Here is a 56,246-nt window from a genome sequence, read left to right on the forward strand (position 1 = left end):
GATCTGCTTGAAGAACCGCTTCCACGCTTTTTGCAGGTGCGCGAACGGCTGCGAATGCGCATCCCTGTGGATGCCCTCGAGCCACGGCTGGCCGTTTTCGTCGAGCCAGTCGGAGTCGCTGTACTTGATGGCGTTGAACTGCCGCTTGAGCGCCATGGCATTGGGCTTTTGCCCGGCAGCATACTGCCGGTTCCATTCGGCGAGCGCCCAGTTCCACACGCGCCGGGCCGTGCCGCAGGCGCGTTTGAAGTAATCCGCCTGCTCGGGCGTGGGACGAAGGGCGATTCGGTGGGTGAGGTGCATGGTCAGTCACTCATCGCCAAGAAGTTTTGCCGCCTTGCCTGTGCTCATGGTGTTTTCCATGAACACCATTATGGACTAGTTTGCACTTTTTGTAATACGAGAGTTGGCTCCTTCATTCTCATTTTAGCGAAGCGGCGATGTCGATGACGAAGCGGTACTTCACGTCGCTTCTCAGCATGCGCTCGTAGGCGGTGTTGATGTAGTCGATGGGAATGAGCTCGATGTCTGAGACGATGCCGTGCTCGGCACAGAAGTCGAGCATCTCCTGCGTCTCGCGGATGCCGCCGATGAGCGATCCGGCAAGACTCCGGCGCCGGAAGAGCAGGTTGAAGACGGCGGGCGAAGGATGCGGCTCGGAGGGGGCGCCCACGAGGGTGAGTGTGCCGTCGCGTTTCAAGAGCTGCAGGTAGTCGTCGAGCCGGTGCGGAGCGGCCACGGTGTCGAGGATGAAATCGAGCTGCTCGCGGTAGCGGGCCATTTGCTCGGGATCCTTGGAAATGCAGACTTCGTCGGCGCCGAGCCGCTTGGCGTCGGCCGTCTTGGCGGGCGAGGTGGTGAAGAGCACCACGTGTGCGCCCATGGCGTGGGCGAGCTTGACGGCCATGTGCCCCAGTCCGCCCAGGCCGACGATGCCCACCCGTTTGCCTGGGCCAACCTTCCAATGGCGCAAGGGCGAATAGGTGGTGATGCCGGCGCACAGCAGCGGCGCCACGGCGGCAAGGTCCTTTTCTGGATGCTTGATGTGCAGCACGAAGGATTCCTTCACCACGATGACCTGAGAGTAGCCGCCGTAGGTGTTTTCGCTGCCGGGGCCGCGGCCGTTGTAGGTGCCGACGAAGCCTTCGCTGCAGTATTGCTCCTCGCCGCTCGCACAGGCGTCGCAATGCCCGCAGCTGTCGACCATGCAGCCGACTCCGGCCAGATCGCCGACCTTGAAACGGGTGACTTTCTCACCCACGGCGACCACGCGCCCGACGATCTCGTGCCCGGGGACGCAGGGATAGATCGTGTTCTTCCATTCGTTGCGCGCCTGGTGCAGGTCGGAGTGGCAGACGCCGCAGTAGAGGATCTGGAGCTGCACGTCGTGTGGCCCAGGGTCGCGGCGGGCGATCTCCCAGGGAACGAGTGGAGAGTGTGGATCGAAAGCGGCATAGGCCTTGGCGGGAATGCTCATGGGTTGCTCCTCGAAACGGGAATGTACTGCAAGCGATCATTCATCGCTAGGCCCTCGCCCGGCGGTGTGCCAGCAAGAGGCGCGGCTACAACAGACGGTTGAAGATCTCGATGGCGCGATCCCAGTGCGTCGTATCGGGATTCTTCACGTCGGGGTCGAGCGTCCGGAAAGTCCAGGCTAGGGCCACCGTCAGCCCACCGACGATCTGCGGCAGCATGGCACGGACTTCCTCGTCGTATTCGAGATCGAGTTGGGGCAGCTTGGCGAGCTGCTCCAGGATGGGCGCGAGCTCGAGCTCCTCGTCGAGCTCGCGGAAGGCATGCATGCTTTCCTGCAGACCTTTCGTCAAGGGAAGATCCCAGGGGCGAATGACGTCGCGGCCGTTGGATTTGGCCGCCGCCTGGCTGACGAGCAGCAGATCGTAGAGCTTCTGGTCGAGGAATTCGGTCAGCCGCCGCAGGTCGTTCTTGTCGACGTCGAGCCCGGCCGTGCGCCGGAAAAGTCGTTCGAAGCGGGAAACCGCCATGATGTCGCTCATTGGTACCCTCCTTGGGCAAGTGGTTCGACTGACTGCCGACTCCGTTATAGGAATCAGGGCGGCGAAAAGCAAGCCTTGCAAAATCCCGCGCTCTTCCCTATAACGACGAACGGATGCCATCGCGGATAGGGAAAAGGAGGAAAGTCATCATGCGCAAACACACGAGGCGGGTATTGGCAACGAGCCACATTGCCGGACAGCTCGATCTCCTGGACCGGCTGGTAGAAACGGCCAGCGAGCTCGACGTCGATTCGGTCATGATCGTCGGCGATTTGGTGGGCACGGGAGGCGTGCATCGCGCCGATGCTTATCGTGAGGTATTCGGCAAGCTCGGGGCGCTGCGTGTGCCGACGTTCTTCGTTCCGGGCGCGCATGATGCGCCTCTCGACGATTATCTGCGGGAAGCCTACAACCTCGAGCTGACTTTCCCCATGCTGCATGGGGTGCACGGCACACTCGCCTTCGCGCCTGGCCACGTGGCGGTGCTGGGCATGGGCGGTGAGATCGGCCAAACGGGAGGGCGCGAGGAGCGCGAGCGTCTCTATTATCCCGAATGGGCGGTCGAGTACGTCCTGAAAGTCCTCGACGAGCTCAAGGATTACGAGAAAATTTTCCTTTTCGCTACTCCGCCGGCCCACAAGGATTGGGACGGGGGTTCGCAGGCCATCACGACGCTGATCAACACTTTCGCGCCGACCCTGGTGGTGGTCGATGCGCCCCGTCGGCACCATGCCGAAGTGGGTACGAGCCTGGTGGTTGCACCGGGGCGGCTCTCGGAGGGAGATTTCAGCATCGTCGACTTGCGACGCCGCAAGATCGAGGCGGGAAACGTGCGTTGACAGGTGCTCCTTATCACATCCATAAACCTTGCTTCTGGCGTGGTTGTCGCTACGGCAGACCAGCTCTATGATGCTTTCTGTCGTGCCGCTAGGGACAAGGGGCCATGAAGGGGGTCGATCGCGAAGTGCTGGAGGCGCTTTGCCGCTGGCAGGGCGGCGAAATGCCGCTGTGGCTCGTCACGGTGGTGCAGACCTTCGGATCGAGCCCTCGTCCGCCGGGGGCGATGCTCGTGCTGCGCAGCGATGGCGGCAGCGTGGGCTCGGTCTCGGGAGGATGTGTCGAAGAGGATCTGGCGGAACGCGCCCGTCAAGGGCGTCTGCCGCGGGCGCGGGCCGAGCGGGTGGACTATGGGGTCTCGGTTCAGGAAGCCCAGCGCTTCGGTCTGCCGTGCGGCGGCTTGTTGCGGCTGGTGGTGGAGCCCGTCCCGCAGGATGCGTCCTGGCCGAGGGAATTGCTCGCGGCGCTCCGCGAGCGTCGTCGCATGTGCCGCCGGCTCGAACTCTCGTCCCTGACGGTGAGCTTGAGGCCGGCAGCGCGTGGCGAGGTGATGCGTTTCGACGATGAGACCCTCGAGACGATTCATGGTCCAGCGCGGCGACTGCTCCTCATCGGTGCGGGGCAGATTTCGTCCTACCTTGCGCAGATGGCCCAGGCCCTGGACTACGAGGTCTTCGTGTGCGATCCGCGCGAAGAGGTGCGAGCCCAGTGGCCGGTGCCGGGCAGCGTGCTCTTGCCGCACATGCCCGACGATGCGGTACTCGCGCTCCAGCCCGATGAGGATACGGCGGTGGTCGCGCTCACGCATGATCCCAAGCTCGACGACCTGGCCCTGCTCGAGGCGCTGAAGTCGCCCGCTTTCTACGTCGGTGCGCTCGGCTCGCATCGCACCAATGCCGCCCGCCGCCAGCGCCTGGCCGAGTTCGACCTGACGGAGGAGGAGATCGCCCGCCTCCATGGCCCCGTGGGTCTGCCTATCGGCAGCCGCACGCCGCCCGAGATTGCGGTGTCCATCCTCGCCCATCTCATTGCCGAACAGCGAGGGGCCCTTCCAGCGGGAGGATTGCCTCGTATCCATGCCAGAGGAGAAACTCTATGATTGCATTCACGCTCAACGGCCGGCCGACCACGGTCGAGGCCGATCCCGGTACGCCCCTCCTGTGGGTGCTGCGCGACCAGCTGCAGCTCACCGGGACCAAATACGGCTGCGGCATCGCCCAGTGCGGTGCCTGCACGGTGCATCTCGACGGGCGGGCGGTCCGCTCCTGTGTCACGCCGGTATCGATGGTGAGCGGCAAGCGCGTCACCACCATCGAAGGGATCGGCGAGACGCCGGTCGGCCGCGCCATCCAGCGAGCCTGGCAGGAGGTCGACGTGCCACAGTGCGGCTACTGCCAGTCGGGGCAGATCATGGCGGCCGCAGCCCTGCTCGCCGAGCACCCCCATCCGAGCGAAGCGCAGATCGTCGCGGCGATGGATGGCATCCTCTGCCGCTGCGGTACCTACAACCGGATCCGCACGGCGATCCTCGAAGCCGTGAAAGGAGGTGTGTGATGAATCCCCGGGAGGAAGTACTGCGTCCGGCGCGGCGTCGGTTCCTGCGCGATGCAGCCCTGCTTGCCGGTGGGCTCGTGATCGGTTTCCGTTTGCCCGAGAAGGGCGGGCGCGCCTGGGCTGCCGAGGAAGCGGCGGCCGGGGCGGCGAAAGTCTATCCGCCGAACGCCTTCATCCGCATCGCCGCGGACGATTCGGTCACGCTCATCGTGAATAAGTCCGAGATGGGCCAGGGGGTTTATACCTCGCTGCCCATGCTCATCAACGAGGAGCTCGACGCGCCTTGGGAGCGCATCCGCGTGGAGGCGGCGCCGGTGGCGGCGGTCTATAACCATACGCAGTTCGGCATCCAGCTCACCGGCGGCAGCACCAGCGTGGCGTCCTCTTGGGAGCAGCTGCGCCGCGTCGGGGCGAGCGCCCGCATGCTGCTCGTCCAGGCGGCGGCACAGCGTTGGGGGGTGCCGGCGAGTGCGTGCAAGGCCGAGAACGGGCGCATCTTCCACCCCGACGGCCACACCTCCCTGAGCTACGGCGAGGTCGCGGAAGAGGCGGGCAAGCTGCCTCTGCCCGCCGAAGTGCCCTTGAAGGATCCAAAGCACTTCAAGTGGATCGGCAAGTCGCTCAAGCGCCTCGACACGCCGGAGAAGATCACCGGCAAGGCGGTCTTCGGCATCGACGTGCGTCTGCCCAACATGCTGACGGTGCTGGTGGCGCGTTCCCCGGTATTCGGCGGCAAGCTCAAGCGCTTCGATGCCACCGAGGCGCTGAAAGTCCCCGGCGTGGTCGGCGTCTATGAGGTCCCCACCGGCGTGGCGGTGGCGGCCAACGGTTTCTGGCCGGCGAAGACGGCGCGCGACCTGCTGCAGATCGAGTGGGACGAGGGCGAGGGGGCGGCCCTGAGCACCGCCAAGCTGCGGGAGGACTACTTTGCGCTCGCCCGCACGCCGGGTGCCGTGGCGCGGCGCGATGGCGACGTGGCATCCGGCCTCAAGGCGGCGGTGAAGGCGGTACGTGCCGAGTACGAAGTGCCCTATCTGGCGCATGCGCCGATGGAGCCGCTCAACGTCACCGTCGATCTGCGCCCGGATCATTGCACCATCTGGACCGGCACGCAGTCGCAGACGCTCGACCGCATGGCGGCTGCCGCCGTGGCGGGCCTCCAACCCGAAGAAGTGGAGATCCACACCACCTATCTCGGCGGCGGCTTCGGTCGGCGGGCGAATCCGCATGCGGATTTCGTCACCGAGGCGGTGCAGGTGGCCAAGGCCGTCGGCCGGCCGGTGCAGGTGATCTGGACGCGCGAAGACGACCTGCGCGGCGGCTACTACCGGCCGATGTGGGTCGACGTGATCGAAGCGGGAATCGGCAAGGGCGGCAAACCCGTGGCGTGGAAACACACCCTCGTCGGCCAGTCCATCATGGAGGGCACGCCGATGGCGGCGGCGATGATCAAGGATGGCGTCGATGCCGCCTCGGTTGAAGGAGCGGTGACGCTTCCCTACCTGATTCCGAACGTCCAGGTCGAACTGCACAGCCCGAAGCATCCCGTGCCGGTGCAGTGGTGGCGCTCGGTGGGGCATTCGCACACGGCCTTCGTCGTCGAGACGATGATCGACGAACTGGCCCACCTCGCGCGCCAGGATCCGGTCAAATTCCGCCTGAGCCTCCTGCCGCATGGCTCGCGTCATCATGCCGCCTTGCAGCTCGCGGCGCAGAAGGCCGGCTGGGGCAAGGTGAAGCCCGCGCCGGGCCATGCTTTCGGCGTGGCGGTGCATGAATCCTTCGGCAGCGTCGTGGCCGAAGTGGCCGAGGTTTCGCTGGAAAACGGCCAGGTGCGGGTGCATCGCGTCGTGGCGGCGGTCGATTGCGGCCGGGTGATCAACCCCGATGGGGTGGTGCAGCAGATCGAGGGAGGCATCGTCTACGGCCTGGCTGCCGCGCTGCACGGCGAGATCACGCTCGAGGGAGGTCGGCCGGTGCAGTCGAACTTCCACGATTATCCCCTCTTGCGCCATTCCGAGATGCCGCGGGTGGAGGTGTATCTCGTGCCGAGCGAAGCGCCGCCGAGCGGCGTGGGTGAGCCGGGCACGCCCCCCATCGCGCCGGCGGTGGCCAATGCGCTCTTCGCTCTCACGGGGAAACGGGTGCGGCGGCTCCCTTTCGCACGGGAAAACCTTGCCTGAGGAACCGGAAATCGCCGCCTTGGTGCTCGCGGCGGGGCAGGCGCGGAGGTTTGGGGCGGACAAGCGGCTGGCGCTACTCGAAGTCGAGGGGCGCATCGAGCCGCTCATCGTGCGGGCGCTGCGGTCCTGGGTCGAGGTCTTCGAACGGGTCGCGGTGGTGCTGCGACCGGGCGACGAGGCGGTGCGAGGCGTGTTGTCGGAGACCTTCGCGGATCGCCTGCGCTTCATCGAATGCCCCCGCGCCGACGAGGGGATGGGGACGAGCCTTGCCGCGGGCGTCGCCGCGACCGCCGAGGCCACAGGCTGGGTCGTCGGGCTTGCCGACATGCCCTGGGTGCCGCGAGCCGCGATCGCGGGAGTGCGCGACGCGCTCACGGCGGGCGCGGTACTCGCCGCAGCCTGCCGCGCCGACCGGCGGGGACATCCCGTCGGTTTCGCCGCCCCTTACCGGGCTGAACTGTTGGGTCTGACGGGCGACGTGGGGGCCCGTCTGCTCCTTCGGCGTGACGCCGAGCACGTGGTCGGCGTTGCGATCGACGACGCAGGCATCTTCGCCGACGTCGATACCCCGCAAGACCTTTTTTCCAGGAGTGAATGATGAAGAAACCCGCCGTGACCGAAGTCCCGATCCATCCCTTGATCGCCGAGCGTTGGAGCGGTCGCGCCTTCGACGAAACCAAGACCGTGACGCGCGAGCAGGTGATCTCGCTGCTGGAAGCGGCGCGCTGGGCCCCCTCGTGCTACGGCGATCAGCCCTGGCGCTTCGTCGTGTGGCATCGCACCCAGGATCCGCAAGGATGGGAGAAGGCGTTCGCCACGCTGTGGCCGTTCAACCAGGCGTGGGTGAAACGCGCTTCGCTCCTGGTGCTCGTCTGCGCCGATCCCATTTTTTCCTACAACGGTGAACCCAACGCCTGGGCCGAATACGACTGCGGCGCCGCGGCCGAGAACCTCTGCCTGCAGGCGGTGGCGCTGGGGTTGATGTCGCATCCCATGGCCGGGTTCGATCCTGAGGCACTCCGTGCCGTGGCCGGCGTGCCGGAGCGCTACAAGATCGTTTCGCTCATCGCCGTGGGCCATCCGGCGGAGCCGGACGTGCTCGACGGGGAACTCGCCGAGAAAGAACGCGCGCCGCGCGAGCGCCGTCCGCTGGCGGAGCTCTGTTTCGCGGGGAAATGGGGCAAGAGCCTCTGATTCAGCCGTCTTTTTCCAGATCCTCCACCACGACCGAGAGGGCGTTGGTGGAGATCAGCACTTCCGCGAGCGACAGCAGCAGGGAGAGCACCAGGGCGGCGAGGCTCGTGCCGAAGAGGATTTTGCCGAGCAGGGTCTCGTGCACGAAGAGGGCGAGCATCGACAGCGCGCACAGCAAAAACCCCAGCACGCCAAACCCTTGCATGTATTTGATGAGCATGATGCGTCGTTTCAGGCCTGGGATCTGGCGGCGGATGACCTCGGCCTTGCGATCGGGCGAGGCGTGCAGTTGCCGGATGATCTGGGCGAGCGCCAGGAAACGGTTGCCGTAGGCGAGCAGCACGAGTGAGATCGCCGGAAAGAGGATCGCGGGCGTGGTCAGGTCCATGATGCGATTTTACCTTCGCCGGCGCGCCAGTATCTCGCGGTAGAAATTGAGCACCGAACCCTCGTCCTCGCGCTGCTGGCGCCAGGCGAGCGGGATGTGCGCCGGGTCCATCGGCTGCCACGGTTCGGCGCTCGAGAACCCCGCCTGCGGGCGGTTCGCGTCCCACGGAATGGGGGTGCGCGAAAGGTCGCGGGCGCTGCGGTTCATCTCGGCGAGGATCTCCGCCTCGGGTTGACCCTGGGCGCGCAGGGCGGCGATGCGGCGCAGGCTCAAGGGGTCGCGCAGGTCGGACGAGCGCGTGAAACGCGCATTTGGCAGACCCAGTTCCTGCCCCTGATAGAGCACGGCAAGCCCCCGCTGCAGGTAGGTGGCGGCGGCAAAGGCTTTGGCGGCCTGGGCGCGGCGCTCGGGCGGAGCCCAGCGCGAGACGATGCGCGGCAGATCGTGGTTTTCCAGGTAGAGCGCCGGCAGCGCCCCGTGCGGGGCGAGCGCCCGGTACCAGGAGCGCGCCGTGTCGGAGAAGGCGCGGGTGTCGAGCCCGGGGCGGCCTTGCGCATCGGTCGTGTCGATGTGCCATAGCTCGAAATGCAGCAGTGCCGACAGCGGCCCCTGCGGCTCGCCCACCCAGGCGGGCGCGTCCGTGGCGGCGATGCCGTTCGCCTCGCCCAGCGTGAGGTGGTCGCGCGTGATGCCGGCGCGCTCGGCGAAGTCGCGCACCCAGTCGAGGAGCCCGGGGCGGGCGAGGAAGCGCGACCAGGCCGGGCGCGGGCCGCCGGGTTCGCCAGGGGCGACGTCAGGCAAGCCTTCTTCTTTCTTGAGCACGGTGAGGGCGTCGAAACGAAAGCCGTCGACGCCTTCGTCGAGCCAAAAGCGGGCGATCTCGGCAAGCGCCTGGCGCACCGCCGGGTTGCTCCAGTCGAGGTCGGGCTGCTCGGGAAAGAAGAGGTGCAGGTAATACTCGCCCGTGACTTCGTCCCGCGTCCAGGCGGGGCCGCCGAAGATGCTCTCCCAGTCGTTGGGCCGCGCACGCCAGTAGTACCAGTCGCGCCGGGCAGAGGTTCGGCTCGAGCGCGAGTCGAGAAACCAGGGGTGGCGCACGCTCGTGTGGTTGATGACCAGATCGAGCAGCAGGCGCATGCCGCGCCGGTGCAGCTCGTCGCGCAGGCTGCGGAAGTCGGCCATCGTGCCGAAGTCGGGGTGCACGTCCAGATGGTCGCTCACGTCGTAGCCGTAGTCGGCGTTGGGCGAGGGGTGGATGGGGGCGAGCCAGAGGGCGTCGACCCCGAGCCAGCGCAGCTCGTCGAGCCGTTCGGTGAGGCCGGCCAGATCGCCGATGCCATCGCCGTTGCCGTCGGCGAAGCTGCGTGGCCAGACGGTGTAGACGACGCATTCCTGCCAGGGGCGGAAACGGGGCGGCATGATACTCGGCTCGGAAAAAGCGATGATCCCAGTGTAGCAGATGCCCGTGTCTGCCTATAATGACTTCACGATGCGGCCGGGGAGAGGGCGATGGAACGCTTGCGCGGGGTGAATCTGGGTTCGTGGCTGGTGCTTGAGAAGTGGATGGTGCCTAGCCTCTTCGAAGGGGTGGAAGCCACCGACGAGACGACGTGGTGCGTCGCATTGGGAGAGGAGGCCGCACCCAGGCTGCGGGCGCACTGGGCGCGCTGGGTCACGCGGGAGGATTTCGCCTGGATCGCCGAGCGGGGGCTGAACGCGGTGCGCATTCCCTTCGGGCACTGGGTGCTGGGGCCGCCTTATCCCTACCATCCGGTCTATGGGGCGCGGCGCGAGCCCTTCGTCACCGGCGGCATCGAGGTACTCGACCGGGCGCTGCGCTGGGCCGAAGAATTCGGACTCAAAGTGGTGCTCGACCTGCACGCAGCCGCCGGCTGCCAGAACGGCTTCGACAACGGCGGCATCTTGAACGTCTGCGACTGGCACACCAAGGAAGAATACATCGACCATTCGGTCGAACTGCTGGGGCGGCTGGCCGAGCGCTATCGCGCCGAACCGGCACTCTTCGCCTTCGAGGTATTGAACGAGCCGCGCTGGGACGTGCCCACCGAGATCCTCAAGCGCTACTACGAGCGCGCCTACGCGGCGATCCGGGCGCACTGCCCGCCCACGGTCGGGGTGATGTTCCACGACGGCTTCCGCGACTGGCGCGAGTATCTCGGTTTCATGAACGCGCCGCCGTACGAGAACGTCTGGTTCGACGTGCACCGCTACCAGTGCTTCACGCCCGAGGATCTCGAGGCAGACATCTACGAACACCTGCGCAAGACGGTGGTCGATCTGCGCGCCGAGGCCGATGCCATCGGGCGCGAGCTGGGGCTGCCGACGGTGTGCGGCGAATGGAGCCTGGGGCTCAAGCTGCAGGAGGTATCGCTGTGGGCCGACGGGCCGACCACGCACCCGCTCGAAGGGTTGGACGCCTTCCAGCAGGAGGTGGCGCTGCGCGGCTACGCGGCGGCGCAGCTCCTCACCTTCGAGCGCTATCGCGGCTGGTTCTTCTGGAACTACAAGACCGAGACGACTCCGGCGTGGTGCCTGCGCGAGGCGGTGGCACGCGGCTGGCTGCCGGCACGTTTCAATTGAGGAAAACGACGCGCTGAACGCCGGGATAGGGCTGGTGATGCGGCCAGAAGATCGCCAGCGTCGCGTCGGGTAGGCGCTCGCGCAGCAGCGCCACCGGGTCGAATTTGCCCGGTGCGGGCAGGGCGTCGGCCGGGGCTTCGTAGAACACCCACGCGGGCCGTTCGAGCAGGGTGCGGGCGAGCGCGAGCCGCTGCTGGACCGGCGCGGTGAGGGTGCGGTTCCAGTCGTCGTGCTCGTCGAGCCGTTCGATGAGCGCATCCGCCCCTACGGCATGCAAGGTGTCGATGACGCGCTTGCGCTCGACCTCCGCTGGATCGCGCGGATAGGTGAGGGCGGCGATGAGCGGCCCTTCGGGCAGGAAGGGCCGCTGTGGCACGAAGGCGAGCGTCTCGCCGTCGGGCAGGATGATGTTGCCCTGCCCCCAGGACCACACGCCGGCGATGGCCTTGAGAAGGGCGATGCCTGTGTTCGGGTCTCCTACGAGCTGTACGGTCTCGCCGCGCGTGAGGGTGAGCGAGAAATTCTCCAGCACGGGGTGGCCGTTGGGCAGCGTCAAGGTGAGCCGCTCGATCGCGAGCTGCCCCGCGGGGCCGACGCTGCGGCAGATCTGCCCCGGCAGGCATAGCCGCTCGATTGCCTCGAGTTCAGTGAGATCTTGGTATAAGGCTGCTGCCCGTTCGATCGAAGCATGGCAGCGAGCGATATCGCCCATGCTGTGGATGGGCCAGGAAAGCGCGTTGGTGAGCCGCTCGAAGGCCTGCGCCGCCTGCATCAGCATGCCAAGCGTGAGCGTGCCGGCGATATAGTGCGGTGCGAGCACGAGGATGGGGAAGACCGGCAGGAGCGTGCCATAGGCGGTGGAAAACGACACCAGCCCGAGGTAGCCCAGCGATTGTTTCCACCAGGTGCGTGCGAGCGCGTCGAACCGCTCGCGCGTCAGGCGGCGCTCGGAGGCTTCGCCTTGGGCGAGCGCGATCGCTTCCGACTTGTCGCGGATGTGCGACAACCCGTAGCGAAAGTCGGCTTCGCGCGACTGCTGCTGGTCGGTGGCCCGTGTGAGCGGTCGGCCCAGCAGGACCCCGGTGATCGTGCCGATGCCGGCATAGGCAAGCGCAAGCCAGACCATCGTGCCGGGGGGAGACTCGTGCGGCGTGGCGCCGACCACCCACAGCACATCGACGAAAAGCACGATGGAGGCGAGCGAGTAGAGCAGCGAGTGGAAGAGCTCCACCGCCACTTCGGTGGCGATGCGCACGTCTTCGGCGATGCGGGCGTCGGGGTTGTCGTGCGCGCCGGGCAGGTGGCGCAGGCGGTGGTGGTGACCGCGCGCGAGCCAGCTCTCCAGCAGCTGTTCGGTGAGAAAGCGCCGCCAGCCGAGTTGCCAGCCGCGCTTGACGAGGAGGTGGACGCCCGTGACGGCCACGCTCAGAAGGAGGATGGTGAGGAAGGTAGCGATGAGCGCGGGCAGTTCGACGAGATCGCGGCGCTCCAGCGCATCGAAGAGCGCCCGCTGCCAGTGGTTGGTCCACAGCGCCAGCCCGACCATGGCGAGCGTGAGGGCCACGAGCACGAGCGCACCGCCCCAGGCCCTCGGCCGACGATAATAGCGCAGGCCCAGCAGCAGAAAGGGCAGCAATGGCGGAGTCGTAGGGTTCGGTGCGCTCATGGCGTGGTTGCGGCGAGCAGGCGGCAGGCGAAGGTGGCGGCGCCCTTCAAGCCCAGCAGGGGGTCGTCGGCGAGCAGGATCGGCAGCGCGGCGAGCGTCTCCCCGTGCCGTTCCTTGGCGGCGAAGGCACTGCGAAAGGCCGGAGTCTCGAGCCAGGGGCGCAGCGCCGCGGCGAGCGCGCCCACGAGGTATACCCCACCCAGGGTCCAGCCGATGAGGGCGAGGTCGCCAGCGCAGGCACCCAGCGTGCGCACGAAGGTGGTCACCGCTTCTTGGGCGAGCGCTTCCCCCTTTTGGGCCGAGGCCACGATCTGCGGCGCCTCCGTCCACGGCGCGCTTCGGCCGCGCTCGGCGGCAAGAAAAGCGGCGAGCCGCACCAGACCGGGGCCGCAGAGCAGGCTTTCCCAGGAGGCGATGCGCCCTTCGCGGGCGAGCCAGGTGCTCCAGGAAGTGAGAAAGGGGGGATCGAAGCCGCCGAGGTCGGCGTGTCCGCCTTCGCTGGGGAAGACGCGCACCGTCTCGCCCTCGCGCAGAAAGAATCCCATGCCCAGTCCCGTGCCGGGGCCGAGCACGGCAGCAAGCCCCGGCCGAGGTGCTCCCCGTTGCAGGACGTGGAGCGTCTCGGGCGCCGCAGCGGCGATCCCGTGCGCCTGGGCGGCGAAGTCGTTCATCAATTCGACCCGCGGCCAGCCATGGCGGGCGGTCAAGGCATCGGCGTCGATCGTCCATGGGCGGTTGGTCAGCCGCGCGCGCCGCCCCGTCACGGGCCCGGCGAGCGCGATCACGGCGAGTTTCGGTTCGGCTCCTGGGGGACATTCGGCGAGGAAAGCCTCGAGCGCCGCGTCGAAATGGGGGAAGGCATCATCTTCGAGTACCCGCTGGCACAGCGGCTCCCAGGCAGGAAGGTGCCGCGAAAAACCCGCTGTGCTTGGGGTGTCTGCCGTTGACGCGCGCTGCGGGGGTTTTTCGCGGTCCTCGGGCGCCGCTTCGCTTTCCCGCCAGCGCGCGAGCAGGAAACGGGCGCGCGTGCCGCCGACGTCGGCAGCGAGAAAGAGAGGGGCGGCCGTAGGAGTCATGCTTCGGCTCCGTAGGGCAAAAAACGCGCGCGCCACAGAATTTGCCGTTCCGCCGGGGGGAAAGGGGCCACGAGGGCGGCGGCCACGCGGGCGGCGGGCGCGGAGAGGAGGCCGGCGGGGAGGGTGCCCAGGCGCTGGTCGACGGGGTGGGGGAGCACCGGCCCCAGACCGCAGCGGCTCGCGCGCACCACCAGGAGTCCGGCCGCGGTCGCATCGGCGATCGGTGCTTCCCACGCTTCGGGGACGCTGCCGTGTCCCGGCAGCAGCAGCACTGCCGCGGCGGCCCCCGTTTCCTGGGTCTGCCGCAAAGCCTCGGGCGCGTCGAGCGCCGTGGCCGAAAGGAGGGCGACCGTCGGCCAAGGATGGGGCAAGGGCAGCGGCGAGGCACGTTCTTCGAGCGGCGGCGGTCGCCAGGGAAAGGCCGAGCCGAGCGCGCCTCGCGGTTCGGCGGCAAACGGCTGGAGCGCGAGCGTGTGTGCCTTGCGCAGCCCCATCGCGGGGAAGACCGCTTCGCCGAAGACGAGGAAGACGCCTGGCGGGGTGTCCGGATCGGCGGCGAGGCGGATCGCGTGCAGGAGGTTGCGCGGCCCGTCGGCCCCGGCTTCGGAAGGCGGGCGCATGGCCCCGGTGAGCACCACGGGCTTGGTCGGCGCCAGGGTGAGCGCGAGGAGCGTGGCCGTCTCTTCCAGCGTGTCGGTGCCGTGGGAGAGGACGAGGCCGGCGAGCTCCGGGCGCGCGAGGGCTTGCGTGATCGCGGCGTGCAGCCTCAGCCAATGGTGCGGCGTGGCGTCCTTGGAATCCATGGCGAAGGGCGAAGCGAGCTCGAGCTCGGCGTACTGGCCTGCCTCGGGGATCGCTGCGAGCAGGGCCTCGGGCGAGAGCGCCCCGGCGTGGTACGCGATGCCCCGGCCGGTGGCGGCGAGGGTGCCGCCGGTGGCGAGCCAAAGCAAGCGCGGGCGAGGAGGTGCGGCCATGGGGAGTGCACTGAAATGCTGTCGTGAAAGTTTAACAGTTCGTTCCCACGGCGCGACGGTTTTGCCGTGACCCATCCCTGGAGGGCGCAGGGTTCTCCCGGCGAAACCACTGCGAACGGGGGCGGGCTTACACGGCGTGGGGCTGGAGTGCGTCTTCTTGGCGCTGCTGGTGGCGCCACAGCTCGGCGTAGCGTCCGCCCCGCGCGAGCAGCTCGGCATGCCGGCCGCGTTCGACGATGCGCCCTTCTTCGAGCACCAGGATTTCGTCGGCGTGCATCACGGTGGAGAGGCGGTGCGCGATCATCAGGGTGGTACGGCCTTGGGCGATGCGTTCGAGCTGTCCCTGGATGGCGCGCTCCGTGGCCGAATCGAGCGAGGAGGTGGCTTCGTCCAGCACCAGGATGCGGGGGTTCTTCAGCAGCACCCGCGCGATCGCCACGCGCTGCTTCTCGCCGCCAGAGAGCTTGAGCCCACGCTCGCCCACCCGCGTCTCCAGCCCCTCGGGCAGGCGGGCGACGAGCTCGTCGAGCTGGGCAGCGCGGATCGCCGCCCAGACTTCCTCGTCGCTCGCCTCGGGCCGGCCGTAGCGGATGTTGTAGCCCAGCGTGTCGTGGAAGAGCACCGTCTCCTGCGGCACGATGCCTACGGCGCGGCGCAGGCTCTCCTGCTTCAGGTGGCGTACGTCGATGCCGCCCACGCGTACCGCCCCGCCGGTGGCGTCGTAGAAGCGGAAGAGGAGCCGCACCAGGGTGGACTTGCCCGCGCCGGAAGAGCCGACCACGGCCACGGTACGCCCGGCGGGGAGGGTGAAATCCACTTCGCGCAGGATGGGGCGGCTGGGATCGTAGTGAAAGGAGACGCGTTCGAAACGCACCTCCAGCGGCCCCTCGGGGAGCTCGAGTGCGTCCGGGGCGTCGCGCACTTCCTCTTTTTCGTCGAGTAGGGCGAAGAGCCGTTCGAGGTCGACCAGCGCCTGGCGCAGCTCGCGGTAGACCACGCCGAGGAAGTTGAGTGGCAGGTAGAGCTGCAGCAGGAAGGCGTTGACGAGGACGATGTCGCCCAGAGTCATGACGCCCGCCTGAACGCGCGCCGCGGCGAGCCCCATCATGGCGACCACGCCGGCGGTGATGATGGCCGCCTGGCCGAGATTGAGCCCGGAGAGCGAGAGTTGGTTGCGGATCGCGGCTTCCTGCCAGCGTTCGAGATCCTCGTCGTAGCGGCGCCGTTCGTACGCTTCGTTGGCGAAGTACTTCACCGTCTCGTAGTTGAGGAGCGCATCGACGGCGCGGCTGTGGGTCTGCGCGTCGATCTTGTTGAGCCGACGCCGCTGCACGGTGCGCCAGTTGGTGACGACGATGGTGAAGACGACGTAGGCGATGAGGGTGGCGAGCGTGATCGCGCCGAAGGCCGGCTCGTAGCGCGCGAAGAGGATGGCGAGCACGAGCGAGATCTCCACCAGCGTGGGGGCGATGGAGTAGAGGGTGAAGTTGATGAGGCTGCCGATGGCGCGCGTGCCGCGCTCGAGATCGCGGGTGAGCGCCCCGGTCTGCCGTTCGAGGTGAAAGCGCAGCGACAGCGCGTGCAGGTGGGAGAAGACTTCGAGCGACAGTGCGCGCACCGCGGCTTGGGTGACCCGTGCGAAGAGCAGTTCGCGCAGCTCGGTGAAGAGCGAAGTACCAAAGCGCGCCAGCCCATAGGCGAAGACGAGGGCGATCGGGGCCGCGGTCCAGCGTGGCGCCTGCGGCGGCAGCGACAGGAAATCGACCAGCTCCTTGAAGAGCAGCGGCACGGCGACGTTGGCGAACTTCGCCGCGATGAGGGCGGCGAAGGCGCCGAGCACCCGCCAGCGGTAGCGCCACAGGTAGGGCCATAGCCGCGCGATCGTCTCGCGCAGGTGCAGGGGGCGGGTGGCGCCCTCGGCCGGCGGCGGGAGCGAGGAATGGCCGCGCATCGCTCAGGCGGGCTGGGCCGCGGCCTCGCGGTAGCGGCGCAGCAGGCGCAGGAGCTCGTCTTCGTCGTAGGGTTTGCCGAGATAGGCGTTGGCACCCAGCGCCATCGCGTGCGCCTGGTGCTTCTCGGCAAGGCGCGAGGTGATGAGCACGACCGGGAGATGGCGCGTGCGCGCATCGGCCCGGATCTGGCGCAGCAGCTCGAATCCGTCCATGCGCGGCATCTCGATGTCGGAGAGAATGGCCACCGGCAGACGTTCCTCGGAGGTGAGCTTTTCCAGCGCCTCCATGCCGTCCTTGGCGAGCATGACTTCGTAACCCGATCGCTCGAGGAGTCGCCCCGTGATGCGCCGTACGGTAAGCGAGTCGTCGACCACCAGCACCAGCGGTTTGGCGGGAGATAGGCCCCGCGCCTCGGCCTGCGCTCTTGCGACCGAGACCTCGGCGGGCGTGCGCGCGAGCGCCACGGGGTTGAGGATGAGAGCGATCTCGCCGTCGGCAAGGAGCGTCGCGCCCAGCATACCGGCGATGCGCTTGAGGTGCGGTCCGGCCGGCTTGGCGATCACCTCCTGGTTGCCGGCAAGCCCATCGACGTGCAGCGCGATCCGTTCTTCGCCCGAGGCGAGCAGCACCACCCAGTTGCGGCGATCGAGCGGTTCGGGCTGGTCGGGGCGATCGAGCAGATGCGGCAGATAGCGCAGCGGATAGGTCTTCCCTTGCCAGAGCAAGTGCCCCATCTGCTGCGCGGCGCGCAGCGCCTCGGCCGGGAGGTGTTCGGTTTGAACGATGAGATTGGCCGGAATCGCCCAGCGTCGATCGAGTGCGCGCACGAGCAGCGCCTGGGTGATGGCGAGGGTAGTGGGCAACAGGATGCGGAAGGCGGTGCCGCGGCCGGGGGCGCTCGCGAGGTCGATGCGCCCGCCCAGCGCCTGGATTTCGCTGTGGACGACGTCCAGCCCCACGCCGCGGCCGGCGATCTGGCTGAGCTCGCTGGCGGTGGAGAATCCGGGCAGGAAGACGAGCCGTGCGAGGCTTGCTTCGTCGGGTAGGGCATCGGGGCCGAGCAGCCCGGCGGCGCGGGCGCGCTCGAGGATGGCAGCGTAATCGAGGCCGCGGCCGTCGTCCTGCACCCGCAGTTCGATCTCGCTGCCGAGATTGCGCACGGCCAGTGTGATCTGCCCGAATTCGGGTTTGCCAGAGGCCCGCCGTTCCTCGGGGGATTCGATGCCGTGGGCGACGGCGTTGCGCAGCAGGTGCTCGAGCAGCGGCACCATGCGCTCGAGCAGTGCCCGCTCGAGCGTGACCTGAGCGCCTTCGATGTCGAGGTTGACGCGTTTGCCGAGTTCCTTGGCCGTCTGACGCACGACCCGGTGCAGGCGCGCCGCGACGCTGGCGACCGGCGCCGAACGTACCTGCATCAGTTCGTACTGCACCTCGCGGGTGAGGCGGGCTTGCTGGTTGAGGGCAGTTTCGGCGCGGTCGAGGTGCGACAGCGCGCTTTGCTGGATGGTGGCGACGTCGGCGATCCCTTCGGCGAGCAGGCGCGTGAGTTCCTGCAGGCGCGTGTAGCGGTCGAGTTCGAGTGGATCGAACTCGGCCTGCGCCGTCTCGGCCGTGTGCAGGCGCGTCTGCATCTGCGTCTCGGCCTGGATCTCGAGCTCGCGCAGATGGGTGCGCAGGCGGATGACGTCGTCGGTGAGCTCGAGCACGGCGCCGCGCAGGGCGAGAAGATCCTGTTCGGCGCGCGCCCGCAGGACGCCGATCTCGCCGGTGTCGTTGACCAGCCGGTCGATGGTGGCGGCGTGCACACGCAGGGTGACGTGGGCGGTCTCTGCGCTTTCCCGCGCCGGGACGGGGGGGAGGGATTCGGTGCCGGCCGCGGCAGGGGAGGGAGTCTCCGCCGTTGCCAGCGCAGGCAGGGCGGCAAGGCGGCGGAAGAGCGCATAGGCGGCTTCGATGCCGTTGCGCGCGAGCTCGCGGGCCGCGGGCCCGGCTTCCTTGAGTTCCTGCTCCAGACGGTGGATGCGCTCGCCGAGCTCCAGCGCGCCGGCCATGCGGGCGCTGCCCTTGAGGGTATGCAGGGTACGGGCGATCGCCTCGACGTTTTTCTCGTCGCTCGTTTCGTCCCAGCGGTTGAGCTGCTCGAAGAGGCTCTCGAAGAGCGTCTCGCCCTCGTCGAGGAAGACCGGCAGGAGCTGCAGGTCGATTTCCTGGGCGACTTCTTCCACAGGAGGCGCTTCTCGGGCAGTTTCTGGGACCTCTGTGGGGGGGGCGGCTTTCGCCTCGACCTCGTTGGGAGCGGTGGGTTGGGGTGGAGGCACCGCTGCCTGAGGAACGGTGCCGACGGCTTCGATGAGGGGCAGCAGATCGGCGGGAGGTTCGGGAATTTGTCCGGCTTCGACGCGCTCGAGGGCGGCGCCGAGCCGCTCGGCAGCAGCGCGTAGGACCGTGCATTCCTGTGCGTCGGGGGCGCGCTGGGCCTTGGCGAGGCGCTCGAGCGCGAGTTCGAGCGCCCGGCCCAGCTCGTGCATCTCGAAGACCTTGGCGGTGGCCGAGATGCCGGCCAGCGTGTGGATGTGTCGTACGAGAGGCTCATCGGGCGGCTGGGCGGCCTCCTCGTCGAGGTAACGGCGCAAGGCGGCGAGCCGCTCGCGCGCTTCTTGGCGGAAGGCATCGAACACGGCGCGCGAGACGCTGCGATCCCCGAAAACGTGTTTCGGCGGCTCGGGAGGCGGAAGAGGTTCGGCTGGCGGTGCGGCCTCGGGGCTTTCGAGCGAGCGCAGGCGCTCGGCTTCGGCCGCGAGCGCGGCGGCCTGCGCGGGCGTTTCGATCCGGCCGGCAGCGATTGCCTCCACCCAGTCGGCGAAGAGACGGTGTGCCTGCTGGAGCAGCTGCATCAGCGCGGGGGTGGCCGGCCATTGCCGCTGCAGCCAGGTATTGAGAGTCTGCTCCAGGGCCCAGGCGCACTCGCCGAGCTCGGTGAGACCAACCATGCGGCCACTGCCCTTGAGGGTGTGGATGCCGCGGCGCACCTCGGTGAGCGCTTCGAGATCGTCCGGTCGTTCCTCCAGATCGGGAAGGCGGCGCTCCAGGGTGGCGAGCACTTCGCGCGCTTCTTCGAGGAAGATGTCGAGGAGTTCTTCTTCGATCGCACCGCCGGCCGATGCCTGGGTCTCGCTCGGCGGGACAGGGGGTCTGGCCCGTTCGACGGAGGCCTCTTCGGGAGAGGGGGCCTGAATCGAGGCGAGGGAAGCTGCTGCGGGCGAAGATGCTTCTTCTTTTTCTTCCTCGAGCAGCAGCGTGGCGCCGAGTTCCTCTCCTTCGGCCGCGAAGAGTTCCTGCAGGGGGATGGCGGTGGCCTGGGGGGCGATCGCTGCGGTTTCCTGGAGGGACTCGCCGCGCGCCAGCGCCTCGGCGCGGGTATGGAGATGGGCAAGGGTCTCGACGAGCCGGTGCTGCTCGGCCTCTTCGAGGCTGCCGTGTTCGGCCAGGCGTTCGACCAGGGGAGGAAGCTGGCCGAGTGCTTTGGCTTCTTCGTCGGCGCCGATGAGCAGCAAGGTGGCGCGGGCTTCGGCGATCAGGCGGTTGATGCGGTCCTGGTCGAGGGGTTCGGTCGGATCGCGGTAGTAGCGATCGAGCAGGGTCTCGGCTTCGGCGAGCAGACGGGAGAGTTCCCTTCCGATGCTGCGGCTGTCGGCTTCGGAAGCCTGGGCCTCGATCTCGGGCAGGGGGCGGTTGTCGATGAGGGCGCGCAGCCGCTCGACCTGCGTCTGGAGCCGCTGCTCGGTGCGCTCGTCCCAGTGGGCGGCGCGGCAGTAGGCCGAAAGGACGAGGAGCGTGCGGGCGAGCTCGAGCTGGGCCTGTGCGGCCATGGAGTCGTTGGGATGATCTTCCATCCATTGGACGAGGGCGGCGAGCGCCTCGATGGCCTGCTCGATGCTCTTGCGCCCCAGCGGCTGGGCGAGGCGGCGAACCGCGTCGAGATCCTGGGAGAACGAACCCAGGTGGAAGACGGGAGCCTGGGTGAGCCGTTCCCAGTGCTCGGCCAGTCGATCGAGCCCCTCGGCCAGGGCGTCGAGTTGGGCGCGCAGGGGAAGCTCGGGCAGGGGGAGATCCTGGTCTTCCAGGGCCTCGGCGAGCCGCCAGTGCTCGTGCAGCAACTGCTGCGCCCGGCTGTGGGGCTCGAGCTGGGCGACGGGATGGGTGAGTGCTTGCAAGAGCCGGCGGGGTGGGCGAGAGAATTTCCCGGCGTGGCGCATCGTGCGGTGCAGGTCGTGCAGGATGCGCTTGGAAGCCTCGTCGCGCGCCAGACGCCCTTCCCTGAGGGCGTCGGCATAGGCGAGCGCGGCCAGCCATAGGGGCTCCAGGGGGCGGCCGGCATCCAGCTTGAGCAAACCCGCGAGCGCCTCGCGGATGGGCGTGAGGGAGGCGACGGCTTCGCGCTCGTCGGCCGGTTTCAGCCAGCCGACGAGGCCCTGTTCGAAGCGGCGCAGCAAGGCGGCGCGGATGCGGGCTTCGTCGGAGACGACGGGCTGAGGCTGAGGTTGGATCGAGACTTCGAACTGGAAGAGATCGCTTTCGGCGGCGGTGGAATCGCCGGCGAGCGCGGCGAGCTCGAGGTAGTGCCGACGCAGGCGCAGCGGCTGGTCGCGTCCGGCGTGGATGAGCTCGAGGAAGTAGTTTTCGGCGGCGACGGCGGCGCGGTACAGCCGCTGCAGGGCTTCGGGATCGGGATCGGGCCGGGCGGAGATTTTTTCCAGGGCGCGGCCGAGCAGGTCGACGTAGTCGGCGAAGCCTTCGAGGCCCGCGACGATGAGCACGCCCCGGGTCTCGTGCAACGCCGCCCTGGCCTGCCGCAGTGCCGCGGGGTCGTTGTGCGCGCTGGCCCGCTCACAGGCCAGACGCGCCCCCGCGAGGACGCGTTCGACTTCTGGGGCGATCCAGGATAGGGGTTCGGAGGCGGGGCGATGCACCATGGCGTTCGTCTCGGGCGATCAGACGCGGAAACCGGCGACCGAACCGCGCAGATCGGCGGCGAGCTCGGCCAGCGATTCGACGGATTGGACGGTGCGTTCCGTCCCTTCCCGGGTCTGCTGCGTGATGGCGAGGATTTCGCGCATGAGGGCGGAGACCTGGGCGCCGCGTTCGGCCTGGGCCTGGATGTCGTGGGCGATCTGGGTGATGCGGGTGGCGGTCTCTTTGGCGACTTGCGAGATTTCCTCGAGGGCGGCGCCGGCCGAATCGGAGAGCGCCGTGCCGGCGACGACCTCGCGCGTGGCCGCTTCCATCGAACCCACGGCGTCCTGGGTGTCGGCTTGAATGGTCTTGACGATGGCGGCGATCTGCTTGGTGGCCTCGGCCGAGCGCTCGGCCAGCCGCTGCACTTCCTCGGCCACGACGGTGAAGCCGCGCCCCGCCTCGCCCGCGGCCGCGGCCTGGATGGCAGCGTTGAGCGCGAGCACGTTGGTCTGGTCGGTGATGTCGGAGATGAGTTCCACGATCTCGCCGATCTCCTGCGAGGATTCGCCCAGCCGCTTGATGCGCTTGGCGGTTTCCTGGATCTGGTCGCGGATGCGGTTCATGCCCTCGATGGTTTCATTCACCGCCTGCGCCCCTTTGGCCGAGGCTTCGAGCGAGCGGCCGGCGGAGGCGGCGGCGCCTTCGGCGGAAGCGGCCGTCTCATGCAGGGCGTGGGCCATGTCCTGGACGATGCCGTCGGCCTCTTCGATCTTTTCGGTCTGGGTCTGGGCCGCTTCGAGCAGCTCGCCGGAGATGCGGCGCGCTTCTTCGGTGGAGTCGGTGATGCGCTCGGCCGTGTCGTTGATGCGCCGTACCAGCGAGGCGAGCTCTTCGATGGCGTAGTTCACCGAGTCGGCGATCGCCCCCGTGATGTCTTCGGTGACGGTGGCGCGGATGGTGAGGTCGCCGTCGGCCAGGTCGGAAATCTCGTTGAGCAGCTGCATGATGGCCTGCTGCGTGCGGGCGTTTTCTTCTTCGAGCCGCTGCCGTTGGCGTTCGGCCTCGAGCTCCCGGGCGCGGGCGTCGTCGAGATAGGTCTTGCCCAGGGCGAGGAAGACGAGAATGAGGACGACGGCCGCCGCGATCATACCCTGATAGCGGGTCGAGAGGGCGTCGTCGCCGGCTTGCTGCACGCTCTGGCGCAGGGCGCTCGCTTCGCCGAGCATGCGTTCGAGCCGTTGGTCGATGGGGCGCAGGGCCGCCGCGACGTCGGACGGTTCGCTCGGGGGGGATTCGAGGAGTTTCTGCAGCTCGGGGCGCAGCTCGTTCCAGCTTTTCTGGAGCGAGCCGGCGTGCCCGGCGAGGCGCTCGTCTTCCGTAGCCATGTCCGACAGGGTGCGCAGCGCCTCTTCGAGGCGGCGGCGTTGCCCTTCCAGGGCTTTCACGGCCTCGGCATCGGCTTGGAGCGCCCGGGGCAGGGTTCGCCCCAGGTCGCTTAGGGCGTCCCGGGCCTGATCCGCCACAGCGAGGCGTTCGCGCGTGCTTGCCGCGGTGTAGCTGGCCGAGGCGACGAGGCCGACGAGGCCGAGGATCGATACGATCAGCAGGACCGACAGGAGAAGGATACGCTGCCGCAGCGCTCCCCCCTTCGTGCCGGGGGTCGTGGAGGTGTCGGCGGCCTCAGCAGGGGTGCGGGAGGAAAACAGACGAAACGCCATGGTAAGGTCCTCGTTGCTCGGATGCGGTCTTCAGGTCAGCTCGAACCGAGGAGGGACGAGCCGGAATCGATGCCATAGAAAAGCGGGTCGGTGATGAGCCGGCTCGCGTCGATCAGGATGCAAGGCCGGTCGTCATCGGGTGCCCGATAGGCGCGCACGTGCCAGGGGCGGGAAAGGGGATGCTCCATGGGCGTGAAGGACTCGAGGGGCCGCAGGCCGACTGCCTCGGGCAGCAGGAGCGCCGTGTTTTCGATGAGGCGGGTGGCCAGCACCAGGAGTTGCGCACGTTTGCTCCTCTGGGTGGGCGTGTGGTTCTCCAGCCAGCAGAGGTCGACCACGCCGATGAGGTTGCCGCGCACGTTGGCCAGACCCCGGTAACAGGCGGGGGCGCGGGGAACCGGGGCGAGGGTGAATTCGTTGGCGATGGCGGAGGCGTCGGTGAGGGGCAGCAGCAGCCGGTGACCGGCGGCGGGGAGCACCAGCCAGTGCTCGGTACGGGCGGCAGAGGCCTGGGCGAGCCGTTCGGCGAGCCGTTCCTGGAATTCGCGCAACGAAGTCCGTCGGGCCATGGGCGTCATTCCATGCTGCGGATGGCGGCAAGGAGCGCCGTTTCGTCGATGGGCTTGACGAGGTAGGCCACCGCGCCTTGCCGCAGGCCCCAGGCGCGGTCGGCTTCCTGGCCTTTGGTGGTGCAGATGATGACCGGGATGTGGCGCGTGGCCGCGTCGCGATGCAGCTGGCGCGTGGCCTGATAGCCGTTCATGCCGGGCATGACCACGTCCATCAGCACGAGGTCGGGGAGCTCGGCGCGCGCGAGCGCGAGGGCCTGTTCGCCGTTCTCGGCGGTGAGCACCTGATAGCCCTCGCGGGTGAGGAGCTCGGTGAGGGCGAGCCGTTCGGTGGGAGAGTCGTCGACGACGAGGATACGGCGGATGGGCATGGGCTCAATCTCCTTTCGCCGGGGGTCGCGCCTCGGTCTTGGGCGGCCAGTGCCGGGCGATGGCCTCCAGCAGCTCGTTCTTGGTGAAGGGTTTGGTGAGGTACTCGTCGGAGCCCACGAGCTGCCCCCTTGCCCGGTCGAAGACGCCGTCCTTCGAGGTGAGCATGATCACCGGGATGTGGCGGAATTTGGGATTTTGCTTGATGAGGGCGCAGGTCTGGTAGCCGTCGAGACGGGGCATCATCACGTCGATGAAGATGAGATCCGGCGCGAACTCGACGACTTTGGCGAGCGCGGAAAACCCATCTTCGGCCAGCATGACTTCGTAGCCGGCCTGGCCGAGGAAGATCTCCGCGCTGCGGCGGATGGTGTTGCTGTCGTCGACCACCAGGATGCGTGGTTTGCGTTCGGTGTTCACGTCGGATCCCCGTTCTTGGCAGGCAGGCCGTGTCGGCGATGATCCATGATACCATGATCCAATGCAAACGCGTTTTTCTCGGTCGCCCGCGCGCGGCCTGTATCTGATCACCCCCGACGAGCCTGACGACGGCGCCCTCTTCGCGGCGCTGCGCACGGCGCTCGCCGCCCGCCCGGTGCTGGTGCAATACCGCAACAAGGCGCTCGACCGCGCCGCCAGGGCACGTCAGCTCGAGCGCATCGCACCGCTGGTGCGGGCTGCCGGGGCGGCGCTCGTCGTCAATGACGATGTCGAGCTCGCCGCCCAGTTCGAGGCCGGGGTTCATCTGGGCAAAGACGACGGTTCGATCGTGCAGGCGCGGCGCTTTCTGGGGCCGCACGCACTCATCGGGGCGAGCTGCTACGCGGAGCTCGGGCGGGCGCAGGCGGCGCTCGCCGAAGGAGCGAGCTACGTCGCTTTCGGGGCGATGTATCCTTCCCCGACCAAGCCCCAGGCGAGCCGCGCCTCGCTCGAACTCCTGCGTCGCGCCCGCGCCGAGCTCGCCGTGCCGATCGCGGTGATCGGTGGCATCACTTTGGAGCGCGCCGACGAGCTCGTCGCTGCCGGGGCCGATTGGCTCGCCGTGATCTCGGATCTCTTCGCCGCGCCCGATCCGCTGGAACGGGCGCTCGCCTGGGCGGCGTGGCACAATCGCGTTTTCGGCACGGAAGGGAAGGAACGATGACGGATCGCAACGAAGCGTGGTTCGAACGGGCCCGGCGCGTGATTCCGGGCGGAGTGAATTCGCCGGTGCGGGCGTTTCGCTCGGTGGGGGGCACGCCGCGCTTCATCCGGCGCGCACAGGGCGCCTACCTCTGGGATGAAAACGGGACGCGCTATATAGATTACGTCGGCGCCTGGGGGCCGGCGATCGCCGGGCACGCGCACCCGAAGATCGTGGAAGCGGTGCAGCGGGCGGCCGCCGACGGACTCTCCTTCGGCGCCCCCACGGCGCTGGAAGTGGAGATGGCCGAGCGGCTCACGGCGCTGCTGCCGTCGCTCGAGCTGGTGCGGCTGGTGAGCTCGGGCACCGAGGCCACGATGAGCGCCATTCGCCTGGCGCGCGGCTACACGGGGCGTGCCTGCATCGTCAAGTTCGAGGGGTGCTACCACGGTCACGCCGACGCGCTGCTCGTCAAGGCGGGCTCCGGCGCCCTCACGTTCGGGCACCCGAGTTCGGCCGGCGTGCCCGAAGGGGCGGCGCGCGATACCCTGGTGTTGCCCTACAACGATCTGGCGGCAGTGGAGGCGGCCTTTGCCGAGTGCGGCGACGAGATCGCCGCGGTGATCGTGGAGCCGGCTGCCGGCAACATGAACCTCGTCAAGCCGCGTCCCGGTTTTCTCGAAGGACTGCGCGCGCTGTGCGACCGCCACGGCGCGGTGCTCATCTTCGACGAGGTGATGACGGGGTTTCGCGTGGGGCTGCAGGGGATGCAGGGTCGCACCGGCATCCGGCCCGACCTCACCACGCTGGGCAAGGTGATCGGCGGCGGCATGCCGGTGGCCGCCTTTGGCGGACGGCGCGAGATCATGGAGTGCGTCGCCCCGCTCGGGCCGGTGTATCAGGCGGGGACCCTGTCGGGTTCGCCCGTGGCGGTGGCCGCCGGACTCGCTTCGCTCGAGCTCGTCGCCCAGCCGGGATTCTACGAGCGGCTCGAAGCGCTCACCGCGCGGCTGGTGTCGGGATTGCAGCGTGCGGCCGAGGAGGCGGGCGTGCCGTTCGCGGCCGATTCGCTCGGCGGCATGTTCGGCCTCTATTTCGCGCCCCAGGTGCCGGGTTCCTACGCCGAGGTGATGGCCTGCGACGTCGAGCGCTTCAAGCGCTTCTTCCATGCCATGCTGGCGGCGGGGCATCATTTCGCGCCCTCCGCCTTCGAGGCGGGGTTCGTCTCGGCGGCGCACACCAAGGCGGACATCGACGCCACGGTGGAAGCGGCGCATCGGGCGTTCGCTACCCTTGGGCACCTCGAATAACCTGCTGCGCAGCGGTTCTTCGAGCGACCCCCTTTGATCCTCAGCCCGCGAGCGCGGCGCGCAGGCGGGCATACACCGCCTGGGCGTCCGGGCGCACGCCGCGCCAGAGGAAGAAGCTCTCGGCGGCCTGTTCCACCAGCATCCCCAGGCCGTCGGCGGTGTGCGCGCCGTGCCGCGCCGCCTCGCGCAGGAAGGGCGTAGGGGCGGCGCCGTACATCATGTCATAGACGAAGGGCCTTGCGGCGAAGAGCTCCGGCGGCAGCGGCGGCAGCTCGCCGGCGAGGCTCGCGCTGGTGGCGTTGATCAGCAGCGTGAAAGGGGGGCGCAGCGCATCCCAGGTTTGCACGTCCAGTTTCACGCCCGTCTCGGCGGCGAGCGCTGCGAACGCGCGGGCGAGCGTTTCGGCGCGGGCAGGAGTGCGGTTGGCAAGCACCAGCCGCCGCGGCCGTTCGCGCAGAATCGGCCCCAGCACGCCGCGCGCGGCGCCGCCCGCGCCCACGAGCAGCACCTCGGCTCCCGCGAGCGGCACGCCGTGGCGCCGTGTCAAGTCGCGCACCAGTCCCACGCCGTCCGTGTTGTCGGCCAGAAGCCGCCCCTCGCGTGCGATGAGCGTATTGGCGGCGCCGGCCTCGCACGCGCGCGGCAGCGCCTCGTCGGCGAGCGCCAGCGCCTCTTCCTTGAAAGGCAGCGTCACGTTGGCGCCGCGCCCCCCTTCGGCGAAAAAACGCCGCGCCGCTTCGGCGAAGCCCTCTGCGCCGGGGTCGATCGCCTCGTAGTCGAGATCCTGTCCCATCTGTTCGGCAAAGGCGCGGTGGATGAAAGGCGACTTGCTGTGCGCCACCGGGTGGCCGAAGACGGCGTAGCGATCGGTCATTTCATTTCCCCTGCAGGCGCGATTCGCGGGTGAAGGTCCAGGTGCGCTTGATGACGATCACGTCGGTGTCGGCGCGGATCTCCGGGGGAAAGGGTGCGTAAGGGGAGCCGAGCCGGACGATGCGAAGCGCCGCCTCGTCGAGTACCGGCTGGCCGGAGGAGCGTTCGATGTGCGCGTCGATCAGCTCGCCATCGGCGCGGATCGACACCGACATGAGCAGGCTCCCGTAGAGTTTGCCCCGCGCTTCCTCGGGATAATTGAGGGTACCGATGCGCTCGACCTTGAGCCGCCAATCCTCGATGTAGCGCGCGAAGCGGTATTCCTTGACGTTGGCGCCGAAGAATCGCTTGCGGGGTTGCCCCGCCACGGCGCGTTCCGTGTCGTCGAGCGCCGCGTGCAGGCGGGCGACGCTCGCCGTCTGGTCGAGCAGGTCGAGGCCGCTCGGCGTGGGCGTGGCCGGAGCGGTGGGCTCGGGCGCGGAAGGAGTCGCTTTTTCAGGAGAGGGGCGGCTCAGCTTGCGCCTGGTGGTGCTGGCCGTTTCTTGATGTCGGCTGCGGGCTTCGAGCGGGCTGTCGCTGGGATGCTCGCGTTCGAGGGGAGGCTGGTTCGTGGTCGGAACGGGGGCGGTCTTCTCGTTGCCGCCGCCGGCAAGGGAGGTCTGGGCCAGGGCTTTTGCCTCTTCCGGCGTCGAGCGGCTATAGGCATTGACGAGGACGATCTCCAGCCCCTCGTCTTTCTGCGCCGCGAGCCGGGCTTCGGGCGGAACGAATCCCAGGGAGAGCAGCAGGGCATGCAGGGCGAGGGAAAGGAAGATCGCCCAAGCGAAGGGGGATCGCCGCCACTGCCGCCACGTGTGCGTTGCGGTATCGCGCAGGGAAAAAAGAGGCAGCGAACGGGGGTTCATGGCTCCACGATGAGGGCGGCGGTCGCGTCGGGGGATTCTTCCTGCGTAAGGAGACGACGGAAACGCAGCCGAAGTTCCATCTCGACGAGATCGATGCGCTCGACTTCCAGCTCGACCCGCCGACCCGCGTCGGTGGGGGGCAGGGAGGGAACCTTGGCGACGAGCGGGAGCCGCTCACAGCGCACGAGATCGTCACGCAACACCGTGGCGGTGAGCCGCTCCACCCGGTGCTGGCGCAGCCAGCGTAGGCACCAGTAGCGTTCCATGTGGCGCTGGAATTCCTGGTAGGTGGTGTAGGCTGCCTCGAACTGGCGCACGATGCCGAAGAGCTCCTGCCCCCGCTCGGGGAAAGGGGCGGGCGTGCCGCGTACCGTGGCAAGCAGCTGCATCTGGTTGACCAGGTCGACGTAGCGGCGCAGGGGCGAGCTCGACCAGGCATAGCAATCCACCCCCAGACCTTCGTGGCTCTCCGCCTCCAGCGCCATGCGCACCTTGCCGCCGGCGGGCTGGACGCGATAGATGCCCGGCAGCCCATGCTCCGCCAGGCGCTTGCCCCAGGTCTGGTTCGTGAGGATGGCGAATTCGCTCACCAGCTTGTCGATCGGTGCGCCGCGCGGGCGCGGGGTGATGCTCACCCAGCCGGGGCCGTCCTCCGTGACCCGCTCCCAATCGACGTGAAAGAGATAATCGATCTGATTCGGCGTGACCGAGGCTTTGCCGCGCCCCGCCTCGAGCACGGTGGCGAGCTCCCACAGCAGCTTGAGCTCCTCGCGCCAGGGCAGATCTTCGGGCAGGGCTTCCTGCAGCGTCTCTTCGTTGAAGAACGGCTCCAGGGCATGCAGGCGAAGGTTGGCCGCGATCGGCACGCGCTCGAGCCGCGTCTCCATGCCCTGGATGGCGAGCGAGGCATCGACGTCGAGGTACAAGGAGAGGGCGGGCGGGACGTGGCCTTCGGCCAGGGTGAAGCGATCGACCACGTCGGGCGGCAGCATGGTGATCTTGCGGCCCGGCATGTAGACGGTGGACATGCGGGCGCGGGCGATGGCATCGACCGCATCCCCGGGAGAAAGCCCCAAGGCCGGCGCGGCGATATGCACGCCGATGCGCCAGCCCCCGCCGGGACGGCGGGTCACGGAGAAAGCGTCGTCGATCTCGGTGGTCGAGATGTCGTCGATCGAAAACGCCTGCACTTCGGCCAGCGGCAGATCCTCGCAAGGAGGCGGCTCGGGATGCTCGGGAAATTCCAGCCCTTCGGGGAAGACCTCGAAGAGGAAACGGCCGAAGTGGTAGTCGTGTGTCGAGGCGATCGCGCCGACCGACAGCAGCAGCTGGGCCGTCGAGCAGCGCAGGGCGACGCTTGCGGCCTCCAGCGCCTGGGTTTCGGGGCGGTTGCGGTCGGGCCGGTAGAGGATCTGGGGCAGGGCCGCGGCGATCTCCTCGGGCAGACGTCCCGCTACGAGCTCGTCGCGCATGCGCTCGATCGCTTCCTGGCGCTTGCGTTTCTTCTCCAGACCGGCGAGCGCCGCCTGCAGGATCTCGGCCGGCGCCTTCTGGAAGCGTCCCTTGCCCTTGCGGTGGAAGTGGATCGGCGAGCCGTGCAGGCGCAGCAACAGCGCCGCCGCTTCGACCGCGGAGGGTTCGGCGCCATAGTATTCCCGCGCGAAGTCGAGATAGGAGAACTCTTCCTCGCCGCACACTTCCCACAGGAAGTCGGTGTCGAGCGCCTCGGCCTGGCGCTGGGCCTCGTCGAGCAGCGCCTGAGGTTCCGGTTCGCGGAAGGTGAGGAGCACGGCGTTGCGCTTGATCTTCAACCGGCGGCCGGAAGGAAGCTCGACGTGCAGCGTGGCCTCCTGCTCCGAGACGAGCGTGCCGGCCTTGAAGGCGCCGGACTCTTCGAAAAGGACGAACATGGAACGATGTCGAATGGCTTGATCGCCGGCAGTTTACCCGAAATCGGCGCGATGGCGGAAAAGACTCGGCGCAGCGGCTCAAGTTTTCCTCGCACCGGCCGATAATGCAAACCATGAGCTTCGTCGGGCCGAGAGGAGATACGACGCATCATGGACGCGATGAAAGGGATGACGGGATACGGGCTGCGCCTGCTCGTGCTCCTCGCGCTGGGCCTGCTCAGCCAGGCGGCGCTTGCCGAGTGGCAGACGGTGGCGCGCGACCGCGATCGCTTGGTGCAGATCGACCCGGCCACCTTGATTCCGGCCGAGGGCGGCATCAAGGTGGCGTGGGGACGCGTGGTCCTCAGCGCCGACGAAGCCAAGCGCCGCGGTTACGCCTCCGTCAAGGCGCTCAACCGCTTCGACTGCCAGCGCCGTACCTATACCACCGTCAAACGGGTGTATCTCGACGCCAACGACCTGCCGCTCTCCGAGGAGACCCTCCCCAAGCCGGAGGCGACGCCCATTCCGCCCGGCTCGGTCGACGAACGGCTGTGGCTGGTGGTCTGCCGCCCGCCCACGCCGGAGGAATTGAGCCGTATCGCCCAGGAAGCCCTGGGCTCGGCGCAGAGCGCGATGGAAGGTGCAGCCAAACAGCCCGCGCAGGCGGACGGAAAACCCTTGCCCCTGGGCGTCGACCTCGTCGATCCTTCGGCCTTGCCGCCCGAAGTGGCAAAGCTTCCGGTCCCTACGCCGCAGCCTGCAGTCAAGCCGCCGGTGAACCGTCCCGAGACTCCACCGCCGCCCTCTGCCGTGGCGCCTCAACCCCGGGCGCCGGCGCCGGTCGCTGCGGCTTCGGCCGCGGGGGGGCACCCTGCCGGCGTTCCCGCGTCCGCTTCCCGGCCACCGGTGCCGCGGGAAGCATCCCCTGCCATGGCCACTGCGGCACGCCGGCCGGTCGTCGCCCGTCGCACAGCTCCTTCGGGCAAGAACATCGCGGCGAAACGGCCCTCGCCCGGCGAATGGACCTACGCCGAGGGTCCGGCCGGCCCCGGGCGCTGGCACCTCCTCTCGCCCGACTGGCGCATCTGCCGCGAGGGCAAGCGTCAATCCCCCATCGCACTCGAAGGGGCGATTCCGGCCGATCTTCCGCCTCCTTTCTTCCGCTACCAACCCAGCCGGGTCGTCCTGCAGCAGGACAGGACGGGCCTGGTGCTCGAACCGGCGCGGGAACAGCGCCTGGGCTGGGAAGGAAAATGGTACCGGCTGGAGCGCATCAGCTGGCATCACCCCGGCATGCATCGGCTCGGGGTGCGCGTCGCCCTGGGGGAACTGGTCCTGCAGCATCGGGCCGAAGACGGCTCCCGCCTTTTCGTGGCCCTGCGCGTCGTCGCCGCCGAGCGCACCCATCCGCTGCTCGCCACGCTGGCGGACTGGGCCGGGCAGGGAAGCGCCGCACCGCGCGAATTGCCGCTCGACCTGCGCACGCTCGAACCGGTCGACGCCTCCTATTTCACCTACGAAGGCTCCGAGCCCTGGCCGCCGTGCCGCGAGGACGTGCGCTGGATCGTCTTCCGCGAGCCGCTCGAGGCCATCTCTACCGAGATCGCCCCGCTCACCCAGGGGCCGCGTACCAGCCGGCCGCTACAGCCGCGCCACGATCGACCCGTTTTCGGCATCGTGCGCTGAATGCCCGCCTCACAGGTCGGAGGGCAGCGGCGGGTCGGCGGCCTTGGGAGTGGCGGTGCTTCCGGATATACTGCCTCGATATCCAAGGTGGAGGCGTCCGTCCATGCCGACCGCGCTCGTTCGTTGCCGGGCTTTTTGCCTCCGCGCCGTGCTGCTGCCTGCCGCCCTGCTCGCCGCGCCTGCGGTGATGGCGGGCGAGACGCTCGTCTATCGTTGTACCTCTCCTGACGGCAGCATCCGCTTCGAGGCGAACCCCTGCGGCCCCGACGCCGCGGCAGTGACGCTGCGTCCGCCGCCGCCCTCGGCTCCGCCGGCGACAACGAAAAAAACGCGAGAGACCGTCGTCGAATCGCCCCAAGCGTTCGCCCTGCGCCAGCAGCGGCTCGCCCAGATCGAAAGCGAGCTGCGCGATCTCGCCCGCGAGCGCGATGCCTTGCGCGCACGCCACGCCGACGAGCGCATGGCGCTGGCGGTGCGCGAGCCTCCCGCCGACCTGAAACCCGCGCAGCGCGCAGCCTACGAAAAAGCCCGCGTGCGCGAGCGCGAAGGGGTGGAGCGGCGGCAGGTGAAGGAGATGGAATTCCTCGAGCGCCGCGCCGCGCGCCTGGAGCGCGAACGCACGCGCTTGCTGCAGCCGCCGGGACGGTGAGGCATCCCGCCGATCGGGGAGCGCCACCTGCACCTCGATCGCAGCGACGCCTCAAGGGGCGTCGGAATGAGGCGTTGCGTGGATGAGCCGGTGTTCCTGGTGGCGGATTTTGGCTTGACCATGTGCGCACAAATGGCGCACAATTGGATCTGCCATCAGGAGTCTATCAGGAGTCGTCCATGCCCACCCTTGCCAAAGACACCCGGCTGCATATCCGCTGCGATCAGGAGACGCGCCGTTTGCTCGACAAAGCCGCCGCGTATGCGCATATGAGCGTGTCCGAGTTCGTGCTCAGGAACGCGCTCGAGCAAGCCCGGTCGGTCGTGCAGGCCCACGAAGCCATCACCCTGTCTCAGGAGGATTTCGCGGCATTCTTGGACGCGCTGGATACGTCGGCCCCAGCCAACCCCGCATTGCAGCGTGCGTTCGTCCGTCACGCCAGGGATGTGCGGTAAATGGCCTATGTCATTCGCGCGTTCGACGGCGACGCGCGAACGGCCGGCTTCGATTGTGGCGAGAAGGCACTCGACGACTACCTGCAGCGCTACGCCTCGCAGGACATCAAACGCGGCGTGGCACGGATGTTCGTGGCCAGCCCGGTCGGGCATCCCCAGGTAGTGGCCGGTTTCTACACGCTCAGCGCCGCCAGCGTCGCTGCCGAGGCGCTCCCCGAGAAGTGGCGTAAAAAACTGCCGCACTACCCGGTGCCGGTGGCATTACTCGGCCGTTTGGCCGTGGACCGGACGTTTCAGGGACAGGGACTCGGTTCGATCCTGCTGGTCGATGCCTGCAAGCGCGTCGCCGCCGCCAGCGAAACGCTCGCGGTGGCCGCCCTCGTCGTCGACGCGAAGTCGCCCACAGCAGCCGCGTTCTACCGGCACTTCGGCTTCATCGAACTTCCCGGCCAGCCCGGCCGCTGGATGCTGCCACGCGCACACTTTGTGGATTTGGCGTGAGTCATCGTCTGCGCGTGGGTTATGTTCCAGATTTGGATGAGCTGCACCGCAATCTTGCCGTAGTCATTGCCCTGCCGCTCGAAGACGGCGAACCGAAGAGGGAATACGAGTTCGTCAGCCTCCATCAGGTCGCCGTGGCCGTGGCCAGCAGGGCGAGCAATTCCTCGCCCCAGCGCTCGCGCTTGCGTGCGCCGATGCCTTCGATTCCCGCCAGTTCCGCGAGTGTTGCCGGTGCGCGGCGCGCAAGTTCGCGCAGGGTCTTGTCGTGGAAGATCACGTAGGCCGGCACGCCTTCGGTCTGAGCCTGGCGCAGGCGCCAGCGCCGCAGACGCTCGAAGCGCGCCTGCTCGGACGGCGAGAGGGGTTCCGCCGCCGGCGCCGCGCTCGCCATTCCCGCGCCGCGGGCCGACCCTTTTGCCGCCGTGCGCGGCAGGGCGAGGGCGAAGGTTTCCTCGCCGCGCAGCAGGGGCCGGGCGCGCGGCGTGAGCACCAGGGCGCGATGCCGTTCGAAGTCGATCGAGAGATGGCCGCGCAGCAGCAGCTCGCCGAACACCGCCTGCCAGGTCTCGGCCGGCAGATCGACCCCCAGGCCGTAGGTGCTCACCCGGTCGTGCCCGCGGCGCACCACGGCCTCGCTCGCATGCCCGCGCAGCACGTCGATGAGGTGTGCCGCGCCGTAGCGCTGCCCGGTGCGATACACCGTGGAGAGCGCCTTGCGCGCCGCGTCCGTCGCCTCCCACGGCCGCACTGGCGCGAGGCACCGGTCGCAGCGCCCGCAGGGGCCGATGGTCTCGCCGAAATAGGCCAGGATCGCCTGCCGCCGGCAGCCGGTGCCCGCGACCATGTCCACGAGCGCGTCCAGCCGGCGGTGCGCCATCTCCTTTTGCTCCGGCAGCATGTCCGATGTTTCGATGAGTTGCCGGTGCCACGCCGCGTCCTCGCCGTCCCACAGGAGATAGGCCTGCGCCGGTTCGCCGTCGCGGCCGGCGCGCCCCGTCTCCTGGTAGTAGCCTTCGAGCGAGCGCGGCAGGTCGAGATGCGCCACGAAGCGCACGTCCGGCTTGTCGATGCCCATGCCGAAGGCGATGGTCGCCGTCATCACCAGGCCATCCTCGGCGAGGAAGCGCCGCTGATGGCGCTCGCGTACCTCGTGCGTGAGCCCGGCGTGGTAAGGCAGCGCCGGGATGCCGCGCTCGTTCAGCCAGCGGGCGAGCTTCTCCGTCTTGCCGCGCGACAGGCAATAGACGATGCCGCCGCCCTCGGGCGGTTGCCGCCGCAGGAAGGCGAGCAGCTGTGCGCGCCCGTCGCCGCGCTTGCGCTCGGCGGCGTAGAAGAGGTTGGGGCGGTCGAAACTGGTGACGAAGCGGCGCGCCTCGTGCAGCGCCAGGCGCGCGGCGATTTCCTCGCGGGCCGCCGCGTCCGCCGTGGCGGTGAGCGCGATGCGCGGCACCTCGGGGTAGCGCGCCGGCAGCATCGCCAGGTGAAGATAGTCGGGGCGGAAGTCGTGCCCCCACTGCCACACGCAGTGGGCCTCGTCGATGGCGAAGAGCGCGATCGCCCCCTGCGCGGCGAGCACGTCGAGGAGCTCCAGGAAGCGGCGCGTCTGCAAGCGCTCCGGCGCACAATAGAGGAGCTTCAGCCGCCCCTCGCGCGCCGCGCGCTCGATCGCCTCGGCTGCTTCCGGGGCGACACCCGAGTGCAGCGCGGCCGCGGCCACGCCGTTCTCCCGCAGCGCCGCCACCTGATCCTCCATCAGCGCGATGAGGGGCGAGATCACCACCCCCACGCCCTCGCGCAGCAGCGCCGGCAGCTGGTAGCACAGCGATTTTCCCCCGCCCGTGGGCATCAACACCAGCGCGTCGCCGCCGCGCGCCACGTGCGCCACGATCTCGGCCTGTGGGCCGCGAAAGCGCGCATGCCCGAAGACGCGCGCGAGCAACGCCTGCATGCGCGCGGCGAGCGCCGCGTCTTCCTCTTCCGCCACGAGCGCGCTCATCGGCTCGGCGCTACTCGGGACGATAGAGCTCGGCTCCGCCGCGCACGAATTCGCCCGCCTTTTCCTCCAGCCCCGCGGCGAGCGCCGCTTCTTCGGAGAGCGCCTTCTCTTCGGCGTAGAGGCGAACTTCCTGCGTGATCTTCATCGAGCAGAACTTCGGCCCGCACATCGAGCAGAAATGCGCCACCTTGGCCGACTCCTTGGGCAGCGTCTCGTCGTGGAATTCGCGTGCCTTGTCCGGGTCGAGTGAAAGGTTGAACTGGTCCTGCCAGCGGAACTCGAATCGCGCCTTGGAAAGGGCGTTGTCGCGGATCTGCGCTCCCGGGTGCCCCTTGGCAAGGTCAGCCGCGTGCGCCGCGAGCTTGTAGGTGACGATGCCTTCCTTCACGTCGGTCTTGTTCGGCAGTCCCAGGTGCTCCTTGGGCGTGACGTAGCACAGCATCGCCGTGCCGTACCAGCCGATCTGCGCCGCGCCGATGGCACTGGTGATGTGATCGTACCCCGGGGCGATGTCGGTGGTGAGCGGCCCGAGCGTGTAGAACGGCGCCTCGTCGCACCATTCGAGCTCCTTGTCCATGTTCTCGCGGATGAGCTGCATGGGCACGTGCCCCGGTCCCTCGATCATCACCTGCACGTCGTGTTTCCAGGCGATGCGGGTGAGTTCTCCCAGCGTCTTCAGCTCCGCCAGCTGCGCGGCGTCGTTCGCGTCGTAGATCGAGCCGGGGCGCAGGCCGTCGCCCAGCGAAAAGGCCACGTCGTAGGCTTTCAGGATCTCGCAGATCTCCTCGAAGTGCGTATAGAGGAAATTCTCCCGGTGATGCGCCAGGCACCACTTGGCCAAAATCGAGCCGCCGCGCGAGACGATCCCCGTGAGGCGCTCGGCCGTGAGCGGGATGTGGGCAAGCCGCACGCCCGCGTGGATGGTGAAGTAATCCACCCCTTGTTCGGCCTGTTCGATGAGCGTGTCGCGGAAGAGCTCCCAAGTGAGCTCCTCGGCCTTGCCCTCGACCTTCTCCAGCGCCTGGTAGATGGGCACCGTGCCGATCGGAACGGGGCTGTTGCGGATGATCCACTCGCGCGTCTCGTGGATGTGGCGGCCGGTGGACAGATCCATCACCGTGTCGGCCCCCCAGCGGATCGCCCAGGTCATCTTGTCGACTTCTTCCTGGATGTCGGAGGCGAGCGCCGAGTTGCCGATGTTGGCATTCACTTTCACCAGGAAGTTGCGCCCGATGATCATCGGCTCGGATTCGGGATGATTGATGTTGGCCGGGATGATCGCCCGGCCGGCGGCCACTTCCGCGCGCACGAATTCCGGCGTGATCTCCTCGGGGATGCGGGCCCCGAAACGCTGCCCTGGATGCTGGCGCGCGAGGATCTGCGCGAGGCGCTCGCCGCGCGGGCCGCTTCGCGCCAGCGCCTCGAGATACGCCCGGCGGTTCTGGTTCTCACGGATGGCAATGAACTCCATCTCGGGCGTGACGAGGCCGCGGCGCGCATAGTGCAGCTGCGTCACGTTCGCGCCGGGCTTGGCGCGGCGCGGGGTGCGCGCAAGGCCCGGAAAGCGCAGCCCGGCGGTGGCGGGGTCCCGCAGGCGCGCCTGCGCGTGCGCACTCGTCGGGCCGGGCAGTTCCTCGGTGTCGCCGCGCTCTTCGATCCAGGCCCGGCGCAGCGGCGGCAGACCCCGGCGGATGTCGACCTGCGCCTCGGGGTCGGTGTAGGGGCCGGAGGTGTCATAGACGTAGATCGGCGGGTTGGGCTCGGCGCCGAAGGAAGCCGGCGTGTCCGCCTGCCGGATCTCGCGCAGGGGTACGCGCAGGTCGGGGCGCGAGCCCTGCACGTAGATCTTGCGCGAATTGGGGAAAGGCTGCACCGCGGCGGCGTCGACGCGCGCGCGCTCGGCGAAAAAATGGTCTCTGGCGTTCATGGATGCGCTCTCTGGCTGGGGCGGGCGAAGCGCCCGTCGCCCCATTATAGCCAGAGCGCGTGGAAGTGATGCAGCGGCCCGTGCCCGTGGCCGACGGCGAGCGCGCCGCTTGCCGCGATCGCCCCTTGGAGATAGCGGTGCGCCTCGCGGACCACCTCACGCATCGCCGCGTCGGTGAGCGGCGAGCCGGCCCGGGCGGCGAGCGCCGTGATCGCCGCGGCGTAGGTGCAGCCGGTGCCGTGCGTGTTCTTCGTCGCCGCCTTGGGGGCGACGAATTCGTGCAGGTGCTCGCCGTCGAAGAGCAGATCCACGAGTTCGCTCCCCGGCAGGTGCCCGCCCTTCAAGAGCACCCAGTGCCCGTCGTCGGTGGGCAGGAGCGCGCGCAGCGCCTCGGCCGCGCGGATCATCTCGCGCCGGCTCTCCGGCGCCGTGCGCCCCAGCAGCACCGCCGCCTCCGGCAGGTTGGGCGTGATCACGGTGGCAAGCGGCAGCAGCGCCTCCACGAGCGCCCCCACCGCCTGCCGGTCGAGCAGGGCATCCCCGCTCTTCGCCACCATCACGGGGTCGACCACCACGATGGGGCTTTGCCCCTGCGCCCGCCAGTGGGCGAGCCGCTCGGCCGTCGTCTCGATCACCGCGGCGCTGGCGAGCATCCCCGTCTTGGTGGCGGCGATCGCCACGTCGGCGAAGAGGGTGTCGAGCTGCGCGCGCAGGAAGTCCGCCGGCGGCACGTGCACCGCGCGTACGCCCTGGGTATTCTGCGCCGTGAGCGCCGCCACCACGCCGCAGCCGTAGGTGCGCAGCGCGGCGAAGGTCTTGAGATCGGCGTAGAGGCCGGCTCCGCCGGAAGGGTCGATGCCGGCAATCGAGAGTACGTTGGGCACGGCCTCAGGCATGGGCGGGCACTCCGGCGTTCATGCCCTGCGCAAGCCACGCGCGCAGTTTCTTCAGCGCCGCCGCCTCGATCTGGCGGATGCGCTCGGCCGAGACGCCATACTCCGCCGCCAGCGCCTGCAGCGTCTCCGGCTCCTCGGCCAGCCAGCGTCGGCGCACGATGTCGGCGCTGCGCGCATCGAGCCGGGAGAGCGCCGTGCGCAGCCCCTCGTCGGCGAGCCAGTGCGCCTCCGCTTCCAGCACCGCCTCCTCGGGCGTGGCGCCGGGATCCGGCAGATAGGCGATCGGCGCGGGGAGCGCATCTTCCTCGCCCTCCACCGTGGGCGCCTCCAGCGGCACCTCCGCCCCGGCAAAGCGCGCCTCCATCTCCAGCACCTCTTCGGGCTTCACCCCCAGCTCCTCGGCGATCGCCCTCGCCTCGGCCGGCTGCAGCGCGTTCCTCGAACCTTTGAGGCGGCGCAGGTTGAAGAAGAGCTTGCGCTGCGCCTTGGTGGTGGCGATCTTCACCAGGCGCCAGTTGCGCACGATGAATTCATGGATCTCGGCCTTGATCCAGTGCACCGCGAAGGTGACGAGCCGCACGCCGCGCGTCTCGTCGAAACGGCGCACCGCCTTCATCAGCCCCACGTTGCCCTCCTGGATGAGGTCGGCTTCCGGCAGCCCATAGCCGAAATACTGCCGCGCGATCGCCACCACGTAGCGCAGGTGCGCCAGCACCAGGCGCCGTGCCGCCTCCAGGTCGCGCTCCAGGCGCCAGCGCCGGGCGAGCTCCTTTTCCTCCTCGGCGGAGAGCGGCGGGATGCTGCGCACCGCCCGCACGTACTGCTCCAGACTGGAGACGGGGCCCGGAAGCCCTGCCGCGTATCCCAGCGGTACGACCGCACTCGTCGTCATCCTGCTCCTCCGTTCGTTTTTGCACCCATGCAATTTAGCACTCGTGGCATGAGAGTGCCAACAGGTGTCTGCGGTTCCACTTCTGCTCCCTTGTCGCATTCACACAACAGCTTTCATCAATTTTGTTGTTTTCAGTATTTCCAATTGTTGGAGTAACAAAACTTATGTAAAAATCCGTTGCCCGCGTCTTCGAGGGACGCGGTGATCGATGGAGGGGAGTTTCCGCGCCTCCTGTTTACGGAATCGAAGGGAGACCAGAAATGAAAAAGAAACTGCTTGCATTGGCAGTGCTCGGCAGCCTCGCCGCGCCGGTGTTCGCGCAATCCAACGTCCAGATCTATGGCGTTGCCGATGCTTACATGCGCTACGGGCAGCTGATGGGCGACGATTTGATGAGCGTGCACGACGGCGGTATTGCCGGCAGCCGCCTCGGTTTCCGTGGCGAAGAAGACCTTGGCAACGGTTTGAAGGCGGTATTTTTGCTCGAGGAAGGATACGATATCAGCACCGGCAAGTCAGCCTATATGAGTGGAACGGATTCTGCGGCAAACTCCGGCAGCGACGTGTTCACACGCCAGGCCTACGTCGGCCTCAAAGGCTCCTTCGGCCAAGTTTCCTTGGGCCGGCAGTATGCTCCGGGCTATTTTGCCGATCCCTATGATGCATTCATGGGCGGCACGGTTGGTCCGATGGCTGACTTGACGACATTCGGCGGCCTCACCATTCAGCCGGCTTCGCTGGCGCGCTGGAACAATTCGGTGGCCTACAATGGTACCTTTCAGTCGGTGAGCATCGCCGCCATCTACTCGGCAGGTAACAAGGAAACCGAGATGGCGGGGTCAAGCGGCTATGATGCCAGCGACGACGACAAGTACGGCGTTTCGCTGAAATATGACAACGGGCCGCTCAAGCTGGGAGCCATTTATCAGGGTGTCAAATTCAAGTCTCGCTTTTCAGGGGGTTCGTACATCGACTCGCCTGCCGACCGAGACGAAACCCAGCAAGATTGGTTGATCGGCGCCGCCTACAACTTCGGCGTGGCAACGGTGATGGGTCTCTATCAAAAAGGCTCGGACGTGTTCGGCAGGAGCGATCTCGACGTCGACTTCTGGCAGCTCGGTGCGGTCGTGCCGGTCGGTCCTGGAAATATTCGATTGGCATACGGGCAGGAAAAAATCGACACGCCGAGCGGCCCCGATTACAAACCGAAGTCGTTCACTCTGGGTTATACCCAGGACCTCTCCAAACGTACTGCCGTCTATGTCGGTTATCACTATACCGACTATGATGATATGCCGTGGGGGACGGCACTGGGCTATGGATTCGTAGCCGGTGCGAATGGTCACAGCACGACGACGCCGGAGAACATGGATTCCACCAGCTTTGCATATGTCGGGATGATCCATAGATTCTGATTGGCGGCCAATCCCCTTCGACGTGCCTCCCCCGTGCCGTCTGCGGCGACGGGGGCTTCGTTTCTGCCGGCGCAGCATCGTGCTGCAATGCGTCGCCGCCATGACTGTTGTGGCGATACAACACCTTTGCCGTGAAATCATACCCTCCGCCGAACCCTCCCTTGCCATCGTTCCCCGTCGCGGCCACAATATCATCAAGCTTCGCTCGGTTCAGTTCAGCGATGCTTTTCGGTGGGCGGCATCCTCCGCCCGAAGACGGACTTCCTTCTTGCAAGAGAGGAGAAACACGATGCAAAAGAAACTGATCGCACTGGCGGTGGCGGGCCTCGTCTCGGCGCCGGTGTTCGCGCAGTCGAACATCCAGATCTACGGTGTCGCCGACGCCTACATGAAGTACGGCGACTTCATGGGTGACGACGCGATGGGCGTCGACTCCGGCGGTCTGGCGGGCAGCCGCATCGGCTTCCGTGGCGAGGAAGACCTCGGCAGCGGCCTGAAAGCCGTGTTCGTGCTGGAACAAGGGATCAACATCGATAGCGGCAAGTCGACGGGGATGACGGGGGATGACGATAAGAATAGTGGTGACCAGACCTTCACCCGCCAAGCCTACGTCGGTCTGAAGGGCAACTTCGGTCAGGTCGCGTTGGGCCGTCAATACGCCCCGGGTTACTTCACGGCTGATTACGATGCGCTGCTCTCCGCCCCCGGCATCAGCCCCATGAGCCTGCTGTCCAACTTCACCCGGCTCACCATCACCCCGAACTCGGCTGCGCGCTGGAACAACTCGGTTACCTACAACGGCACCTTCCAGTCGGTGAGTCTCTCCGGTATTTATTCGGCGGGTAACCGGGAGACCGATGTCAAGAATGGTGATGACAACAATGATGACGACAAGTACGGTGTCTCGCTGAAGTACGACAATGGCCCGCTGAAGATCGGTGGTGTTTATCAAGGGGTTAAATTCAGCGGTTCCAATACGATTGCCGGTGTGAAGGCCGATGAAACCCAGAAAGAATGGTTGATCGGCGCCTCCTACAACTTCGGCATGGCTACGCTCGCCGGCTCCTATCAGCAAGGCCGCGACGTCCTGGGTTGGAACGGCCTCGACATCGATCTGTGGCAGGTGGGCGTGATCGTTCCTGTCGGCGCGGGCAACATTCACGTCGCCTACGCTCAAGGCGATGTCGACAAAGCCAACTTGCTGCAGGATGATGTCAAGCCCAAGTCCTTCACCGTGGCCTACACCCACGCGCTCTCCAAGCGCACCACCGGCTACGTCGGCTACACCAAGGTCGACTACGACGACCTGCTGTGGGGCGAGGCCGAGGTTCTCGGTAACAATCTCAACGGCCATGCTGGCACGGAAAAAGTGGACGACACCGACCTCTTCTACGTCGGTATCAACCACAAGTTCTGATGAGCTTGGTTGAGGGATAGTCGTTCTTGAAGAAAGGGAAGGGGCTTGTCCTCTTCCCTTTTTTGTCTCCTCCTGCTCCTGCGTTCGCGGCCGTTGCGCCGATGCAACAGAACGTTGGCCGGGCATGGAGCGCATTCCTGGGGCTCTCCTTGCTTTGCTTCGCCGGGCTCGCGAGAATCCGTCCACTTCGTCCGTGTAGAAGACGAACGTTCGACGGAGAGGAGTTCCGCGGCGTTTTCCCCGATCGAATGCAAGGAGAATTTCATGAAAAAAGTGCAAAAAAAGCTGATCGCGCTGGCGGTTGCGAGCCTTGCCTCCGCCCCGCTCTGGGCGCAACAATCCTCCTCCATCCAGCTCTACGGCGTGGCCGATGCCTTCCTGAAGTACGGTCAGTGGATGGGGGATGATACCTCCGGCGTGGACGACGGCAGCCTCAACGGCAGCCGCGTCGGTTTTCGCGGCGAGGAAGCCCTCGGCAGCGGCCTGAAGGCCGTGTTCGTGCTCGAGCAAGGCTTCAATATCGACAACGGCGAGTCTTGCTGCATGTCCGGCGCCGACGATGCATACAACGGCGGCAGCCAGACGTTTACCCGCCAGGCCTACGTGGGTCTGAAAGGTTCGTTCGGTCAGGTCGCGTTGGGCCGTCAATACGCGCCGGGCTATTTCATCTATGCCTACGACGCGTTGCTCTCGGCGACGCCCAGCCCACAGAGCTGGCTGTCGCTGCTGGGCAATCTGACCATCACCCCGAACTCGCCGGCGCGCTGGAACAACGCCGTGGCCTACGACGGGGTCTTTCAGTCCGTTTCCTTGAGCGCCATTTATTCGGCGGGTAACCGCGAAAGCGACTCGGGGAAAAATCTTCTCAGCCCCAACGGCAAGCGCGTCGATTACGACGACGACGACAAATATGGCCTGGCCCTGCGCTACGACAACGGCCCGCTGAAAGTCGGCGCCATCTACCACGGCATCAAGTACAGCGGGCAGAACGTCGTCGATGGGTACGCCAAAGGGGATGATACCCAGAAAGAATGGTTCCTGGGCGCCTCCTACAACTTTGGCATGGCTACGCTCGCCGGCTCCTACCAGCAGGGCCGCGACGTGATGGGGCTGAACGGTTTCGACGTCGATCTGTGGCAGGTGGGCGTGATCGTGCCGGTGGGCGTGGGCAACATCCACTTCTCCTACGGGCAGGCCGATCTCGACAAGGTGGACAATGTCCTGTCGCGCGACGTGAAGCCCAAGTCCTTCACTGTGGCCTATACCCATGCGTTCTCCAAGCGCACCACCGGGTATCTCGGCTACAACAAGATCGACTACGACGATCTCACCTGGAACGACGCCTTCAACCTGGGGCAGACCGATTCCTCCTTCAATGGTCATTCTGGGACGGGCAAGGTGGACGACACCGACCTCTTCTTCGTCGGCATGTCCCATTCCTTCTGACGCCGACCGGTCGTTTTTCCATTCCATCGGGGAAAGGGGCTTCGGCCCCTTTTCTTTTGTGACGGCGGCGGGAACTCGTACCCGCCTCTCGGTTGACGTTGACGTCAACGTCATCTTCGCGCTACATTCCCGTTTGAAAAAACCGCATCGCACGAGGAGGGACTTTCATGAGCGATCCGCACGTCCAGCACAAAATCGCCCCGTACAAGCCGAAGAACAAGGTGCGCTTCGTCACCGCGGCGGCGCTCTTCGACGGGCACGACGCCTCGATCAACATCATGCGCCGCATCCTGCAAGCGACCGGCTGCGAGGTGATCCACCTGGGGCACAACCGCTCGGCGGGCGAGATCGTGCGCGCGGCGCTGCAGGAGGACGTGCAGGGCATTGCCGTGACGAGCTACCAGGGCGGGCATGTCGAGTTCTTCAAGTACATGGTCGACCTGCTGCGCGCCAATGGCGGTGAGCGGATCAAGGTGTTCGGCGGCGGCGGGGGGGTGATCGTGCCGCCCGAGATCCGCGAGCTCGAAGCCTACGGGGTGGAGCGTATCTATTCGCCGGAAGATGGCGCCCGTCTGGGGCTGCAGGGCATGATCAACGACGTGGTGCAGCGCGCCGACTTCGATCTCAGCCACGAGGCACCGGCCACGCTCGACGGGATCCTCGAGCAGCTGGGGCAGGGCGACTGGCGCACGCTCGCGCGGGTGATCACGGCGCTGGAGAACGACGCCTATCCCGACTCCATCCGCCGGGGTCTGCTGGAAGCGGCCGCTTCGCTGCGCGTGCCCACGCTGGGCATCACCGGCACCGGCGGGGCGGGCAAGAGTTCGCTCACCGACGAGCTGGTGCGCCGTTTCCGGCTGGACCAGGAGGACCGGCTGAAAATCGCCGTCATCTCCATCGACCCCTCGCGCAAGCGCACCGGCGGGGCGCTGCTGGGCGATCGCATCCGCATGAATTCGATCGAGCACGAGAACATTTACATGCGCTCGCTCGCCACGCGCGACACCGGCAGCGAGGTGTCGCGCTCGCTCAGGGAGGTGATCGCCGCCTGCAAGCTCACCGGCTACGATCTCGTCATCGTCGAGACTTCCGGCATCGGCCAGGGGGATGCGGCCATCGTCCCATACGTGGATACCTCGCTCTACGTGATGACGCCAGAATTCGGCGCCGCGAGCCAACTCGAGAAGATCGACATGCTCGATTTCGCCGATTTCGTGGCGATCAACAAGTTCGACCGCAAGGGGGCGGAGGATGCGCTGCGCGACGTGCGCAAGCAGTACCAGCGCAACCGCGAGCTCTTCCACCTGGCGCCGGAAGAGATGCCCGTCTTCGGTACCATGGCCTCGCGCTTCGCCGACGACGGCGTGACCGCCCTCTACCAGGCCATGCTGCCGCGGCTGGTGGCGCAGGGACTGGATGCGAAGATTCCGGGCAAACTGCCGTTGGTGTCGGTGCGCGCATCCAGCAAGGGGCGGGCCATCATCCCGGCCGAGCGTACCCGTTATCTGGCCGAGATCGCCCAGACGGTGCGCGACTACCACCGCCACGTGCAGGCGCAGACGCGCATCGCACGCGAGCGCCAGTCCCTGCGCATCGCCAAGGCGCTCTTCGAGCGCTGCGGCAAACCGGCCGAGCACTTCGACGAGCTCATCGCCTGGAAGGACGGCGAGCTCACGCCGCACGCCAGGAAGCTGCTCGAGCAGTGGCCGACCCTGCGCGAGCTCTATGCCCAGGACGAGTACGTGGTGAAGATCCGCGACAAGGAGGTGCGCACCAGGCTCTATCACGAGTCGCTTTCGGGCAACAAGATCCGCAAGGTGGCGCTGCCCACATTCGAGGACGAGGGCGAGGTGCTCAAATTCCTGATGAAGGAGAACGTGCCCGGCTCTTTCCCTTACACGGCCGGGGTCTTCGCCTTCAAGCGCGAGAACGAGGATCCGACGCGCATGTTCGCCGGCGAGGGCGACCCGTTCCGCACCAACCGGCGTTTCCGCAAGCTCACCGAAGGGATGCCGGCGGCGCGCCTCTCCACGGCCTTCGATTCGGTCACCCTCTACGGCTGCGATCCGGATGAGCGGCCAGACATCTACGGCAAGATCGGCAACTCGGGCGTGTCGGTGGCCACGCTCGACGACATGAAGGTGCTCTATTCGGGGTTCGACCTGTGCGCGCCGAACACCTCGGTGTCGATGACCATCAACGGCCCGGCGCCGATGATCCTGGCGATGTTCTTCAACACCGCCATCGACCAGCAGATCGACAAGTTCCGCGCGCAGAACGGGCGCGAGCCCACCGAGGAGGAGGCGGAGAAGATCAAGGAGTGGGTGCTCTCCACCGTGCGCGGCACGGTGCAGGCCGACATCCTCAAGGAGGATCAGGGCCAGAACACCTGCATCTTCTCCACCGAGTTCGCCCTGAAACTGATGGGCGACATCCAGGAGTATTTCGTCCATCACGACGTGCGCAACTTCTACTCGGTGTCGATTTCGGGCTATCACATCGCCGAGGCCGGGGCGAACCCCATCACCCAGCTCGCCTTCACGCTGGCCAACGGGTTTACCTACGTCGAGTCGTATCTGGCGCGCGGCATGCACATCGACGACTTCGCGCCCAACCTGTCGTTTTTCTTCAGCAACGGCATGGATCCGGAGTATACGGTGATTGGGCGCGTGGCGCGGCGCATCTGGGCCGTGGCGATGAAAAATCGCTACGGCGCCAACGAGCGCAGCCAGAAGCTGAAGTACCACGTCCAGACTTCGGGGCGCTCGCTGCACGCGCAGGAGATGGACTTCAACGACATCCGCACCACGCTGCAGGCGCTCATCGCCATCTACGACAACTGCAACAGCCTGCACACCAACGCCTACGACGAGGCGATCACCACGCCCACGGAGGAGTCGGTGCGCCGGGCGATGGCGATTCAGCTCATCATCAACCGCGAGTGGGGTCTGGCGAAGAACGAGAACCCGAACCAGGGCAGCTTCATCATCGAGGAGCTCACCGACCTCGTGGAAGAGGAGGTGTTGCGCGAGTTCGAGCGTCTGGCCGAACGCGGCGGGGTGCTCGGGGCGATGGAGACGGGCTATCAGCGCAGCAAGATCCAGGAAGAGTCGCTCCATTACGAGCAGAAGAAACACGACGGGAGCCTGCCCATCATCGGGGTGAATACCTTCCGCAATCCGAAGGGCGACGTCATCCCCGAGAAGCTCGAGCTCGCGCGCTCGACCGAGGAAGAGAAGCAAAGCCAGCTGCGCCGCCTGCGGGAATTCCACGAGCGCAACCGCGAGGAGGCGCCGAAGTGGCTCGCCAAGATCCAGGAGACGGCCATGGCCGGCGGTAACGTCTTCGAGGTGCTGATGGACGCGGTGCGCTACTGCTCGCTGGGGCAGCTGTCGCAGGCGCTCTACGAGGTGGGCGGGCAGTACCGGCGCAGCATGTGAGGTATGTGCCGCCCTGGACGGACGTCGCCGTGGCGGCGTCCGTCCGGCGCTTTCAGCAGCCGGCGGCGTGGTCGCGCTGGACCAGCGTCTTGATGAGGGCGAGCTTGCCGTGGAAGAAGTGGTCCGCCCCGGGGATGACGACGACGGGCCGCGTCTGGGGACGGGCCCAGTCGAAGACGCGCGCGAGCGGGGCGATGTCGTCGTGCTCGCCGTGGATCAGCAGCGCCGGCAGCGTCTCGGGAAGCGTGGGCGTGTCGTACTGCTTGCCGCTGCCGAGCGCGAGGCCATGCGGCAGACCCACGAGGGTGAGGTGGCGCGGCGGGTCGGGCAGCCGTCCGACGACGCGGGTCTGCACGTAGGCGCCGAAAGAAAAGCCCGCGAGCGCGAGTTCGCCTTCGCCCCAGCGCTCGCCCGCCCAGGCAAGGAGCGCGAGCATGTCTTCCGTTTCGCCTTCGCCGTGGTCGTGCCGGCCCTCGCTGCGCCCGACGCCGCGAAAGTTCGGCCGCAGCGCGGCGTAGCCGAGTTCGGCGTAGGCGCGCGCGAGGGTGTAGGTGACCTTGTTGGTGTTGGCGCCGCCGAAGAGCGGGTGGGGGTGGCAGACGAGCGCCACGCCGCGTGGCGCGGCGGGCAGGTCGGCGAGGACTTCGATCGTGCCGGCCGGGCCGGGGACGAGCAGGGTCTCGATGCGGATGCGGGTCATGGTCAATCGGGCAGTCGCAAGCGCTCGACGGGGCGGCCACCGACGAGATGCTCGTCGATGATCTCGTCGATGTCGGCCTCGTCGAGGTAGGTGTACCACACGCCTTCGGGGTAGACGACCAGCACCGGCCCTTCGTCGCAGCGTCCGAGGCAGCCGGCCTTGTTGATGCGTACTGCCCCTTTGCCCTTCAAGCCCAGCGCCTCGATGCGGGCCTTGGCATGCGCGAGCAGGGCGCTCGCGCCGTGGTTTTCGCAGCAGGCTTCGCCCGCCGGGCGCTGGTTGCAGCAGAAGAAGACATGGCGGCGGAAGTAACTCATCGTCAGAATTTCACTTCGAGCACGACGTTGTGCAGGTCGAGCCCGTCGTTGTCGTCGGCGATGTTGGCGTTGGAGTAGTGCGTGTAGCGGTAGCCGATGGACCAGGTCTGGTCGATCGACAGGCCGAAGCCGACGTGCTCGGTAAACTGGAAGGCGCTGCCCAGGTCCTTGTCGCCGAGATGGGTGTCGGTGAATCCGGCACCGCCGAGGCCGAGGTCGAGGTAGGGGCGCACGGCGCCCATGCCGCGTTCGAGGCGGAAGCGCAGGAGCGCGCCGAGCTCGCCGGCATCGTCATTGCCTGGATGGTTGCCGTCGTACTCGAGGTAGGAGGCTTCGACTTCGGGCGAGAGGGTGGCCTGCCAGCCGCCCCAGACGTCGCCCCAGAAGGGCTTGAAGCGGTAGGAGAGGCCATAGCGGTCGATGTCCCCGTCTTGGCCGTAGAAGGCGGTCATCGAATTCTTGTCCTGGGCGAGGACGGGCAGGCTCAGGCAGGCGGCGATCAGTGCCGGGACGAGACGTTTCATTGGGTGCTCCCAAGGTGGTCGTTATGGTACGAAATCATACGCCGAAACGCTCCGGGCCGTATCCACGGGCGAGTTCGCGGGCGTCGGGTTCGGCGAGCAGCAAGGCGACGAAGTCGGATAGAGTTCAGTATAGTCCGTCCGCGTCAGGGAAACGCTGAATGATTCGCTGCGCGGGCGAATTGCTGCGTTGCGCGGTGCTCGATCCCTCGCCTATCTACTCGATATGTCTCGGTCGCTGCGCTACCTTCCGCCTTGCGTTTCATCCCGCTCGCTCATTTCTTCAGCGTCCCCTAGAGGGCGAGGCTGCGCCCGCCATCGACGGCGAGGATCTGGCCGGTGACGTAGGGGGCGTCTTCCAGGAGGAAGCGCACGGCGCGGGCGATGTCGCCGGGTTCGCCCAGGCGCTGCAGCGGGATCTGGGCAAGGATGCGCTCGCGCTCGGCGGGCGGGTATTGATCGTCTTCCGGCCACAGGATGGCGCCGGGGGCGATGCCATTGACGCGCACCGCCGGGGCGAGTTCGACGGCGAGCGCCCGGGTGAGTCCGGCGAGCGCCGCCTTGGCGGCGGTGTAGACGGGGTAGCGCGGTAGCGGCCGCTCGGCGTGGATGTCGACGACATTGACGACCGCGCCGCGCCGGCGCGCGAGCTCGGGCGCAGCCGCCTGGGTGAGGAAGAAGGGGGCGCGGGCGTTGGCGCCGAGCAGATCTTCCCACTGCCCGGGGGTGACCTCGGGAAGCGGCGTGGGGTAGAAGCTGGAGGCGTTGTTGACCAGCGCGTCGAGCCGGCCGAAGCGGTCGAGCACGGCGGCGACGAGCGCGGGGGCACACGAGGGGGCGGCGAGCTCGGCGGCGAAGGCGGCGGCGCTGGCGGAGTGCTCGGCGTTGAGCTCAGCGGCGAGCTGCTCGGCGGCCGTCGCCGAGGTGCGATAATGCAGCGCGACGTTCCAGCCGTGTGCGTGCAGATGGCGGGCGATGGCTGCACCGATGCGCCGGGCGGCGCCGGTGATGAGGACGACGGGGCGATGCTCGGGGGGCGAGGAGGTCATGGCTTCGTCCAGCGGGCAGAAACCAGACAATGGTAGCGTGAAACGGGGGGCTCGAGTGTTCGAACGGGAGCGGACGACGAGGGGATTGCCGGCGCCGGAGCCGGAAGTGATGGCGGCGAGCGAAGTCTTGCGCGCGCGCATCGCGGCGCGCATCGGGGAGGCCGGCGGCTGGGTGCCGTTCGCCGATTACATGCGCTGGGCGCTCTACGAGCCGGATCTGGGCTATTACAGCGGCGGAGCGACGAAGTTCGGCCCGGCGGGAGATTTCATCACCGCGCCGGAGATCACGCCGCTCTTCGGGGCGACGCTCGCCGAGGCGATCGCACCGGTGCTGCGGCAGACGGGGGGGATCGTGCTCGAAGCTGGGGCGGGCACCGGTTTGCTCGCAGCCGACGTGCTGCGCCGGCTCGCCGAGCTCGGGACGCTGCCCGAGCGTTACGCCATCCTGGAGGTATCGGGGTCGCTGCGTGCGCGCCAGCAGGAGACGATCGCGGCGCAGGCGGGGGAGCTCGCCGAGCGCGTGGTCTGGCTCGATGCCGTGCCCCAGTCTTTCTGCGGGGTGCTGCTCGCCAACGAAGTGCTCGACGTGCTGCCGGTGCATCTGGTGGGCACGGCCGAAGGGGAGGTGTTCGAGCGCGGCGTGACGGTGCGCGACGGGGCGCTCGCCTGGGAGGATCGTCCGCCGACGCCGGCGGCGCTCGCCGGGCTGGAGGGGATCGAATTGCCCCGGCTGGAGGGGCAGGAGTACGTGACGGAAATCCATCCGGTGGCGCGCGCCTGGGTGGGGACGCTCGCCCGTGCCCTGCAGGCGGGCATGCTGCTCTTGATCGACTACGGTTATCCGCGGGAGACGTATTACGTGCCGTGGCGCTGGCGCGGCACGCTGCAGTGCTATTTTCGCCACCGGGTGGTGGAGGATCCGCTGTGGCTGCCGGGAGCGATGGACATCACGAGTTTCGTCGATTTTACTGCCGTGGCCGAGGCGGCCGAGGCCGAGGGGCTGGAGACGCTGGCCTTCATGAATCAGGCGGGGTTTTTGCTGGCCAACGGCATCCTGCAGCGGCTGGAGGAACGCGCCGAGCCGGGGAGCCTCGCGTACCTCAAGGCGGCGCGCGCCCTGCAGCGGCTCATCATGCCGCACGAGATGGGGGAGCTCTTCAAGGTGATCGCGCTGGGGCGGGGGATCGAGCTGCTTCCTTGGGAATGAGCGCGTTCAGGCGGCTTGCGCTGCCGGCTGCAGCACCTGGGCGATGGCCTGCGCGGCGCGCTCCCAGCCTGGTTCGAGCATGAGGGTGTGACCAAACTCGGGAAGGATGCGGGCGGTGGTGCCGTAGAAACGCGCCGTGGTCTCCACCTGGTCGGGCGGGATGATTTTGTCGTGTTCGGCGCCGAAGACATGGACCGGTGCGGGGTGCTGTCTGGTTCGATCGATGCGCGAAAACCCCATCATGTCCCAGATGGCGCGCAGCGATTCGGGGCCGCTCGCGGCCAGGTAGCGGGCGAGGTCGGGTTCCGGTGGCTGATGGTGGAAGAGCGCCTCGACCAGGCTGCGGTGCGGTTTGCGCTTGCCGGTCATGAAGAGGTTCATCTCGAGCAGCGCCAAGGGCGAGCTCAGCAGCATGTGCAGGAGCGACCCGGCAAGCCCGGTGGGCGGTACCGAACACAGCAGCACGATCGCCGGAAAAGGGTGGCGCTCGAGGGCTTTCTGGGCGACGAATCCGCCCATGGAGTGGCCGATGAGGATGGGCTCGGCCGGCAGGCGTTCCTGGGCGCGCAGCACGTCGTCGACGTAGTCGTCGATGGAGAGCGTGTCGCGCGGGCGGCTGGTGCGTGAGCCGCCGTGGCCGCGCAGCGACAGCGCCCAGGCGTCGAACCCTTGGGCGGCGAACCAGGGCAGGAAGTGCTCCTGCCAGCACCAGGCGCCGACGTAGGCGCCGTGGATGAAGAGGAGCGGCGGGACATCGAGCGCCCGGGCAGGGGCTTCGTGCAGCAGTTCGAGGCAGTCGGTCATCTGGGGCTCGGTAGAGAGGGCTTTGGGGTTTCCCCGGCGTCGGTGTACCGAGGTAAGCCGTTCATGATACTACGGGGTCAGGCGTCCTTCGCGGTGGGCGAAGATAAGGCGACGGGGCCGTTTTCCTTGCGTCGTTCGCGCGCCTTGACCGCGGCCACGCGCGCTTCGTGCAGCCGCGCCGGAATCTGGCTGCGTTCGGCGCAGGTGCGGGCGATGGCGCCGGCGTCGACGCTGCGGGCCGCCTCCAGCGTGTCACGCCACAGGGTGGCGACCGGTGCGTAGTCTACGTGCAGTCCGGGGCGGCCGAGGGCGTCGCAGGCGCAGGCATCTAGCAGTTGTAGGAAACGCTCAGGGCGGCGCAGGGCGTCGCAGCGCTCGAGTACGCGCACGCGGGTGGCGGGGCGAAGGCGCGGGCCGCGGTGAATGAGTCCGTGCTCGCGCGCGGTGAGCACGGCGAGTTCGCGGCACTCGACGGGCGTGCGCAGCCGGGCACAGATCGAAGGGATGAGCGCCGCGCCGCGGGCTTCGTGTCCGTAATGGTGCGGCCAGAGTTCTGGCGGCGTGCGCCCTTTGCCCACGTCGTGCAGCAGCACGGCGAAGCGGGTGGGGAGCGGCAGGGCCCGTTCGGCCGCCATGCGCAGGGCAGCGAGCACGTGCACGCCGGTGTCGATCTCGGGGTGGTAGTTTGGCGGCTGGGGGATGCCGAAGAGGGTGTCGATTTCGGGCAGCAGACGCGCGAGCGCGCCGCATGCGCGCAGCACCTCGATCATGCGATCGGGCCGCGGCTCCATGAGGCCGCGGGCGAGTTCCTGCCAGACCCGTTCGGGTACGAGGTGATCGACTTCGCCCTCTTCCACCATGCGCCGCATCAGCGCGAGCGTCTCGGGGGCCAGGGTGAAGTCGGGCAAGCGGGCGCTGAAGCGCGCCACGCGCAGGATGCGCACCGGGTCTTCGGCAAACGCTGGACTGACGTGGCGCAGCACTTTGCGGCGCAGGTCTTCGAGTCCGCCGTAGGGGTCGATGAGGCGGCCCGTTTCGTCGCGGGCCATGGCGTTGATGGTGAGGTCGCGCCGCGCGAGGTCTTCTTCGAGGGTGACTTCGGGGCTGGCGTGAAAGGCGAAGCCGTGATAGCCGCGCCCGGTCTTACGCTCGGTACGCGCAAGCGCGTATTCCTCTTTCGTCTGGGGGTGCAGGAAGACGGGGAAATCCTTGCCCACGGGCAGGAAGCCGCGCTCGAGCATCTCTTCGGGCGTGGCGCCGACCACGACCCAGTCGCGGTCGCTCACCGGCCGTCCGAGGAGTTCGTCGCGCACGGCTCCGCCGACGCAGTAGATCTTCATCCGTGCCGGGCGCGCATGCGCCAGAGGACGTAGCGGCTGCGGAAGGTATCGTTGGCGAGATAGGCCGGCGCGATCGCTTCCATCGGCGTGGGTTCGAGCCCGAAGGGCAGCGGCTCATCGTGGGCCACGCTGTCGATCGAGAGCGAATCGAGCATGTCGCGCGTGAGCGGCGGGTTGGGCAGGAGGTGTTCGAGCAGCCACGCCTGCATCCGGGCGAGCCGCGGCGGGAGCGCCACCACGCGGCGCGGATGGCCGCTCGTGCGCGCGGCGTAGGCGACGATCTCGGCGAGCGTATAGACGGTGGGGCCGGCGAGCTCGTAGGTTTGTCCCGCGGCCTTGGCGGTGGCGGCGGCGCGCAGGATGACCTCGACGACGTCGCCCACATAGACCGGCTGCAGCCTGGCCTGCGCTGCGCCGATGGGCAGGATGGGGAAGAGCCGGGCGAGGGCGGCGAAGCGGTTGAGGAAGGAGTCGCCGGGGCCGAAGATGGCCGAGGGGCGCAGGAGGGTCCAGTCGAGCCCGTCGCCGGCGGCGCGGATGCGCGCTTCGCCGTCCGCCTTGGAGCGCAGGTATTGCGAGGGGGCGTCGGGCGCGGCGCCAAGGGCGCTCAGGTGGATGAGGCGGTGCACGTCCTGTGCCTGGCAGGCTTCGGCGAGTTTTTGTGGCAGTTCGACGTGGACGCGGGCAAACTCGGGGCCGTAGGGGGTGCCGGGGCGCGAGTGCAGGGTGCCGACGAGGTTGACCACCAGGCACTTGCCGGCGCACAGGCGCTCGAGCGTCTTCGGGTCGTGCACGTCGGCTACGACGATTTCGACCGTGGGCAGCAGCTTGAGATCGCGCGCATTCTGCAGGCGGCGCGTGGGCACGACGACGCGCCAGCCTTCGGCGACGAGCCGGTCGAGCAGGTGGCTGCCGACGAATCCGGTGCCGCCGAGGACGAGGGCGGTGCGTTCGGTCGCGGTGGTCATGGTCGTTTCTCCCTCATCGAAGTTCATCCGTTGTCCAGCACCGGCGCCGGCGCGCCGGCGGCGTTGCCCAGTCCGGGCAGGGGCAGGAGGAATTCGGTGATGTCCTTGCCTCTACCCCCGTTCAGGATAGCCGAATAGACGACGGTGTTAGCGAGCACTTTCTTGATGTAGTCGCGCGTCTCGTCGATCGGCAGGTTTTCGATGTAGATCTCGGTCTCGAGCGCCTGCTGCGGCCGCAGGCGTCCCATGCGGCCGGGGCCGGCGTTGTAGGCGCCGGTGGCGAGCACGGGATGGCCGTCGAGCTGTTCGGTGACCATGCGCATGTAGGTGACGCCGAGCATCACGTTGGTGTCGGGGTCGCGCAGGCGGGCGACGTCGAAGCGCGGGATGCCGAGTTTGCCGGCGAGCCACTTGCCGGTGGCCGGCATGATCTGCATGAGGCCGAGCGCGCCGCTGCTCGAACGGGCGTCGGCGCGAAAGCGGCTTTCCTGGCGCATCAGGCCCCAGACCCAGGCGGGATCGATATTCTGCTCGGCGGCGTAGCGTTCGACGAGCTCGCGGTAGGCGAGCGGGTAGCGGGCGACGAGGAAGCCGTCGTCGTCGGCCCCTTCGGCGAGCCGGATGGCCAGATCGAGATGACCGGCATCCGAGAGGGCGAGCGCCGCGGCGCGCATCTGGGCAGCGGGGAGTTTGCGGCTCCAGGCGTCGATCTCGCGGTTGGCTTCGGTGAGCCAGTTGCGCTCGGCCAAGGCGAGGATGCGTACCAGCACGGGGTGGCGTTCGATGGCGAGCACCTCGCGCTGCGACGGCGGCGGGGATTGGGGCGGCAGGCGCCAGGGATGGCCGAGGGCGCGGGCGGCGAGCATGGCGTAGTAGTCATCGCCGCGCTCGAGCTTGCGGAAGATGGCTTCGGCGAGTTCGTCCTTGCCGAGCTGCTTGAGCGCGTAGCCTTGCCAGTAGCGCCATTCGTTGCGTTCGCGCTCGCCGGGCGGGAGCGCCTCGATGCGTTGCCAGACCTTGACCCAGTCCTGGGCGGCGAGCGCCGCGCGCACGGCCCAGCGCGCCGGTTCGATCCAGAGCGGCGAGAGGGTGATCTCGTCGGCCCAGGCGTTGGCCTGCGGCAGGCGTCGCTTGGCGGCGTAGAGCACGAGCGACCAGCGCACGATGTCGCGCGCTTCGGGTTCGAGGCGATCGCCCAGGGCGGTGAGCCGTTCGTGCGCGGCTTCGGGGTCTTCTTTTTCCAGGGCGATGAGGGCGGCGGCGAGCGCTGCGGGCGAGGCAGCGGGCTGGGCGAGGGCGGCAGCCGGGGTGCGGGTGGCGAGCTCGACGTCGCGCCATTCGTCGTCGCTCATGCCGGCGAGTTCGCGCCAGTCTTGCGCCGCACCAAGGCCGCTCTGGGCGAGCGAAGCGTAGAGACGCTGGCGTAGGGTCTGCCGGTCGAGCCGGCCCTGGAAGGCGGCCGTGGCGAAGAGCGGCAGGCATTCGGTGCCGGGGCGGGGGGTGGAGACCAGCAGGCGCAGCACGTCGTTGGTGGGCACGCCGGATTGGGGTCGATCCTGGATCCAGGCGAGCGTTCCCCAGCATTGGGCGTCGCGGTCGGGCTTGGCGAGGGCGCGATAGTGGCGCAGCGCCTCGCTCCAGCGTCCGTCGCGCACGGCGGCGCGCAGCAGCTCGCGGCGCAGGCGCTCGCCCAGGGCGTCATCGCCGTGGCGCGCGAGGAAGGCGTCGATCTCCTGCGGCAGCACCGTCTCGGTGGAGCGGCCGAGGCGCTGGGTGAGAGACCACAGCAGCACGTAGTCGCCCAGCGGCTGGTCGGCCACTTGGGGCAACAGCATCTGCAGGGTGGCGAGATCGCCGCGCGCATAGGCTTCGCGGGCGCGATCGAGCGCGTCGATGCTGCGCGCGGCCGCAGGCTTGGCAACGGGCTTGCCGGCCTTGGCTTGCACGGCCTTGGCGGCGGGTTTCGCCCGGTGGGCGTCGGCGGCGGACACGGTGGGCGTCGCCGGCAGCAGGGCGCAGGCGAGCAGGACGGTACGCAACAGGGGAAGCCGGAGGGGCATGGCGGATCGGGCAGTTGGCGGAGAAAGGCCGTTTCGTTTATTGTAACCCATTGTGTATCGGGCGTCGGAGGAGGGGGGATGGATCGGGCGCAGATGCGGCAGTGGGCCCTGGCGCGGCGGGAGGCGATCGTGCCCGAGGTGCGCCGGGCTTGGGATGCGGCGATCTGGCAAGGGGTGAAGGAGATCCTTGCGGCCTTGCCCGCGGCGCAACCGTGGATCGGGGGGTACTGGGCGGTGCGCGCGGAACCGGACGTGCTCACGCCCTTGGCGGCGTGGACGGCACGGCGTGGCATGGGGCTGGCTCTGCCGGCAGCGTTGCAAAAAGCGGTCCCGCTCGTGTTCCGGCCCTGGTCGCCCGGCGCTCCCATGACGCGAGACGTCTTCGGGTTGCCGGTACCGGCGGGC

Annotated in this window: 48 protein-coding genes (1 of these 48 running past the window's edge); 19 read left to right on the plus strand and 29 right to left on the minus strand. The window is 67.9% G+C overall.

Going from position 1 to position 56,246, the window contains the following annotated elements; translation table 11 throughout:
- From ASC37_RS07865 to ASC37_RS07875, 3 genes are all read right to left on the minus strand, one after another.
- Positions 1 to 303, minus strand: a 303-nt coding sequence (locus tag ASC37_RS07865) for a helix-turn-helix domain-containing protein (RefSeq protein WP_157287454.1), incomplete at its 3' end; no start/stop codon positions are given.
- Between the two features lie 118 nt (positions 304 to 421).
- Entirely contained in the window at positions 422 to 1,477 is a 1,056-nt protein-coding gene (locus tag ASC37_RS07870) for an NAD(P)-dependent alcohol dehydrogenase (RefSeq protein WP_055423856.1), read from the minus strand.
- Positions 1,478 to 1,562: 85 nt separating this feature from the next.
- Positions 1,563 to 2,015: a DUF1931 family protein gene (locus ASC37_RS07875; protein ID WP_055423857.1), complete on the minus strand. Its 453-nt coding sequence runs from the start codon at positions 2,013 to 2,015 to the stop codon at positions 1,563 to 1,565.
- A 149-nt stretch (positions 2,016 to 2,164) separates the two neighbouring features.
- Here ASC37_RS07875 and ASC37_RS07880 point away from each other — a divergent pair, with 149 nt between their 5' ends.
- From ASC37_RS07880 to ASC37_RS07905, 6 genes are all read left to right on the plus strand, one after another.
- Entirely contained in the window at positions 2,165 to 2,854 is a 690-nt protein-coding gene (locus ASC37_RS07880) for a metallophosphoesterase (protein WP_055423858.1), read from the plus strand.
- Between the two features lie 104 nt (positions 2,855 to 2,958).
- Positions 2,959 to 3,951: an XdhC family protein gene (locus tag ASC37_RS07885; RefSeq protein WP_055423859.1), complete on the plus strand. Its 993-nt coding sequence runs from the start codon at positions 2,959 to 2,961 to the stop codon at positions 3,949 to 3,951.
- Positions 3,948 to 4,406, plus strand: a complete 459-nt coding sequence (locus ASC37_RS07890) for a (2Fe-2S)-binding protein (RefSeq protein ID WP_055423860.1) — start codon at positions 3,948 to 3,950, stop codon at positions 4,404 to 4,406. Before ASC37_RS07885 ends, ASC37_RS07890 begins: the two co-directional genes overlap by 4 nt.
- Positions 4,406 to 6,589, plus strand: a complete 2,184-nt coding sequence (locus ASC37_RS07895) for a xanthine dehydrogenase family protein molybdopterin-binding subunit (RefSeq protein WP_055423861.1) — start codon at positions 4,406 to 4,408, stop codon at positions 6,587 to 6,589. Before ASC37_RS07890 ends, ASC37_RS07895 begins: the two co-directional genes overlap by 1 nt.
- On the plus strand, positions 6,582 to 7,187 hold the full coding sequence (locus ASC37_RS07900; protein WP_055423862.1) for a nucleotidyltransferase family protein: 606 nt from the start codon (positions 6,582 to 6,584) through the stop codon (positions 7,185 to 7,187). The genes ASC37_RS07895 and ASC37_RS07900 overlap by 8 nt, the downstream gene beginning before the upstream one ends.
- The gene (locus ASC37_RS07905) at positions 7,184 to 7,783 is read left to right on the plus strand and encodes a nitroreductase family protein (RefSeq protein WP_198289055.1); all 600 of its coding nucleotides are present in this window, start codon (positions 7,184 to 7,186) and stop codon (positions 7,781 to 7,783) included. The genes ASC37_RS07900 and ASC37_RS07905 overlap by 4 nt, the downstream gene beginning before the upstream one ends.
- A gap of 1 nt (position 7,784) precedes the next feature.
- Here the strand turns inward: ASC37_RS07905 and ASC37_RS07910 are convergent, their stop codons facing one another.
- Positions 7,785 to 8,171: a DUF2721 domain-containing protein gene (locus tag ASC37_RS07910; protein ID WP_055423864.1), complete on the minus strand. Its 387-nt coding sequence runs from the start codon at positions 8,169 to 8,171 to the stop codon at positions 7,785 to 7,787.
- A gap of 9 nt (positions 8,172 to 8,180) precedes the next feature.
- Positions 8,181 to 9,590, minus strand: coding sequence for an alpha-amylase family glycosyl hydrolase (locus ASC37_RS07915; RefSeq protein WP_055423865.1), 1,410 nt, complete (start codon positions 9,588 to 9,590; stop codon positions 8,181 to 8,183).
- Between the two features lie 90 nt (positions 9,591 to 9,680).
- On the opposite strand from ASC37_RS07915, the gene ASC37_RS07920 reads away from it, so the two are divergent.
- Entirely contained in the window at positions 9,681 to 10,772 is a 1,092-nt protein-coding gene (locus tag ASC37_RS07920) for a glycoside hydrolase family 5 protein (protein WP_055423866.1), read from the plus strand.
- Here the strand turns inward: ASC37_RS07920 and ASC37_RS07925 are convergent.
- The 9 genes from ASC37_RS07925 to ASC37_RS07965 all read right to left on the minus strand — a co-directional run bounded on the left by ASC37_RS07925 (position 10,765) and on the right by ASC37_RS07965 (position 24,472).
- Positions 10,765 to 12,438, minus strand: coding sequence for an ABC transporter ATP-binding protein/permease (locus ASC37_RS07925; protein ID WP_082438424.1), 1,674 nt, complete (start codon positions 12,436 to 12,438; stop codon positions 10,765 to 10,767). The two genes, ASC37_RS07920 and ASC37_RS07925, sit on opposite strands and share 8 nt — an antisense overlap.
- Positions 12,435 to 13,514 carry a glucokinase gene (locus ASC37_RS07930; protein WP_055423868.1) on the minus strand — a complete coding sequence of 360 codons (1,080 nt, stop codon included), beginning with the start codon at positions 13,512 to 13,514 and terminating at the stop codon, positions 12,435 to 12,437. The genes ASC37_RS07925 and ASC37_RS07930 overlap by 4 nt, the downstream gene beginning before the upstream one ends.
- Positions 13,511 to 14,488 carry an asparaginase domain-containing protein gene (locus tag ASC37_RS07935; RefSeq protein ID WP_055423869.1) on the minus strand — a complete coding sequence of 326 codons (978 nt, stop codon included), beginning with the start codon at positions 14,486 to 14,488 and terminating at the stop codon, positions 13,511 to 13,513. The genes ASC37_RS07930 and ASC37_RS07935 overlap by 4 nt, the downstream gene beginning before the upstream one ends.
- 127 nt (positions 14,489 to 14,615) lie before the next feature.
- Complete coding sequence (locus ASC37_RS07940; protein ID WP_055423870.1) at positions 14,616 to 16,439, minus strand: ABCB family ABC transporter ATP-binding protein/permease; 1,824 nt, start codon at positions 16,437 to 16,439, stop codon at positions 14,616 to 14,618.
- 3 nt (positions 16,440 to 16,442) lie between these two features.
- The gene (locus tag ASC37_RS07945; RefSeq protein WP_055423871.1) at positions 16,443 to 21,413 is read right to left on the minus strand and encodes a hybrid sensor histidine kinase/response regulator; all 4,971 of its coding nucleotides are present in this window, start codon (positions 21,411 to 21,413) and stop codon (positions 16,443 to 16,445) included.
- Between the two features lie 18 nt (positions 21,414 to 21,431).
- Positions 21,432 to 23,114, minus strand: coding sequence for a methyl-accepting chemotaxis protein (locus ASC37_RS07950; RefSeq protein ID WP_055423872.1), 1,683 nt, complete (start codon positions 23,112 to 23,114; stop codon positions 21,432 to 21,434).
- 35 nt (positions 23,115 to 23,149) lie between these two features.
- Positions 23,150 to 23,683 (minus strand): chemotaxis protein CheW, encoded by a 534-nt coding sequence (locus ASC37_RS07955; protein WP_055423873.1) that lies wholly within the window; start codon positions 23,681 to 23,683, stop codon positions 23,150 to 23,152.
- A 5-nt stretch (positions 23,684 to 23,688) separates the two neighbouring features.
- Entirely contained in the window at positions 23,689 to 24,054 is a 366-nt protein-coding gene (locus ASC37_RS07960; protein ID WP_055423874.1) for a response regulator, read from the minus strand.
- A gap of 4 nt (positions 24,055 to 24,058) precedes the next feature.
- Positions 24,059 to 24,472 (minus strand): response regulator, encoded by a 414-nt coding sequence (locus ASC37_RS07965; protein ID WP_055423875.1) that lies wholly within the window; start codon positions 24,470 to 24,472, stop codon positions 24,059 to 24,061.
- 61 nt (positions 24,473 to 24,533) lie between these two features.
- On the opposite strand from ASC37_RS07965, the gene thiE reads away from it, so the two are divergent.
- Together thiE and hemL are read left to right on the plus strand one after the other, a co-directional pair.
- Positions 24,534 to 25,196 carry a thiamine phosphate synthase gene (gene thiE, locus ASC37_RS07970; RefSeq protein WP_055423876.1) on the plus strand — a complete coding sequence of 221 codons (663 nt, stop codon included), beginning with the start codon at positions 24,534 to 24,536 and terminating at the stop codon, positions 25,194 to 25,196.
- On the plus strand, positions 25,193 to 26,485 hold the full coding sequence (gene hemL, locus ASC37_RS07975) for a glutamate-1-semialdehyde 2,1-aminomutase (protein WP_055423877.1): 1,293 nt from the start codon (positions 25,193 to 25,195) through the stop codon (positions 26,483 to 26,485). Before thiE ends, hemL begins: the two co-directional genes overlap by 4 nt.
- A gap of 40 nt (positions 26,486 to 26,525) precedes the next feature.
- Here hemL and aroE read toward each other — a convergent pair whose 3' ends face one another.
- The 3 genes from aroE to ASC37_RS07990 are packed head-to-tail and all read right to left on the minus strand — an operon-like array spanning position 26,526 to position 30,173.
- Positions 26,526 to 27,359 (minus strand): shikimate dehydrogenase, encoded by an 834-nt coding sequence (aroE, locus tag ASC37_RS07980; RefSeq protein WP_055423878.1) that lies wholly within the window; start codon positions 27,357 to 27,359, stop codon positions 26,526 to 26,528.
- Between the two features lies 1 nt (position 27,360).
- Positions 27,361 to 28,263 carry an energy transducer TonB gene (locus tag ASC37_RS07985; protein ID WP_082438427.1) on the minus strand — a complete coding sequence of 301 codons (903 nt, stop codon included), beginning with the start codon at positions 28,261 to 28,263 and terminating at the stop codon, positions 27,361 to 27,363.
- Complete coding sequence (locus ASC37_RS07990; RefSeq protein WP_055423879.1) at positions 28,260 to 30,173, minus strand: ribonuclease catalytic domain-containing protein; 1,914 nt, start codon at positions 30,171 to 30,173, stop codon at positions 28,260 to 28,262. Before ASC37_RS07990 ends, ASC37_RS07985 begins: the two co-directional genes overlap by 4 nt.
- A 150-nt stretch (positions 30,174 to 30,323) precedes the next feature.
- Here ASC37_RS07990 and ASC37_RS07995 point away from each other — a divergent pair, with 150 nt between their 5' ends.
- From ASC37_RS07995 to ASC37_RS08010, 4 genes are all read left to right on the plus strand, one after another.
- Positions 30,324 to 31,841 (plus strand): surface-adhesin E family protein, encoded by a 1,518-nt coding sequence (locus ASC37_RS07995; protein WP_055423880.1) that lies wholly within the window; start codon positions 30,324 to 30,326, stop codon positions 31,839 to 31,841.
- Between the two features lie 103 nt (positions 31,842 to 31,944).
- Entirely contained in the window at positions 31,945 to 32,490 is a 546-nt protein-coding gene (locus ASC37_RS08000; RefSeq protein WP_055423881.1) for a DUF4124 domain-containing protein, read from the plus strand.
- A gap of 179 nt (positions 32,491 to 32,669) precedes the next feature.
- Positions 32,670 to 32,945 carry a type II toxin-antitoxin system TacA family antitoxin gene (locus ASC37_RS08005; RefSeq protein WP_055423882.1) on the plus strand — a complete coding sequence of 92 codons (276 nt, stop codon included), beginning with the start codon at positions 32,670 to 32,672 and terminating at the stop codon, positions 32,943 to 32,945.
- On the plus strand, positions 32,946 to 33,446 hold the full coding sequence (locus ASC37_RS08010) for a GNAT family N-acetyltransferase (RefSeq protein ID WP_055423883.1): 501 nt from the start codon (positions 32,946 to 32,948) through the stop codon (positions 33,444 to 33,446). It begins immediately after the preceding gene.
- A gap of 124 nt (positions 33,447 to 33,570) precedes the next feature.
- Here ASC37_RS08010 and recQ read toward each other — a convergent pair whose 3' ends face one another.
- The 4 genes from recQ to rpoH are packed head-to-tail and all read right to left on the minus strand — an operon-like array spanning position 33,571 to position 39,157.
- On the minus strand, positions 33,571 to 35,442 hold the full coding sequence (gene recQ / locus ASC37_RS08015; protein WP_055423884.1) for a DNA helicase RecQ: 1,872 nt from the start codon (positions 35,440 to 35,442) through the stop codon (positions 33,571 to 33,573).
- A gap of 10 nt (positions 35,443 to 35,452) precedes the next feature.
- Entirely contained in the window at positions 35,453 to 37,369 is a 1,917-nt protein-coding gene (thiC, locus tag ASC37_RS08020; RefSeq protein ID WP_055423885.1) for a phosphomethylpyrimidine synthase ThiC, read from the minus strand.
- 44 nt (positions 37,370 to 37,413) lie between these two features.
- Positions 37,414 to 38,265, minus strand: coding sequence for a bifunctional hydroxymethylpyrimidine kinase/phosphomethylpyrimidine kinase (gene thiD / locus ASC37_RS08025; protein ID WP_055423886.1), 852 nt, complete (start codon positions 38,263 to 38,265; stop codon positions 37,414 to 37,416).
- Positions 38,258 to 39,157: an RNA polymerase sigma factor RpoH gene (gene rpoH, locus ASC37_RS08030; protein WP_055423887.1), complete on the minus strand. Its 900-nt coding sequence runs from the start codon at positions 39,155 to 39,157 to the stop codon at positions 38,258 to 38,260. Before rpoH ends, thiD begins: the two co-directional genes overlap by 8 nt.
- A 260-nt stretch (positions 39,158 to 39,417) precedes the next feature.
- On the opposite strand from rpoH, the gene ASC37_RS08035 reads away from it, so the two are divergent.
- From ASC37_RS08035 to icmF, 4 genes are all read left to right on the plus strand, one after another.
- Positions 39,418 to 40,572, plus strand: coding sequence for a porin (locus ASC37_RS08035; RefSeq protein ID WP_055423888.1), 1,155 nt, complete (start codon positions 39,418 to 39,420; stop codon positions 40,570 to 40,572).
- Between the two features lie 289 nt (positions 40,573 to 40,861).
- Positions 40,862 to 41,989 carry a porin gene (locus ASC37_RS08040; RefSeq protein WP_055423889.1) on the plus strand — a complete coding sequence of 376 codons (1,128 nt, stop codon included), beginning with the start codon at positions 40,862 to 40,864 and terminating at the stop codon, positions 41,987 to 41,989.
- Between the two features lie 264 nt (positions 41,990 to 42,253).
- Entirely contained in the window at positions 42,254 to 43,435 is a 1,182-nt protein-coding gene (locus tag ASC37_RS08045; RefSeq protein ID WP_198289056.1) for a porin, read from the plus strand.
- 167 nt (positions 43,436 to 43,602) lie between these two features.
- Positions 43,603 to 46,875 carry a fused isobutyryl-CoA mutase/GTPase IcmF gene (gene icmF, locus ASC37_RS08050; RefSeq protein WP_055423890.1) on the plus strand — a complete coding sequence of 1,091 codons (3,273 nt, stop codon included), beginning with the start codon at positions 43,603 to 43,605 and terminating at the stop codon, positions 46,873 to 46,875.
- A gap of 52 nt (positions 46,876 to 46,927) precedes the next feature.
- Here the strand turns inward: icmF and ASC37_RS08055 are convergent, their stop codons facing one another.
- The 4 genes from ASC37_RS08055 to ASC37_RS08070 all read right to left on the minus strand — a co-directional run bounded on the left by ASC37_RS08055 (position 46,928) and on the right by ASC37_RS08070 (position 49,462).
- Complete coding sequence (locus tag ASC37_RS08055) at positions 46,928 to 47,575, minus strand: alpha/beta hydrolase (protein ID WP_055423891.1); 648 nt, start codon at positions 47,573 to 47,575, stop codon at positions 46,928 to 46,930.
- Positions 47,576 to 47,577: 2 nt separating this feature from the next.
- Positions 47,578 to 47,892, minus strand: coding sequence for a (2Fe-2S) ferredoxin domain-containing protein (locus ASC37_RS08060; protein ID WP_055423892.1), 315 nt, complete (start codon positions 47,890 to 47,892; stop codon positions 47,578 to 47,580).
- Positions 47,893 to 47,894: 2 nt separating this feature from the next.
- Positions 47,895 to 48,416, minus strand: a complete 522-nt coding sequence (locus ASC37_RS08065; RefSeq protein WP_055423893.1) for an acyloxyacyl hydrolase — start codon at positions 48,414 to 48,416, stop codon at positions 47,895 to 47,897.
- A gap of 290 nt (positions 48,417 to 48,706) precedes the next feature.
- Positions 48,707 to 49,462 (minus strand): pteridine reductase, encoded by a 756-nt coding sequence (locus ASC37_RS08070; RefSeq protein WP_055423924.1) that lies wholly within the window; start codon positions 49,460 to 49,462, stop codon positions 48,707 to 48,709.
- Between ASC37_RS08070 and ASC37_RS08075 the strand changes: the two genes are divergently transcribed.
- Positions 49,461 to 50,669 carry a class I SAM-dependent methyltransferase gene (locus ASC37_RS08075; RefSeq protein WP_198289057.1) on the plus strand — a complete coding sequence of 403 codons (1,209 nt, stop codon included), beginning with the start codon at positions 49,461 to 49,463 and terminating at the stop codon, positions 50,667 to 50,669. The two genes, ASC37_RS08070 and ASC37_RS08075, sit on opposite strands and share 2 nt — an antisense overlap.
- A gap of 6 nt (positions 50,670 to 50,675) precedes the next feature.
- Here the strand turns inward: ASC37_RS08075 and ASC37_RS08080 are convergent, their stop codons facing one another.
- The 4 genes from ASC37_RS08080 to ASC37_RS08095 form a co-directional block, all read right to left on the minus strand.
- Complete coding sequence (locus ASC37_RS08080) at positions 50,676 to 51,473, minus strand: alpha/beta hydrolase (RefSeq protein WP_055423895.1); 798 nt, start codon at positions 51,471 to 51,473, stop codon at positions 50,676 to 50,678.
- Positions 51,474 to 51,550: 77 nt separating this feature from the next.
- On the minus strand, positions 51,551 to 52,813 hold the full coding sequence (locus tag ASC37_RS08085) for a multifunctional CCA addition/repair protein (protein WP_055423896.1): 1,263 nt from the start codon (positions 52,811 to 52,813) through the stop codon (positions 51,551 to 51,553).
- Positions 52,810 to 53,781, minus strand: a complete 972-nt coding sequence (locus ASC37_RS08090) for a complex I NDUFA9 subunit family protein (RefSeq protein WP_055423897.1) — start codon at positions 53,779 to 53,781, stop codon at positions 52,810 to 52,812. The genes ASC37_RS08085 and ASC37_RS08090 overlap by 4 nt, the downstream gene beginning before the upstream one ends.
- 23 nt (positions 53,782 to 53,804) lie before the next feature.
- A complete protein-coding gene (locus ASC37_RS08095) occupies positions 53,805 to 55,841 on the minus strand; it encodes a lytic transglycosylase domain-containing protein (RefSeq protein ID WP_055423898.1) in 2,037 nt (678 codons plus the stop codon).
- A 78-nt stretch (positions 55,842 to 55,919) separates the two neighbouring features.
- Here ASC37_RS08095 and ASC37_RS08100 point away from each other — a divergent pair, with 78 nt between their 5' ends.
- Positions 55,920 to 56,246, plus strand: the 5' portion of a protein-coding gene (locus tag ASC37_RS08100) for a 5-formyltetrahydrofolate cyclo-ligase (protein ID WP_088178278.1). The gene runs 261 nt beyond the window's last position; the window shows 327 of its 588 coding nt (coding positions 1–327); it begins with the start codon at positions 55,920 to 55,922; its stop codon lies off the right edge, out of view.

Origin of the sequence: Tepidiphilus thermophilus (assembly GCF_001418245.1) — a bacterium.
Classification (GTDB): Bacteria; Pseudomonadota; Gammaproteobacteria; order Burkholderiales; family Rhodocyclaceae; genus Tepidiphilus; species Tepidiphilus succinatimandens.

Bases quoted from the DNA above. Each gene is read 5' to 3' on its own strand.
- ASC37_RS07870 (WP_055423856.1), bottom strand. From the start codon at position 1,477: ATGAGCATTCCCGCCAAGGCCTATGCCGCTTTCGATCCACACTCTCCA.
- ASC37_RS07875 (WP_055423857.1), bottom strand. From the start codon at position 2,015: ATGAGCGACATCATGGCGGTTTCCCGCTTCGAACGACTTTTCCGGCGC.
- ASC37_RS07880 (WP_055423858.1), top strand. From the start codon at position 2,165: ATGCGCAAACACACGAGGCGGGTATTGGCAACGAGCCACATTGCCGGA.
- ASC37_RS07885 (WP_055423859.1), top strand. From the start codon at position 2,959: ATGAAGGGGGTCGATCGCGAAGTGCTGGAGGCGCTTTGCCGCTGGCAG.
- ASC37_RS07890 (WP_055423860.1), top strand. From the start codon at position 3,948: ATGATTGCATTCACGCTCAACGGCCGGCCGACCACGGTCGAGGCCGAT.
- ASC37_RS07895 (WP_055423861.1), top strand. From the start codon at position 4,406: ATGAATCCCCGGGAGGAAGTACTGCGTCCGGCGCGGCGTCGGTTCCTG.
- ASC37_RS07905 (WP_198289055.1), top strand. From the start codon at position 7,184: ATGATGAAGAAACCCGCCGTGACCGAAGTCCCGATCCATCCCTTGATC.
- ASC37_RS07910 (WP_055423864.1), bottom strand. From the start codon at position 8,171: ATGGACCTGACCACGCCCGCGATCCTCTTTCCGGCGATCTCACTCGTG.
- ASC37_RS07915 (WP_055423865.1), bottom strand. From the start codon at position 9,590: ATGCCGCCCCGTTTCCGCCCCTGGCAGGAATGCGTCGTCTACACCGTC.
- ASC37_RS07920 (WP_055423866.1), top strand. From the start codon at position 9,681: ATGGAACGCTTGCGCGGGGTGAATCTGGGTTCGTGGCTGGTGCTTGAG.
- ASC37_RS07925 (WP_082438424.1), bottom strand. From the start codon at position 12,438: ATGAGCGCACCGAACCCTACGACTCCGCCATTGCTGCCCTTTCTGCTG.
- ASC37_RS07930 (WP_055423868.1), bottom strand. From the start codon at position 13,514: ATGACTCCTACGGCCGCCCCTCTCTTTCTCGCTGCCGACGTCGGCGGC.
- ASC37_RS07935 (WP_055423869.1), bottom strand. From the start codon at position 14,488: ATGGCCGCACCTCCTCGCCCGCGCTTGCTTTGGCTCGCCACCGGCGGC.
- ASC37_RS07940 (WP_055423870.1), bottom strand. From the start codon at position 16,439: ATGCGCGGCCATTCCTCGCTCCCGCCGCCGGCCGAGGGCGCCACCCGC.
- ASC37_RS07945 (WP_055423871.1), bottom strand. From the start codon at position 21,413: ATGGTGCATCGCCCCGCCTCCGAACCCCTATCCTGGATCGCCCCAGAA.
- ASC37_RS07950 (WP_055423872.1), bottom strand. From the start codon at position 23,114: ATGGCGTTTCGTCTGTTTTCCTCCCGCACCCCTGCTGAGGCCGCCGAC.
- ASC37_RS07955 (WP_055423873.1), bottom strand. From the start codon at position 23,683: ATGGCCCGACGGACTTCGTTGCGCGAATTCCAGGAACGGCTCGCCGAA.
- ASC37_RS07960 (WP_055423874.1), bottom strand. From the start codon at position 24,054: ATGCCCATCCGCCGTATCCTCGTCGTCGACGACTCTCCCACCGAACGG.
- thiE (WP_055423876.1), top strand. From the start codon at position 24,534: ATGCAAACGCGTTTTTCTCGGTCGCCCGCGCGCGGCCTGTATCTGATC.
- hemL (WP_055423877.1), top strand. From the start codon at position 25,193: ATGACGGATCGCAACGAAGCGTGGTTCGAACGGGCCCGGCGCGTGATT.
- aroE (WP_055423878.1), bottom strand. From the start codon at position 27,359: ATGACCGATCGCTACGCCGTCTTCGGCCACCCGGTGGCGCACAGCAAG.
- ASC37_RS07985 (WP_082438427.1), bottom strand. From the start codon at position 28,263: ATGAACCCCCGTTCGCTGCCTCTTTTTTCCCTGCGCGATACCGCAACG.
- ASC37_RS07990 (WP_055423879.1), bottom strand. From the start codon at position 30,173: ATGTTCGTCCTTTTCGAAGAGTCCGGCGCCTTCAAGGCCGGCACGCTC.
- ASC37_RS07995 (WP_055423880.1), top strand. From the start codon at position 30,324: ATGGACGCGATGAAAGGGATGACGGGATACGGGCTGCGCCTGCTCGTG.
- ASC37_RS08000 (WP_055423881.1), top strand. From the start codon at position 31,945: ATGCCGACCGCGCTCGTTCGTTGCCGGGCTTTTTGCCTCCGCGCCGTG.
- ASC37_RS08005 (WP_055423882.1), top strand. From the start codon at position 32,670: ATGCCCACCCTTGCCAAAGACACCCGGCTGCATATCCGCTGCGATCAG.
- ASC37_RS08010 (WP_055423883.1), top strand. From the start codon at position 32,946: ATGGCCTATGTCATTCGCGCGTTCGACGGCGACGCGCGAACGGCCGGC.
- recQ (WP_055423884.1), bottom strand. From the start codon at position 35,442: ATGAGCGCGCTCGTGGCGGAAGAGGAAGACGCGGCGCTCGCCGCGCGC.
- thiC (WP_055423885.1), bottom strand. From the start codon at position 37,369: ATGAACGCCAGAGACCATTTTTTCGCCGAGCGCGCGCGCGTCGACGCC.
- thiD (WP_055423886.1), bottom strand. From the start codon at position 38,265: ATGCCTGAGGCCGTGCCCAACGTACTCTCGATTGCCGGCATCGACCCT.
- rpoH (WP_055423887.1), bottom strand. From the start codon at position 39,157: ATGACGACGAGTGCGGTCGTACCGCTGGGATACGCGGCAGGGCTTCCG.
- ASC37_RS08035 (WP_055423888.1), top strand. From the start codon at position 39,418: ATGAAAAAGAAACTGCTTGCATTGGCAGTGCTCGGCAGCCTCGCCGCG.
- ASC37_RS08040 (WP_055423889.1), top strand. From the start codon at position 40,862: ATGCAAAAGAAACTGATCGCACTGGCGGTGGCGGGCCTCGTCTCGGCG.
- ASC37_RS08045 (WP_198289056.1), top strand. From the start codon at position 42,254: ATGAAAAAAGTGCAAAAAAAGCTGATCGCGCTGGCGGTTGCGAGCCTT.
- icmF (WP_055423890.1), top strand. From the start codon at position 43,603: ATGAGCGATCCGCACGTCCAGCACAAAATCGCCCCGTACAAGCCGAAG.
- ASC37_RS08055 (WP_055423891.1), bottom strand. From the start codon at position 47,575: ATGACCCGCATCCGCATCGAGACCCTGCTCGTCCCCGGCCCGGCCGGC.
- ASC37_RS08060 (WP_055423892.1), bottom strand. From the start codon at position 47,892: ATGAGTTACTTCCGCCGCCATGTCTTCTTCTGCTGCAACCAGCGCCCG.
- ASC37_RS08065 (WP_055423893.1), bottom strand. From the start codon at position 48,416: ATGAAACGTCTCGTCCCGGCACTGATCGCCGCCTGCCTGAGCCTGCCC.
- ASC37_RS08075 (WP_198289057.1), top strand. From the start codon at position 49,461: ATGGCTTCGTCCAGCGGGCAGAAACCAGACAATGGTAGCGTGAAACGG.
- ASC37_RS08070 (WP_055423924.1), bottom strand. From the start codon at position 49,462: ATGACCTCCTCGCCCCCCGAGCATCGCCCCGTCGTCCTCATCACCGGC.
- ASC37_RS08080 (WP_055423895.1), bottom strand. From the start codon at position 51,473: ATGACCGACTGCCTCGAACTGCTGCACGAAGCCCCTGCCCGGGCGCTC.
- ASC37_RS08085 (WP_055423896.1), bottom strand. From the start codon at position 52,813: ATGAAGATCTACTGCGTCGGCGGAGCCGTGCGCGACGAACTCCTCGGA.
- ASC37_RS08090 (WP_055423897.1), bottom strand. From the start codon at position 53,781: ATGACCACCGCGACCGAACGCACCGCCCTCGTCCTCGGCGGCACCGGA.
- ASC37_RS08095 (WP_055423898.1), bottom strand. From the start codon at position 55,841: ATGCCCCTCCGGCTTCCCCTGTTGCGTACCGTCCTGCTCGCCTGCGCC.